Source organism: Nostoc sp. JL33, assembly GCF_017114985.1.
In the GTDB taxonomy this organism is placed as follows: Bacteria; Cyanobacteriota; Cyanobacteriia; order Cyanobacteriales; family Nostocaceae; genus Nostoc.
Map to the genome: position 1 here is coordinate 230,687 of NZ_JABXKP010000064.1, position 50,172 is coordinate 280,858.

Genomic DNA, 50,172 nt, shown 5'->3' on the forward strand with positions numbered 1-50,172 from the left:
GGTGCATTAATAGGCGCAGGCAATAACCCTGCTCTACTTAACACACTGACAGCCGAACAATTAGATTTACTACCAGGTTGTATCCTAACAGTTACTCAAGAAACACTAGCTCGCGATCGCTATCAGTTTACCGCTACCCCACTACCAGAAACTCCTTGCAGCTTTACTTATCTTGGTAATAGTATCTATGTTTCCTTGGGATTTGAAGCCACTGCGGCAGAATTTCACAGCTACGACAAAGGAATTGATCCAGCAACTGGAAAAGCAACTTGGGGAGCGATTATGGGGCCTTATCGCTACACCAAGCGAAATCAGTATTTAATAACATAAACTTTTGAGTCATCAGTTATGAGTTATGAATTTTGAATTAATTCCTCACTCTTAACTTTTAACTCTTTTCTTAGCTGGCGATGCTACGAGGTACACCTTCTAAAGCTTCCTCTTCCGTTTCAAAGATTTCAAAAACAGTATCCATCATCGTCACTTCAAACACGAGTTTGGCTTCTGGATGTACATTGGAGATGCGAAAACTGCCCTTGACTTTATCAGCATCACGCATCCCAGCTACCAAAGACGTAAGACCGGAACTATCAATAAAATTTACCAGAGCCAGATTTACAACTACATGGCGGCTGAGTTTGGAAATACACTCCTGTAACTTCAGGCGAAATTGCCAAGCAGTGGTAATGTCTAGACGACCTGCTGGTGTCAGGACAATAACGGTGTTTCCATCTTGGGTTGTATAACTTTTTTGGTCTATGTGAATCACTAAAGCCCTCCCCGTGGCATTACTTTTAAGATTAACTAGTTACAGAATTTTCTAATGCTGTCACTTGAGATTAACAAGCTATAGCTATAATTGTCACCTTTTTCTCTTAAGTGCTTACCTTTAGTAGTTTAACTTACCAAATTAGTGCTGAGTAGCAATTTTTAATGGGGAGTGGGGAGTGGGGAGTGGGGAGTGGGGAGTGGGGAGTGGGAAGTGGGGAGTGGGGAGTGGGGAGATGGGGGAGATGAGGGAGATGAGGGAGAAATAAATCCTAACTCCTAACTCCAAACTCCTAACTCCTGTACAGACGCGATTAATCGCGTCTCTCCAAACTCCTAACTCAGCACTATTGAGGTGGTGTCCAGTTAACCCAATCTTGGGGCTTGAGGAAGGTTTCATATAACTCGGCTTCAGGGGAATTGGGTTCCGGTTGATAGCCGTATTCCCAGCGCACTAAGGGAGGTAGGGACATGAGAATTGATTCGGTGCGTCCGTTGGTTTGCAGACCAAAAATAGTACCTCGGTCATAAACCAAGTTAAATTCTACATACCGTCCGCGGCGGTAGAGTTGAAAATTCCGTTGGCGATCGCCATATTCTATCCCATGTCGCCGTTCTACAATTGGTACGTAAGCTGGTAAAAATGCTTTACCACAGTCTTGCACAAAGGCAAACAAATCTTCCCAACTGCGGGTTGCTGGTGTTCCCACCTGGTTGCTATAAATAGCCGCTTCCCCATTGGGATTTGGCCCGCGATATAAAGCACCCTGGCCATCTTGGTAATCAAAAAACAGACCACCTACACCCCGTGTCTCATCACGATGCTTGAGGTAAAAATATTCATCACACCACTGCTTAAACACTGCGTAATACTCTGGGTGGTGTTTGTCACAAGCCTGTTTTAACGTTTTGTGTAAATGTGCCGCATCTTCAGCAAAGGGGTAATAAGGTGTCAAGTCAAGACCACCACCAAACCACCACACTGGCCCCGCTTCAAAGTAGCGATAATTTAGATGAACTGTCGGCACGTAAGGATTGCGAGGATGTAATACCATTGAAGTGCCCGTGGCATAAAAGCCATGCCCTGCTGCTTCAGGGCGCTGGGTTAAAATTGAGGGGGGTAAATGCTCTCCCCAAACTTCGGAAAAACCTACACCTGCTTGTTCAAAGATTGCACCATCACGGAGAATACGCGATCGCCCTCCGCCTCCTTCTGGGCGTTCCCAACTATCTTCGATAAACTTGCCCACACCATCCAGGTTTTCCAGCCCTTGACTAATTTGGTCTTGTAACTGTTGCAAAAACTGACGGACTCTAGTCTGAGCGTCAGCTGCTGGCAAAGACTTAGATGATTCTGCTGCTACAGTTGGTGTTTGCGAGTTGGTCAACATAGATTCCCGAACCTAAATTACAATTTTCAGAAAGCCACAAATTTATGATCTTAAAATTTGGGGGAAACACGCGCCAACAATCAAGCTCTATTTGCCCAACCCGCTTTTTTCTTACTGGTTAAGCATTTATACGATTGATAGGCATCACTAGAGTTATTTTCCCTCAAATGCGTATACGCTTGTATATTGACTGAGCTTTTTTTGAAATTTTATTTTTAACTTGGAATATTTTGGTATAAACACTAGACTTTAGTCGTAACCTTGAAATATCAAGGGTTTGACTACCTTGCTCAAAACTTCTTTGCCATATTGCTATGTTGGCTGTTGGTGTCTGCGCGGAATCGAGGCTTGCTATGTTTAGGGCATTTCTGAGAAAGTTTTAATTTAGGGGTTGAGCGTAGTTGACCACAATACCAGAGTTACCAGAAAGTGTCTAGGGAGGAGGATTAGGAAAATGCAAGGTTGGTTATCCAAATTCATCCACCGCAAACGTCGTCGGTTTTGCGCTTCTCTGGTGCGGACGTATCGAGAGATTAGTTCTGCTTCTGTAGATGAACTATGGCAAAAAGTCGCTGATTTAACAGATGTTTCCTGGCATCCGCTACTTAAGAGTACTAATGTCCCATACGGATTAGTACCCAAACCAGGATTGATTTATCAGGCTGTAACACGCTTTTCGCCGATTCCCATTCGGATTTTTGTGGAACGCGTCAACCATAGAGAGATGCTGACTATCCGAGTGCTGGCGATTCCTGGGATAGAGGAACGGGTGACTTATCAAGTAGAGTCAACCGTTTGTGGTACTTGTCTTTCTTATTCTGTAACGCTACGGGGTTGGTTATCCCCCCTGATTTGGTCTTTATCCCGTCCTTATGCAAACCGCGTAGCACGGTCTTTAGTAGAGGCAGTAGAAAAGACGGCATTACCAACGGTATCTGGTAAGAAAAAATCTATTAATGACAGTTGTTTTGATTTTTAGGTAGTGAGGAGTGGGGGCTAAGGAGGGAGCAGGAGGAGCAGGGGGAAATAACCAATGCCCAATGCCTAATACCCAATAACTAATCCCTAAAGAAAGTTAAGATTGTATTAGGTGATAATGCAATTTACTAAGTTTTATTACGGCAATAACAGTGATAACACTAAGCTGACCTTACTTAAAAAAGTATCCAGTTAATAGCTAAGATGTTCGCCACGAGTGTATTTCTTCATTTTGAATTTTGAATTTTTATGTACGATGTCCTCGATTCTCGCTCTGTCTTAGAAGTGTTGCGACCAGTAGAAGACCCAGAACTCCGCAAAAGTCTGGTAGAACTGAATATGATTCGCAACGTCAAAATTGACGCTGGCAAGGTTAGTTTCACTTTAGTGTTAACCACTCCCGCCTGTCCTTTACGTGAATTTATCGTTGAAGACTGTCAGAAAGCTGTCAAAAAACTCCCAGGCGTTACAGATGTAAGCATAGAAGTGACGGCAGAAACACCGCAACAAAAAAGTTTACCTGACCGCACTGGCATTTCTGGGGTGAAAAATATCATTGCTGTTTCCAGTGGCAAAGGTGGCGTTGGTAAAAGTACGGTGGCGGTGAATGTAGCAGTGGCTCTAGCTCAAACTGGGGCGAAAGTCGGCTTGCTAGATGCTGATATTTACGGCCCCAATGACCCTACCATGCTGGGTCTGGCTGATGCCCAAATTGTAGTGCGCTCAACCCAAACAGGTGACATCCTGGAACCTGCTTTTAATCACGGCGTCAAATTAGTTTCAATGGGCTTTTTGATTGACCGAGATCAACCAGTAATTTGGCGGGGGCCTATGCTCAATGGTGTAATTCGCCAGTTTCTCTATCAAGTTGAATGGGGAGAACTGGACTATTTGATTGTAGATATGCCACCGGGAACCGGAGATGCTCAGTTAACTTTAACCCAAGCAGTGCCGATGGCAGGGGCAGTAATTGTCACCACGCCGCAAACTGTAGCCCTGTTAGATTCTCGCAAGGGATTGCGGATGTTCCAGCAGATGAATGTCCCAGTATTGGGCATCGTGGAAAATATGAGCTATTTTATACCCCCCGATCAGCCGGATAAGCAGTATGACATATTTGGTTCTGGTGGTGGCTCCAAAACAGCCGCCGAATTGGGAGTGCCACTCTTGGGGTGCGTGCCGCTAGAGATTTCTACGCGAGTTGGCGGTGATAGTGGTGTGCCGATAGTTGTTGGTGATCCAGATTCGGCTTCGGCAAAAGCATTAACAGCGATCGCTCTTACCATTGCTGGTAAAGTATCAGTTGCCGCTCTGACATAAATTAATTTTAATTTATATCTGCTTCCTGGGCTATAGCCTGGGAATATTAGGGAGTAGGGAGTGGGGAGTGGGGAGTAGGGAGTAGGGAGATGAGGGAGATGAGGGAGATGAGGGAGATGGGGAGGACAAGGGAGAATTCTTGAACAAGTTTCTTTCTTGTCTCTTCCCAATGCCCAATGACGCCAGTTGCTTCAACGGAGGGAACCTCCGCAACGCACTGGCTCCCCAATGCCCCATGCCCAATACCCAACAATTAAATCTCAAAGCTAAAGTCTAAACTGGCACAATGTTGTTAAAACGATCGCTCCCCAAAATTCGCTGGAAGTCTTGGGTTAAGCCCTGGCAGTATGTAGATTGGCTACTTTTTTGTTTGCCGATTGCTGTCAGCATCTTTGGTGGCATCATGATCCTCAGTACGGAACTGAAGCAGCCAGTAACTGACTGGTGGTGGCACTGGATGGTAGCGGCTATCGGCGTGCTTATAGCCCTGTTTTTATCTCGCACCCGTTACGAAGTCTTGATGCAGTGGCACTGGGTAACATACGCACTAACGAACTTTAGCTTAATCGCTGTGATGATTGCTGGTACTAGCGCCAAAGGGGCGCAGCGATGGATTAGTATCGCTGGCTTTAACGTCCAACCCTCAGAATTTGCCAAAGTCGGCATGATCATCACCCTAGCAGCTTTGTTACACAGGCGCACTGCTTCTAGTATCGAAGGTGTTTTCCGCGTTCTGGCAATCACTGCTATACCTTGGGGATTAGTATTTTTGCAGCCAGATTTAGCAACATCACTAGTATTTGGTGCGATCGTTTTAGGAATGCTTTACTGGGCAAATGCTAACCCAGGCTGGTTAATTTTAATGATTTCTCCGGTGGTCGCCGCCATTTTGTTTAGTATATCTTGGCCTTTAGCAGAGCCAATAGTTTTATTTAAAGGATTACCTTTTGGCCCATTAGCTTTTGGCCCATTAGGGCTAATTTGGTCAGTTGCGATGGCTATTGTGGGCTGGCGAACTCTCCCCTGGCATCGATTTGGTTTCGGCGCTATTAGTGCGTGGAGTCTCAATATCTTGGGTGGCGAATTAGGAGTCTTCGCCTGGAACCATATTTTGAAACCGTATCAAAAAGATCGGTTAACTGTATTCATAAACCCCGATCACTATCCACTCGGTGCTGGGTATCACCTAATCCAATCTCGCATTGCTATTGGTGCTGGTGGAGTTTGGGGATGGGGTCTGTTCAAGGGGCCAATGACGCAACTGAATTTCGTACCTGAACAGCATACAGACTTTATTTTCTCCGCAGTCGGGGAAGAATTCGGTTTTGTTGGTTGTTTGGTAGTGCTGTTTGTCTTCTCCTTAATTTGCCTGCGTCTACTGCATGTTGCCCAAACCGCCAAAGATAACTTTGGTTCCTTGTTAGCTATTGGCGTTTTTTCGATGATCATGTTTCAGGTGATTGTCAACGTTGGTATGACTGTTGGTTTAGCGCCTGTGGCAGGAATTCCCCTACCTTGGATGAGTTATGGGCGTTCTGCTATGCTGACTAACTTCATTTCGTTGGGAATAGTAGAATCGGTAGCAAATTTCCGACAAAGACAGAAATATTATTGATTCGTCATTTGTCATTTGTAAGAACCAAGGACTAATGACAAGTATTAAGCTATTAAAAGGAAACAAGCGAGGCTAAAAACATGATCCTGCCTGGAGCAACTGTTCGCGTGAAGAATGCCGCAGATACCTATTATCGCTATGAAGGACTCGTGCAACGGGTGAGTGATGGCAAAGTAGCCGTATTATTTGAAGGTGGTAACTGGGATAAATTAGTTACCTTCCGCCTGAGCGAATTGTCACTCGTAGAAACCACAGCCGGACGTAAAAAAGCCAAATAAAATTAGTTAAGAGTGAGAAGTTATGAGTTATGAGTTATGATTCCTCAAATCATCACTCATAACTCCTAACTATTAACTCCTAACTCAGCACTCCCATGCGCCTCCCTTTACCACAGTTTGCTACTGGCGATCGCCATCCCAACCACATTGCGGAGGTGATTGAGACTACTAGTACTGAATTTTTAGCTCAGTGTTTGGAGCCAGAAGATTTGACCTTTCCCCCCATGCCACCCTTTGGTAGTTGGGTATGTTCTGTAGATGAAGAATCTGGCAATCAAATTTATGCTGTAGTGTATTATGCCACAACTATGCCCATAGATTCAGTACACCGGGCGAGAGCTTTGGGGTTGTCGTTGCAAGATTTACGCGAGGAACAACCCCAAATATTTGCCATGCTCAGAACTGAATTCCGGGCTGCGATCGTGGGATTTGAGCAGTCTTCCCAGAATCGAGGTTATAACCAAAGAATATATCAATATCTACCACCCCGTCCCCCACAAATTCATCAAGCTGTTTATCGCTGCGAACCAGAAGCGATCATTAAATTTACTGAAGAACTAAATTTTTTGCGGACACTGCTTTGTATCAATGGTGCCCCAATAGAGTCTTTGACCGCAGCTGCGATTCGAGATGTATACCAGTTACGCAAAGCTGACCGAGAATGGCTAATTAAAGCTGGACGTAACTTGAGTGTGCTACTTAAAGACGACTACGATCGCTTGCGGTTCATTTTGAGTCAAATCCACCCGTAGGTAGTTAGTTCTTAGACAATTGCCTAGTTAGTGTAAGTTAATAATTTTGATTGTTCGTCAGGTGGCTTCTCTATTTATCAATCAGGCGAAAGGCCCCAAGGTAATCGCAGTTTTACCATAGCCCCTTCAATTCCTACCTATGGAACTCATATCACAAGTTCTTGTTCTGGAACCAACTTCCCAAGTTCTTGGCAAGGAACCAATTGTTCCCTTTGCTATTTTGTTGGTGGTCATCTTAGTTATACCGATCATGTTTGAGCGGCTAAGATTACCAGGATTAGTGGGTTTGGTTTTCTCAGGGCTAGTACTTGGGCCTTCAGGCTGGAATCTATTTGAGTCTGACTCGCCGATGATTAACCTGCTATCAAACATTGGGTTAATTTATTTGCTGTTTGTCGCCGGGCTAGAAGTTGATCTACAACAGTTTCGCCGCCATAAAAGTCGTGCCTTTGGGTTTGCTAGCTTGACTTTCAGTGTACCCTTGATGATCGGAACCTTAATAGGGCTGATTTTAGGCTATGGCTGGAATATATCAATATTAATTGGCTCTTTATTCGCTTCCTATACCCTTTTGGCATATCCGATAATCAGCCGTTTGGGAGTGATAAACAACGAAGCTGTTAGCGTCACCATTGGAGCTACGATTTTTACAGATATTGCCGCAGTACTGATCTTAGCCGTTTGTGTAGCCGTCGCTGATGCTGGAGTATTCAGCTTTGCTAAACTACTCAGCTTGTCGGGTTGGTTAATTATTTACTCTGTTGCCGTTGTCACAGGCTTTGATTGGGCAGGCAAAGAATTTTTCAAGCGGTCTGGAGACGACGAAGGAAACAAGTTTTTGTTTGTATTGCTTTCTGTGTTTCTGGCGGCTGTGGGCGCTCAATTGATGGGGGTAGAAAAAATTGTTGGTGCTTTTTTAGCAGGTTTAGCGGTAAATGAAGCTGTAGGTGAAGGCCCTGTCAAAGAAAAGGTGGTATTTATTGGCAGCGTGCTGTTCATTCCCATTTTCTTTGTTGACCTTGGCTTAGTGATCAATCTACCCGCCTTTGTGAACAACCTGGACACGCTCAAGTTAACGCTGTTAATGATAGTCGGTTTGATTGTCAGCAAATTGATTGCAGCTTTGTTCACAAAACTGCTTTACCGCTATAACTGGCAAGAAATGCTAACTATGTGGTCGCTGTCACTTCCCCAGGTTGGTACAACTTTAGCAGCAACGTTAGTAGGATATCGGGCTGGGTTGCTGCCACTACAAGTATTACATAGTGTCATTGTCTTAATGCTTGTCACATCAACCTTGGGGCCGTTGATCACCAGTCGAATAGCTGTTGGTTTGAATTCCTCACCAGCAGAAGAGCCAGCACCACCGCTACCTGACCAAAACGCACCAGAAATAGACAGTGCTTTTACTCTAGTCGTACCTGTATATAATCCTCAGACCGAGCAGTATTTGATTGAGATGGCGGCGTTATTAGCGCGTCAGTCTAAAGGCAAAATTATACCCCTGGCGATCGCTACTGCTGCTGCTCACATGGATGCACCGCAGTTAGAAGCGTCTCTACAACGGAGTGAGTGGTTATTAACAAAAGCCACGGCGCAAAGTCGAGTATTGGGCGTGGCCGCAGAACCAATGCTGCGAATTGATGATGACTTTGCTCAAGGAATTAGTAGAGCGGCCCGCGAACAAAAGGCTAATTTAATTGTTATGGGTTGGGGTAAACGGACTGGGTTGCGAGCGCGTTTATTTGGGAATGTGATTGATGGTGTGCTTTGGGCATCCCATTGTCCAGTAGCGGTGACACGTTTAGTAGAATCACCGAAAAAAATTCAGCGCATTTTAGTACCAGTAGAAAATTTAACGACACCGACATTACAGCCTGTACAATTTGCCCAGATGTTAGCAGAGGCAAATCAGAGCCACATTACTGTGCTGAATGTGTGCGATCGCCGCACTAGTTCCAGTAAAATTGCTTGGAGGCGATCGCATCTCTCCCTATTGGTATCTAAATTAGCTTTCGGCAATACCCCAGAAATTCAAATTATCGCTCATGAAAATGTTGCCCAAGCAATTTTGCAGGCAGCACGATTATATGATTTAGTAGTTTTACCTTTTATACGTAATCGTACCAGTCCTGGAGGATTAGCCATTAGCGATGTCACAACCGAGTTAGCCAGACAACTCACCTGCTCCATTGTCATGCTTGGAGAACCACAACGCACTCAAACTACAAATGTAGTTATGTCTAACACGGTTAGCAGCATTACATCTGCTGTATGATTAAGTGAACTTGGGCTGCGTTGCTGTAGCCCGCACTTCTTTACGAGACCGGAGGCGAACGACCTGGCTCAGTCACCGCCGGAAGCATCCTATTGACCTTACTCAGTCCTGTTAGCGGATAGCTAGGTTTAGCCCGTGCTGAATAAAAAATACTAGTCCCTAATCCCCATTCGTTTCATATGTTCTGGTGTATGCAGTTCACGAGGGCTACCCCCTGCTATTTTGTATCCAACTGAGAAAAGTAGTAACCATAAAAACAAAAACACTCTATCTTATTGAAGATTTGATGAACTTTAGGTAGAACAGTGACAACTTTGAGACTAAATTTGTTATTTTGCTAATTGAATTCTTAAGCAAAAAGGTAAAAATATCACAAAACTACATCCGTAGAAAAATAGGTAAGTTCAACAACAGGTTTTGATTAAGCCTTGTTATTTTTTTTCGTTTTGTATTTTTGTCCCCAAGCTGGGTAATCTAAAAGTAAGTGCAATGGCTACTGAAAATATTTGTAAATAACTGGGAAACTATGAGAATTTTGGTGACGGGTGGTGCTGGGTTTATTGGTTCCCATCTCATAGACCGACTAATGACTGGTGGGCATGAAATAATATGCTTGGATAATTTTTACACTGGCCACAAACGGAACATACTTAAATGGTTAGGTCACCCGTACTTTGAACTGATCCGCCACGATATTACCGAACCAATTCGGTTAGAAGTGGATCAAATTTATCATTTAGCTTGTCCTGCTTCTCCGGTACATTACCAGTACAACCCAGTTAAAACCGTTAAAACTAACGTCATGGGAACGCTGAATATGTTGGGACTGGCTAAACGTGTGAAAGCGAGGTTTTTCTTAGCTTCCACTAGTGAAGTATACGGAGATCCAGAAGTTCATCCCCAACCTGAAGAGTATAGAGGTAGCGTCAATCCGATTGGGATACGTTCATGCTACGACGAAGGCAAAAGAATTGCTGAGACTCTAGCATTTGATTACTACAGGCAAAATAAAGTTGATATTCGAGTTGCTCGGATCTTCAACACTTACGGGCCGAGAATGTTAGAAAACGATGGTCGGGTGGTGAGCAACTTTATAGTTCAAGCCTTGCGGGGTAATCCTTTAACCGTGTACGGTGATGGTTCGCAAACTCGTAGTTTCTGCTACGTTTCCGATTTGGTGGAAGGATTCATCCGCCTCATGAATGGCGACTACATTGGCCCAGTAAACCTGGGCAATCCTGGTGAATACACGATTTTACAATTGGCAGAAGCTGTGCAAAACATGATCAACCCGGACGCGCAGATTAAGTTTGAGCCACTACCTTCGGACGATCCCCGACGTCGCCAGCCTGATATTACAAAGGCGAAAACTTGGTTAAATTGGGAACCTACTATTCCTCTGCAAGAGGGGCTAAAACTCACAATAGAAGATTTTAGCGATCGCATTCAAAGCGATGCCAATAATTCAACCACCTGAGTGGCGGCTAGCGTCGCTCTAAATTTTCATGCAGGCTCACCCTATCAGTAGCTAGTATGCTTAGTGGCTGAGTTGACTGTCAGTGTATAAAAGACTAACCCAAAAAAAGTCAGGAGTTAAAAAATGCGTGTTTGCGTGATTGGTACTGGTTACGTTGGTTTAGTTACAGGTGCTTGCTTGGCTCATATTGGGCATGATGTAATTTGCGTAGACAACAACGAAGAAAAAGTTAAGTTAATGAAGTCTGGGCAGTCCCCAATTTTTGAACCGGGACTCTCAGAAATTATTCAGTCTGCGATTCAAACAGAGAAGATTCATTTTACTAGTGATCTGGCTGCTGGAGTTTCCCACGGGGAAATTCTGTTTATTGCAGTGGGAACGCCACCTTTACCCACTGGTGAAAGTGATACTCGTTACGTCGAAGCTGTAGCGCGTGGGATTGGAGAAAATCTCAACGGTGGTTATAAAGTCATAGTGAATAAATCTACAGTACCGATTGGTTCAGGTGACTGGGTGCGAATGCTTGTTTTAGATGGGATTGCTGAACGGCAAAAAACACTGATCCCCGCAGGTGGAGTGCCGAGTGATGATAAATTACCTGAAATTGCAGCCCAGTTTGATGTAATCAGCAATCCAGAGTTTTTGCGCGAAGGTTCGGCAGTTCACGACACCTTCAACCCCGATCGCATTGTACTAGGAGGCAATAGTCAAAGGGCAGTAGCCTTAATGCAACAACTGTATGCCCCAATTGTGGAACGCAAGTACGCTGAGGATCAATCTTTACCACCTGTGCCAATTCTGGCAACAGACCTGAGTTCGGCGGAGATGATCAAATACGCCGCTAATGCCTTTTTAGCCACTAAGATAAGTTTTATTAACGAAGTTGCTAATATTTGCGATCGCGTCGGTGCAGATGTCAGCCAAGTAGCCAGAGGCATCGGTCTAGATTCCCGCATTGGTAACAAGTTTTTACAAGCTGGTATTGGTTGGGGTGGTTCGTGCTTCCCCAAAGATGTTGCCGCCCTGATTCACACTGCTGATGATTATGGCTATGAAGCCCAATTACTGAAAGCTGCTGTCAGTGTCAACGAGCGCCAGAGGTTGATTGCTTTGGAGAAACTCCAAAAAGTTCTGAAAATTCTCAAAGGCAAAACAATCGGACTACTCGGACTGACCTTCAAGCCAGATACCGACGACTTGCGCGACGCCCCAGCACTCAACCTAATTGAGCAGCTAAACCGACTGGGAGCCAAAGTCAAAGCCTACGACCCGATTGTTTCCCAAACAGGTCTACGTCATGGGCTTTCTGGTGTGCTAGTCGAAACCGATGCCGAAAGACTTGCTGACGGCTGCGATGCTTTAGTACTCGTCACCGAATGGCAGCAGTTTAGCACTCTCGACTATGTGAAGATGGCGAAATTGATGGCTCACCCCGTTATCATCGACGGTCGTAACTTCCTCGACCCCGAAGCAATGATCCGGGCTGGATTCCAATATGTAGGCGTGGGACGGTAGAGAGTTAGGAGTTAGGAGTGATAAATAAAAATTAATACAACCGATAATTAATAACTCCTAACTCCCTTCAAAATCTAAAGATTTAAACTACCGCCTAGATGATTCTAGGCGGTATTTAATTTGTTTAAAGCTTTACTTTTCTTGGCGTTTTTGCGTAATTATTTTATGTCAACCGCTATGTGGAATACGTTCAATTTCAGCATATCCACTGAAAATAAGTTTTTGACCTTCAGTTTCTAATCGGTTGAGCCGCATTTTTACCCCATCCAGGTCAAAGCGATCCAAATCGACCATATTATCCAAAATTTCTACCAGCGCCACACTCAAGGTTTGCGAAATTTCCCGTTGGGCTTCTGGCACTTGGTCAAGTTCAATTTTCGGATCTTTGAAAGAAACCCGCCGCCGCCTTTCAATGCTTATGCTTAAAGTCATGCTTAGGGGCACGAGTTCGCCATTGTTTAAATCTGCTTTTGCTACAAGCTGCAACCGATTTTCAGGCAATAGCTTTACCTGAACTTCGGTAAAGGAGACTGGTTCACCGCCAGATAATGCTGTCAGGGATGGTACGGTGAGGTTAAGCAGGCGCTTTTTCACCAGTTCCGCATTAAACGCTTGGTTGATGCCTGCTTCTGATAGAATTACCTGAGCGATCGCTTGAGTGGGTTGCTTAAGGCTGAGTTTGCCACTTAAAACCGAGCCGAAGTCAATAGCCACGGCATCGGTTTCAAATGACATCTCATCTACCGCGAAATCTTTCCGAATCACCAAGCCACGACCGCTCATTTTGAAGCTATCAATGCTGCCTTGCAAGAGCTTGCTGGAGGGGTAGCAGCGCACAAAGACTTCTACTGACTCGCTTTGGGTAAACATATGGCGAATCGTTTGGCTGGCGACTGTGTTGAGCATCCGCTCTCCCCAATCTGTGCCTTTAGGATCTTGTAAACCAGTAAGTCCGCCGAACATGTGGTTTTGGGTCTCTAGAAGTTCTTTGTACTTTTGTAACAAATTGTCAAGAATACAGCAAGCGATCCCCATATTAATTGTGCTGATGCGTAGGTGTAGGATCGCTGATGGTTCATGAGGCAATGTATTAAATATTACTATTGATGAAGGTACTGAAGCACGTAAACACAGGTCAAACACGTTCTGTTTAGGAATGTAAACGGGAAATGCAGCAGAAGTCTGGTATTTCAACCGATGAAACATGAGTCAGATGTTGACATTAATATAGAATTTCTGCAAGCAAAGTTATCAATACTACGCACGAGAAGCTACCCATTTTTCTTTATGAGATATACAAGCAGCATTAAAAAATTGTTAGAAAGCTGTTGAAATATATAAATCTCAAGGTGAAATAATTAAATTACAGAGGGTACAAATTTTATTAAAAAGCTTATGTGAGACGTAGCTTGTTTCAGAGCTAATATTTTTCTGAGTCTACCAATCCCACGCTTTTATCTAGCACTATCTTTATGTTTTAGTTCCAGAAAATCTTTAGTTACTCTAACTATAGAATCTCCATTTATATAATTTGAAGTATAATTGGGCGTTAATGGTAGATTATTACCCGATTCTAGTACTAAAATAACCCGAAAAAAGCATTCATCTATACTAGTATCAATCCGTTCAAGCTTAACATCAGTAATTTCGTTCAAAGAATATTGAAAAACTGTTTTTCCTAACGTTCCAAACCACCTGTAACGACTAAGCTTTACAGTATTTGTTTCTTGATCAAAATTACAAGTTATAAATAAACCTGGTGACGCTACTAGCAACGCTAATATTCCACAGAAAACAGTAATCCTGACAACAATGTAACCAATAAAAGTGTCATCAAGTATAACCGCTAAATTGTTCTCTGTAGGGTTTTTCAAAAATTTGTTAATTCTTAATACTATTGATTGTAATTCTTCAAGTTTAAATTTTGGGTATGTACTATCTGTAAAAGGAAAGCTATCTTTATCAGTTAATAGTAAAATTTTATATGAGTATCTAGGCTTAACTTGACTATCGGTTTGCATCTCTGTTTCCAATTTAGCCTCTAGTAACTCAGAAACTAGCACTCCACTTTTTTCCTGACCAAACCAATAGTTTTCTGTTAACTTACACATTATTGTTAGAGTATTTTGTCCCGCACTCAAATCAATATTTGAAGTAGATATATTGTTTGGATAACGATTGCAGACAAGTTGTGTAATAGGTGTAAATACAATAGACGCACGCAAATAAAAATAAAACAAACAATTGACTAAAAAATATTCCTACACCTAAAAATACTTTTGGTCGGATAATAAAAGTAAGTTTAGTTGATGTTTCTTCTGAGACTTTTAGAGGATTAGCTAGAGTAAAATAACATCCAGCGCCTAAGTTAATTAGCAACAGTACGGCAAATAATAAAAAAGTCATTTTATTTGTAGCTCCAGAACCGCTTTAGCAGATAGAAATATTACGCGTTTACCAATTAGATAAGAAATCAATAAATAATAAGCTCAACTACTTTTCTGTGGCTACCGCCATCGAATATGCCAGCATTAATCTACTCTCTACCCCTCACACTCCTTCATTTGCTCTAGTTATAGCTCACCGTTCGCGTAATCGAGAATGAGTTTGATGAAATAAGGGATATGTAAAATTTGGTCTTCTCCATGTATGAAGTGAGGCGATCGCAATCTCTACAAAAAAGTGCGATCGCCTCTCTTTTAATCAAAACAGCCATGCCCTGCCCCCAATACGGTTCGGTTAAGGCAAGAGACGCGATAAATCGCCGTCTCTACAAAGTGACTGATTATTGTAAAGACGGCGATTTATCGCGTCTTTGCGATCTAGGACGTGTCATTAAAAAACCTTATCCGAACCGTATTGGCCCTGCCCCCGTGTCTAAAGACTCCCCATTACTTGCTCTTTTGCTTAACGGGATTGAGCGATCGCTCAAAGCGACTAAACGCTTGAGAACAAAGCAGGGTTAGGAATAAATAAACCAAGGCCACAGTGGCGTAAATCTCAAATGAACGATAGTTCTCAGCTACAATCAGCTGTCCTTTGCGGAACAACTCTTCAAACCCGATGATCGCGACTAAGCTGGTGTCTTTGAGCAGGCTAATAAACTCATTGCCCAGAGGTGGCAGCATCCGCCGGAGGGCTTGAGGAAAGATTACATAGCGCATCGTTTGCACTGAGCTTAAACCCAGTGATTGAGAGGCTTCTGCTTGCCCAGGCTCAATTGATTGAATGCCTGCGCGGACAACTTCAGCAATGTAGGCAGCGCTATTGAGACTCAATGCAATCACTGCTGCTGCTAAACGATTTAAAGTGAAGGTGAAACCAAAACTTTGGGCTAAAGCAGGCAACCCAAAGTAAATCATAAAAATTTGCACCAGCAACGGCGTCCCCCGGAAAAAGTCTACATATGCCCTAGCAATCCAGGGCAAAGGCGGAGTGGGGAAAAGACGAACAATTCCAATCAGTGTACCCCCGATCATCCCCAGCAAGACTGAGATTGCTGTGAGTTCAAGTGTTACTAAAGCCCCATTTAGCAAGGTGGGTAGGGACTTCAAAATAATGCTTAGTGAGGTAAATAGTTGGGATACGCCTTTTTCGGCAGCCTGGTTTTCGATGGGTGATTTTTCTGGTAGTTGTGGCGGTTGGATACCAAACCACTTTTGGTAAATTTTGGCGTAAATACCATTTTTCAGCACCGTTTCTAGACCTTGGTTAATCGCTTGCAAGTTGGGCGATGCTTTCGGTGTAGGAATGCCATAAAATTCTTCTGTTAGCAGACTGCTGACCACTTTGAGTCCGTTAAGGTTGCCGCTCTTTATGCCATATAAGATAACGACTTGATCATTAAGAACGGCATCGACATTACCATTGATTAATGCTTGAAGGGTTAAAGGTGAATCATTAAAAGTGCGAATTTCCGATCCGGGAATACTTTTAGCCTTCTGTGCGCCAGTTGTCCCAATTTGCACGCCAATGGTTTTGTTCTTAAGATTATCAAAATTGGTAATGTTTTGATTATCTCTGCGGGTGACGATCGCTAGCCCTGATTTGAAGTAAGGACGCGAGAAGGAAATTGTCTTCGCCCGTTCGGCAGTAATCGTCATTGCCGCAACTGCGGCATCTACAGTTTGCGCTTGCAATGCTGGGATCATACCAGCAAAAGGCATATTTTGATACTTAACTTTCAAGCCAGCAGATTGAGCGATCGCATTCATCAAATCAATGTCAAAGCCTTGCAACTCACCACTGGCAGATTGAAACTCGAAAGGCGGAAACGTAGGTTCTGTAGCAACCGTAAGTGTGTTACCAACAGTGGAACCATCTGTGATACAACCTGAAAGTAAAAGTAGACAGCTTAAGCTTAAGCCAAAAACTAGCTGACGTAACCAAAAGACAACAAATCCAGTCATATTCTTTAGACTTCTCCAAAAATATCCAAGCTTAGACTATGACTGGTTTTCCAAAATCAAAAATCCAGTTATGCATAATTGCTGTAATAATAGTAAAGTTTTGTAGAACAATGGACACTTTGTTGCGGTAAAGAGTTGTCCGTAGACGCTTCTGTGGATGCGTTGGCAACTGATGCTCGCAACTTGAGTAAATCCTCTTCAAAACTATCATCCCATCCATATTGAAAATTCACTTTATAAAACAGATTCAAAATGGTTGCAAATACATTTGATGGTAACAGCGTGTTCGAGGAAGATTATCTTTACTTTTATGAAACGTTGTTGACACCAGAACGTACTCAACACGAAGTTGACCTCATTTGTCGATTGCTAGATTTACAAGCAGGGATGAGTATTTTAGACTTAGCTTGTGGGCATGGACGGATTGCTAATCAGCTAGCGGCTCGTGGCTATCATGTGACTGGACTTGATGCAACAGCTTTCTTTTTAGAAAAAGCAAATCAAGATGCGGTTAGCAACGGTGTTAAGGTAGAGTACCTTCAAGGCGATATGCGTTCTCTACCCTTTAGCGATCGCTTCAACTGCATCATCAACTGCTTCACAGCCTTCGGTTACTTCGATGACAATGAAAATAGATCGGTCTTAACCCAAGCGTATCGTGCTCTAAAAGTAGGTGGCAAATTGCTACTTGATATTCAGAATTTTAGCCGCGTCTTGCAAGAGTTTACGCCTGAGTTAATTACTGAGTGTCAGGGGAATTATATGCTCGCACGCACGCGTTACGATGCGCTTACCAATCGTACCCATACCGAGCGGATTATCATTCGTGATGGACAAGTGCGGCGCGGTGAATACTTTGTTCGCAATTTTACCTTTCCCGAAATCCGCGATTGGCTCCTGCAAACAGGCTTCAGCGAAGTAGAAGGCTATGGTTACGATGGTGAACCGTTCGCGGTTGATAGCCGCCGAATGATTGTGGTAGCAAGCAAATGAAGAGTCAGGAGATAACAGACAGTTATAAGCGGTGCGTTAGGTGCTGATATCATCTTTTTCGTGACAAATCATATCGCAATATGCGCCTAACAGTTGCTTCTTCCAGGGGGAGACGCGCAAGGGACAAGCCGGGGAACTCGTCCAATGCACTGGCTCCCCTACAGTATTTTATTTTTACTTTATAAATAACCTCTCGCTAGCTTTAATGGCAGTAATTAGTATTGACAAACATTAAGCCTGATCTTTCTCAGCAACCTAATATCGCCACCAAAATACGAAGCAAGTCTTCTATGTCAGCAGGAACACGATATAAATTGAGGTCTTGAGTTATTTGTTTACTTTCTCGATTCAATAGACTAAATTGCCAGATATCCCCTGTAGAAACAGCCCCCTGTAAATTTGGCTCTTGAGAGTCAGTCCACGCATCAATAGCAATCAGTTCTACAGCAAGCTGGGTAAAACCCCTTGCCAAATCAGCATTTTTAGCTTCTATAACTAAGAGTTTACGCTCTGCATGGAGATAATAGTCAAGGGAGCCTTTTAACTGTTCTGTAACTATCAGAGGATATTCGATTCTAAGTTGGGCGCGGGTGTAATGAACAATATCCAATAAAATTGGCGCAATTAGTAACTCTCTGCGGGCTGCTTCACTAGTCAAACTAATATATGGCAAACTTTCCTCAATTCTAGATTTGAGATTTGCGAGTCTGTCTAATTCAATGCTGGACTTTTGTTGATTGAGAGAGGAACGTTTTAAAGAATAGCCAAATTCAGCCAGTATGTCTTCTGGCTCGAATGACATCTCAAAATAGCTTCTGAAAGTGTATGACTGATTTGGTTGAAGGATGGGAATTTTGCTCATAGCTGCATAATTAAACTATTTTGCCTTAGAGGATGTTTGTAAAGTCTAATTTATTACTCGCCTGAGCGACTATAAGTCGCGGCTACACAGACAAAACCTACCTCCGTGGGTTAAAAACTCTTGATTTTCTCTTAGTCCACGGAGGTAGACTTTGCTTGTCTAGTAGCGAATTATATTTGCCCAATACTTTTAAAACATCCTCTTGGTTGCCAAAACCTGCTTGAGTGCTTCACCTGCCTTTCCCATGCCTCAGATCAGGATTCGTCTTCACTTAAGTAAAGTCTGATAAATTCCTCAGCAGCTTCTGAGTTGATTTTCTGTAGACCCCTGCGGATCTCTAATATTGCATCAGATGTTGGTGATCTAGTCTCTTTTACCCAACCGTTGATACTAGACCTTGCAAGACCTATTGCCACAGCTAGCTGATTCTGGCTGATTGCGTAAGTCTCTAATACTTGCTTGAGTGCTTTACCTGCTTTCCCCATTTCTTAGATTTTGTCAGGGAATTCAAAGCAAGTAAATGTACCTGATTGCGTACAATCAGATAGACTAAATTTTAGTACGCAATCAGGTACATCATTTAAGAATAAGGTTTAGTTCAATGGCTGAAGAATTTATCTTTGACACAACAGACTCTAACAACCCTCCCACATCTCCACCCAACCGCGAATCTGTAAAAATTCTCCTAATTGGTTCCCGTCGAGGTATTAACAGCATTATTTATTGGCTGTATCGCCTGGGCTTTGCCGAAGTAACAGCCTGGAGCAAACCACAAGTTGCACCCAATAGTGAGGATAGAGAAATGATGAGTATCACAGTCAAACAAGTTACCCCTGGACTGAAGACAAAGCGATCGCACTGATTTAACTCACCTTTTAAACAAGTGCGTAGGCATAGCCCGCCGTAGGCATCGCTTTTAAAATATTTGATCCGCTTCTGGTGTAGTAAATGAGTCAGGATTGGAAACCAGGTGATCCGTTGCCAAAGGCAGAGGATGCCGAGATAGACCCTCGCAAATTTCAAGAATACTCCATGAATCCAAATAATCCTGGCAACCAAGGAAAGTGGATGGCATTCGCAGCAATTGGCTACGATATACAAAATGCCGAGGCTCGTAACGCTGCGACAGGCGATGTAATCAAACAACTGCGTGAAAGTCTTGCCAATGCACCAGCCGTAAAAGGTCACACAAGTATTTATGGTTTTCGATTTCAGGTAAGAGTGAGGATTCGGGGATTAAATAAAAGAGAGGGAACTTTTGTAACTAGCTGGCAAATTGATAATGGAAAAGATATTCCCCGATTAATCACAAACTGGCTGGAAGTAAACCAACAAGAAGAAGATAACAATGAAAGCTAAAGTTTACGATCAAATAAAAACATTGGTAGAAGTACAACCAGACTTTGCCGACCAGATGATTGCTAAAAATACACTGGGAACAATTGTAGAATGCTACGAAAATCCCGAAGGTTATGCAGTAGATATTGCCATCCCCAATCAAAAGTTAGTTGGAAACTATGAATACGTAAATGTCATTCTTACTTCTGATCAATTCGTGCTTGTCAACACTGTCTCGCAACCACTGAATATTATTACTCACTAATGGCAAAACCTGATGAGGTCATGTGTCGGAGGATAGAGACGCGGACACCGCGCTCTTTAAGTTACCTACCTCGTCAACAACTTCCGCCGCAAATTATCCAACGCTGCATTCGCACTCACATGACGAATTAAAGCTCGACCTCGCACTGCACCAAACTGATACTCAAAACTTGCCACTTCATCTTTTGGCCCAGCTAAACCAATGTAAACTAAACCCACCGGCTTAGTATCTGTCCCTCCAGTTGGGCCAGCAATACCAGTAATACTCAATCCCCAAGTTGTTGCAAGGCGGGTTTTGACTCCAATTGCCATTTGCTCTGCAACGATCGCGCTTACCGCCCCAAATTTATCTAAATCTTCTTGGTTAACCCCCAGTAGCCCAACCTTCACCGAATTGTCATAAGAAATTACGCCACCCCAGAAGTAATCAGAACTCCCAGAAATCTCAGTCAACATTTGTCCTAAACCGCCACCAGTGCAAGATTCTGCCACCGAAAGCGTTTCTTTTGATGCCCGCAACAACTGACCGACCACGGAAGCAAGTGTATCATTATTAACGCCGTAAAAATCTAGTCCGGCAATTTCTTTAATTTGTTTCTCAATCGGCACAATTAACGTTTCTGCTGCTGCTTCTGAAGTTGCTTTAGCAGAAACTCGCAATCTAACTTCCCCCTTACCTGCATAAGGGGCTACTGTGGGATTTGGCAACTTCAAATAGTCAGCAACTTTTTCCGCCAAAGCCGATTCACCAATACCCCAAAACTTTAAACTCCGGCTGTAAATAATTTCTTTACCCCAACCTTGACTTTTGAGAAATGGCACGGCTGTTTCTTCCCACATCGGGTGCATTTCACTGGGAACACCGGGAAAGGTAAAAATCGTGATTTCAGGGCGAGGTTGCCAAATGATACCGGGTGCTGTTCCAGTTGGGTTGGGGAGAATTTCTGCACCTTGGGGAATCAAAGCCTGCTTGCGGTTACTTGGTGACATAACCCGACCACGTTGGGCGAATTTCTCGGTTATGTCTTCGATAATTTCTGGGTGTTCTACCAACGGGACTTTAAAAAAATCGGCGAGCGTTTCGCAGGTGAGATCATCTGGTGTTGGGCCGAGTCCACCAGTGAAAATGAGAATTTGCGCTCTGGAAATAGCAATTTCTATAACTTGCTTCAACCGTTCTGGATTATCCCCAACCACTGTTTGATAGTAGTGGGGAATACCTAGCTGCGCTAATTGTTGCGCCAAAAATTGAGCATTGCCGTTAAGGATATCTCCTAGCAGCAGTTCAGTACCAACACAAATAATTTCTGCGCTCATTGGATTGGGAGTAGGGAGTAGGGAGTGGGGAGAGACGCGATTAATCGCGTCTGTACGGAGTGGGGGAGTGGGGGAGTGGGGAGTAAGAATTTTAGATTTTGGATTGACGATAGCGGAGCCTCAACTCTTCTCTACCTTGGGCTACGCCAAGGAGAGGCTCCGCCAACGAGTCCGCGTACTCCTGCGGAGGACAAGCTAGCAGGAGCGTCTGTCTGCGACACGCTATTCGCGTTCGTAGAGAGCGTCTTTTGGATTAAATTTCAATTCTTTAATCCAAAATCCAAAATCTAAAATTGAATTGCTCCATGCCCAATTATGCTAGGGCTGGTACAGGAATTTCCAGGTGAGGATATAAGGGGAAGCGATCGCACAATGCTGCTACCCTTTGCCGACAATCTTGGGTTACTACCTCGGAATCTGGAGAAAGCAGGCGATCGCTAATAATATTTCCAATCTCGGTAAATTCTGCTACTCCTAAGCCTCGCGTGGTCATTGCCGGCGAACCTAACCTCAGTCCACTGGTAACAAAGGGGGATTGCGGATCGAAGGGAACAGTATTTTTGTTAGCAGTAATATTCACTGTACTGACTAGCTGATCCGCCTGCTTACCAGTTAGACCGATAGAACGTAAATCTACCAAGATTAAATGGTTATCAGTGCCATTTGACACTAGCTTTAAACCCCGGTTTTGCAGTTGTTCAGCCAAAGCACGAGCATTTTCAATCACTTGGGCAGAATAGGTTTTAAACTCAGGCTTCAGGGCTTCTCCAAAAGCTACTGCTTTACCAGCAATGACGTGTTCCAATGGCCCGCCCTGGCTGCCAGGAAAAACAGATTTATCTAGCTTTTTACCTAGTTCTGCGTCGCTGGTTAAAATTAAACCACCTCTAGGGCCACGTAGAGTCTTATGGGTAGTTGTTGTCACCACATGACAATGAGGAATGGGATCGGGATGAAGACCACTCGCAACTAAACCAGCAATATGGGCAATATCGGCAAGTACGTAAGCGCCGATTTCATCAGCAATGCTACGGAACTTTTCAAAATCAATTATCCGGGGATAAGCAGAATAACCACAAATCAAGAGCTTAGGACGCTCCCTCAGCGCCAGCTCCCGAATTTGATCGTAGTCTAGTTGTTCTGTTTGTTGGCTGACACCGTAGTGGCTAACTTGGAACCACTTACCTGAGACATTTACAGGGGAACCGTGGGTAAGATGTCCCCCATGAGACAAATCCATTCCCATAATTTTGTCCCCTGGTTGCAGCAACGACAGGAACACTGCAAAATTGGCTTGTGCGCCAGAATGAGGTTGCACATTCGCATGAGCAGCACCAAATATCTGTTTAGCGCGGTTGATCGCTAGTTGCTCGATTTTGTCGATATACTCACAACCGCCATAGTAGCGTTTACCAGGTAATCCCTCGGCATATTTATTTGTCAGTACTGAACCTTGAGCCGCCAGTACAGCAGCAGAGGTAAAGTTTTCACTAGCAATCAACTCCAAGTGATCTCGCTGACGCTGTAGTTCGTCGTTGATTAACTCTGCGATCGCTGGATCGGTGGAGGTAAGAAAGTCTGAGTTAGTCTTAGTCACTTCAATTATCCTTATGGAAATTTGTACAACGGCTGATTTTGATTGGATACAGCACCTAACAGTCCACTCTCAAAAGTTTATAGCCCAAAGTCTATAGTTCAATGATTTTTGACTGCTCTACAGAGGCGATTAATCGTCTCCGTACTATTGAGGTTTTTTTGTGCCAACTTATTTATTATTAGACAATTAATTATCATAACGTTGCTTTTTGAAGCTGTGCTAAAGAAAGCTTGTTGCTCCGGCGTAGCCCGTCGGAGACATCGCTCCTCTGTAGGACAAAAAGCTGAACGCTTCCGCAATTGACTGTGCGTAATACAACGCTTGCGGAACATGGCTACTGCTTCCTGGCAATAATTGGGGTGACGAGTCTCCTTGGATATCTCAGGTCGCAACTTTGCTGGCCAATAACGCGCCTTCGGTAACTGTACTTTTGAATGGTGGCGAGATTAGCTTTGAGGATGCGTTTTCTAGTGTTAGTGCTGGAAGGTTAGTTGTTGTGATTGCTGGTAGTGGTAGAACCGCAGATATACTTGCAGATGCCTTGCGGGGAAAGGCTACCGATGAGCGAGCTAAAAAGTTAGCTAAATCTGGTAAATTACAATATATCGACTTAATCGACATAGAGAAGGGAGTTGAAAACTTAGGCGAAATAATTAAGGGTTTACTTTCTAATTAAGAGTGAATAATCGTAAAAAAAGATAGTTATCATGTATTTTTAAAATTATGAATTTTAAATTCTAGATGAAAAACATAATTAGAATAATTATTCTCATCCTCTCTGGATGTCAATTATATACTTAATATCTGAAAAGATTATGTCAAAAGGTAGATGCACTGATGCTAAATCGAAAAACTGCCCATTAAATATTTGACAAACTCTTGGATTTCTTTATTGGGAAACGTATTAATCCCCAATATCATTTCAACTATATAGAGCGCCGCAAGCAGCAAAGGTATTAATACCAAAGAATATCTTATTAGGAAGATACTATTTACAGGTTTGAAAATTGTATCTTTTCGGTTCTGTTTTGACCTCTTTTCTTTGCCAAGTAAAAAAACTGCATAAAAGCGTTTTTTAATGAATGGGATAGAAAGCCTGATATCCACAGCATGACGCTTGCTAACCCGCTCTTTAAATACCTTTTGTAATTCTGTCAATTGGGCATCGGTAAAGGTAGCTACTACTTCAGGAGGAATACAGGCGAAAAACTGTTGTAGAAAAGTGTCATTTTTAGACGAATATTTAGTTAAACGGTTTCTAGACATATTGTTTTTATTGTCGGTGTGAATAAGCTTTAAAACATCGGACTGTGTTGATCATCCCAACACTTTTCATTACGCCAAGTTCTGTTAGTGTGTTCGCATTCAGATTTATCGAAAATCCAAGGAATAGATGTAGGGTAAGCCGAAGTGGAGATGGGACTAAATGAAGACCATAAAAAAGAGAAAATAGTGAAGCTACAACTCAATAGAATGGCTAAAAATCCTGTTAAGAATATGATATTGCCTGTATTAAAAAGAGGATATATACCTTTTTCATTTTGCAAGCGCTGTTGCGAACGACGTTCCGAACCTGCTAATAAAACTAGATAAAATCGTAGTCCGGGAATAGGGACTGAAACTCTTATATCTAAAGAATGACGCGCCCCAACTTGAGAGCCGAAACCCCTTTGTATCGCTTTTAGTTGCTCATCAGTGAAAGAGTTTGCTATTTGAGGATTAATCTTAGAAAAAAGTCGTTCAAAAATAGGATCAATATGTTCTATACTTTTCATTGTTGTGGTTGACTGGATGCGGGCATTCTAAGAATAACGCAATTTTCTAGCTCCGTCTTTGATATATACACTGAAAAAGTATCAATTTATAACTTAAAATCAATGATTGGTTTACGGTTTAATTACTTAATTTTAGAGCTTAATTCACTTCAGATATTTTTAATTCTTCCCGAAAGTTTAATCTAAAAAAAGTTTTGATAAATTTTAGGCGATCGCAATTAGTAATATAGGGCACAATCCAGTTCAGTTAGCGTCAAAAACCATAAACTGCGTAGGTTGGGTTTCGTTCCTCAACCAAACATTTTCGGTGGTTTGTTGGGTTTCACTTCCCTACGGGATGCTACGCGTTCGTTCAACCCAACCTACGATTCTCCTTACTTAAGCCAAGCGTAGTAATATATGGCAATCCGCTTGGATTAAGTCTTAACCCAAACGGTATTGCTCAATAGATTTCCTGACAAAAATCCGAATAAAAGCAAAAGGTCTAATCGTAAGCGTTCAGGTAAAGGCGCAAAGATGTGCTTTGCACCTTTATGTGAAATTACGATCCAATCTTGGGTGCAGTATCAAAAGGGCCGGCGGTGACAATCACCAGATTTCCCGGCTTAATTAAATCCTCAATTGCCTGTTGTATCTGAGTCATAGTGACTGCTTGAATCCTCTGGGGAAAGTCTCGGATTTCTGATCGTGAAAGTCCCAAGACAGCATTATCCAAAATCATGCTTGATACATCACTGGGATTAGCTAAATCCACAGGGTAGCTATTGGTAATTGAGCGTTTTGCCGCGTTGAATTCACCCTCAGTTACTCCTTGTTCGCGCAACTGTTTGAGTAAAGCCAGAGTACTGGCGATCGCTTTTTGAGTATCTCCAGGGGCAGTCTGCATCTGAATCAAGAACGGGCCGGGATTGATTCCGGCGGCAAAACCACTATAGATACCGTAGGTCAAACCTTGGCGATCGCGTACTTCCGTACCCAAGCGGCTCGATAAGGTATCACCACCCAAAATTTGATTCAGCACCAGTGCTGCATAAAAACGCGGGTCTTTCCGAGAGATGCCGTTATAGCCGATGTAGGTAACAGCCTCTGTTTTACCAGGAATTACTTTGTTTAAACGTGTCAAAGTTTGCGGTAATGGCACGGATGCTATTTTCAGCACAGGTGGCTTACCTGTGGCTTGCCATTTGCCAAACTGCTGATTTAGCAAAGCTTTTACCTTAACTGGCTCAAAGTCTCCAACTAAGGCGATCGTTGTGCCGTCTGGTCGGTAGTGTGTCTGGTAAAAGCCAAGCAAATCATCACGAGTAATGCTCTTTAAGCTCTCGGCTGTGGGAAAGCTATGGAATGGATGATTTTCTGGGTAAATTGCTTGCTGAAATAGTTGTCGTCCCAGTCCTTTGGGATCATCTTGCTGGACTTTGAGACTTGTCAACGCCCTCTGGCGACTCAGTTCTAACTGGTCGGCTGGGAAAGTGGCGTTTTCTAACACATCTGCTAGAGTTTGAATCAATATCGGCAGGTTTGCGGAAAGCCCCTGACCACTAACGCTAACTCCTTCGCGGCTAGCACTGAAGTCTAAACTGGCTCCCCGGTCTTCTAAGGTTTTTGCGATCTTAAGAGCATTTTTAGTCTGCGTCCCATTCATTAAGTTGTTCGCAGTCAGATTTGCTAATCCAGCTTTTTGATTGCCGTCAAATTCAGCACCGGCGTTAAGTTGTCCACTCAGGTTAATCGTGGGGAGGTTGCGATCGCCCAAGAGCAGAACCCGCAAACCATTATTTAAGGTAAACTCTTCTGGGAGTGGTTGTTTGCCCAAATCTGTAGCTGATGTGGCAGGTGGGAGATATTTCGCCAGTTCTGCTGGATCTACAGGCTTACCGGGGCTGAAATTTTCCACCGTGCGACCAGAAGCAGCGCTGGAAGTTCCTGGTTTACCATCTGGTTGAGTTGGCTCAAAGAAGCCGATGGTTTGTTTAGCCGGATTGAGGTAAGTTTTTGCTACTTGCTGGACTTGAGCAGGGGTGACTTTAGCGATCGCAGCCAGATACTTTTCTATAAAACGATAATCTCCCGCCACAGTTTGGTTATATCCCAGTTGAGTAGCTTGACTAGTGATGTCTTGATTACCCAAAATATACGAGGCTTGCAGTTGCGTCTTCGCCCGGTTCAATTCTTCTGTGGTGACTGGCTGCTGTTGCAATTTTGCTAAAGATTCCTGAAGCACCTGGGCAATTTTCCCCAACTCTTGACCCGGAGCCGCCGTAGCATCAATTTGATACCAACCCGGTTCGATAAGTTCGGCAGCACCCCCACTCGCTGAACTAGCGAGTCCAGATTCCACCAAAGCCTGGTAAAGTCTAGAGCTACGTCCACCTGTGAGGATGGCATCCATCACATCAATTGCCGGGACATCAGGATGCTTGATATCTGTTAACGGATACACCGCTTGCAGCAGTGCCGCACTTCCAGGTTGCTTCAACACGATCGGCGCTTTTTTAGCAACAGAGGTAGCAGCAGTCACCTGGGCGGAATTTCTTGCCACAGCCGTCTTGGGTCGTTTTGGCAACTTACCGTAAGTTTCTTTCACAAATTTGAGTGCAGGTTCTGTGGCAAAATCCCCGGTAATCACCAGCGTCGCATTTTCTGGGCTGTAGTAGGTTTGGTAATAATTCCGCACCTGCTCCACCGTGAATTTCTCTACATCTGCTTTTGTGCCTCCCACAGGTAAGCCATAGGCTCTGGTAGGGAAAGCATCTCGCATCACTGCCCGATCCAGACGAAAGGCTGGTGAATTTTCGTACCCCTGTAACTCGGAGATCACCACTCGCTTTTCACTTGTGAGTTGCTCAGTCCCAATTAAGGAATTTTCCATGCGATCGGCTTCCAGTGTCAACAATGCTTCGAGCTTGTCTCGTTGGACTGTGCCAAAGTAAGCTGTTTCGTCATAACTAGTAAAGGCATTGAACTGGCTACCCAAGGCACTAAATAACCTGCCAAACTGTACAGGACGGTCAGTTGTACCCTTGAACATCAAATGTTCTAGCTGGTGAGAAATGCCATTCTCTCCTTTAACCTCGTTACGTGAACCAACTTTATACCAAACTTGCACACTCACCACTGGAGCGGTATGAACTTCTTTGGTCAGCACTGTTAAACCGTTCTCTAATACGGTTTTTTGTACCCCTTGGGTGAATGAGAGAGCAGATACAGGTGCGACTGCTGTCGGTGTTGCCGCATTGGTGAAATTGCCCGAAAAAGGCACAATACTTAAAAGAAGGCTGAGAAAAAAGCCTACAAGCATATATGAGCGTAGCTTCATAAGCAATGGGAAATGCAAAATTTCTAATTATAAAACAAAACCTTAGTACCGCTTTCTGGAAGTCAAAAGATTTACATACTCGGCTTTTTTACCATTTTCAATGGTAGCTTCATTTCCGCCATGCCGTAATAGTCCGTTTTCAAGTTTACCTATTTGCAAGACACCTACGAGCAATAGCCCACAACGAGGGTATAAAAATCCCTTTCCTTATTTTTTGCCACTTCTTCTCTATCAAGACAGATGTAACTTTAGGCACTAGTACAAATTATTACAAGTATATTAACAACGATTGCGATGTGTTTCATTTGACAAGTTTTCCGGAATATCCACTTTTATAATTGGTTTCATTCTTATTGTCATCCCATCAGGGTAGATATCTTTGTCAAACTAGGAATAACTTTTTTAAATATGCAAACAAGAAACTTAATTGCATCATTTACATTAGGTATAACCTTAGCAGCAATACCTGTATTACAATCTCATGCCTTAGAAGAAAAAACACCGAACTTGTATAATTTCACAGGGTATAATTCCAAAGGCGAGAAAGTCAGTATTAATTACTCAACGTCAAGCTTTACTGGTAAGCCTCTTTTCAACTATCAAGAGCAGAAACAGACATTAAACTTTACGGGAAATGAGATCCGTAGTGTAGATACGGAAATTGGTACACTAGTTACTGTGACTATTAAAAAGACAATAGACACTGGCAACACCACATTTACCTTGCTCATACCTCGTGTAAACCTTGGATCTAGCAACGAAGTAAAAGTTGAAACTAAAGGAATCACCACAATCAACCGCTTTTCTGTGATTCCTCAATTCAACCAGGGACAGAAACAAATTTATACAACAATCCATCTGAAAGGGACAGCCCAAGCTGTGGCGTTTTAAGCACAAGAGAGTTAAATAAATTAAACTTCTTGCTCAGATGGAGGAAAGCATTAAGGGTGAAGGTAAATAATTGTTTCCTCCACCCTTACTGCTTAACCTGATTGCCTTTTAATTTGGCATCTGGGTGATAACATCTTTTGATAAATCTCTGATTACAACAGATTTTCCAACTTGTCATTTTTATGAGCGATCGCATTTATAGAGTGATAATTATTTGATGCGACTGGGTAGACCAGCAAAAAAATTGTAGGTTGGGTGGAGGCTTTGCGTAACCCAACATCCTGATAATCAGTTGGGTTGCGCTCTGCTCCACCCAACCTACGTCTGATGCACTATTTTAGCCTAGACAGTCCAAAATAGTGCATTTCAAAAATCTTATACTAGTCCTATAGAGTGATATTAGTTGATGCGACTGGGTAGACGAGTTATGGTTCGCCATTTTGCGCGAGGAATGGTATTCAGTGTCTTGCCCCTGAATATACAGCAGTTATAATAAATGGTATCAATATTTGGTTGCACTTATCGCTATGGAACGCGAAGCCCTAACAATTCGGTTTCCGGCTGATTTACTTGTCAAAGCTAAGAAAATTAAAGAGGGTAGCGAATCCCTGAATGATTTAGTGGTTGAAGCTTTAGAACGTGAGGTAAGCCGCCGCAGGGGATGGGCAGCCCATCAACGGATAATTGCCCGCAGCGAAACCGTTACTAAAACTGGGATACAACCAGCCTCTACAGATTTGATTCGCAGCCTCAGAGAGGACGAAGGGCGACGTGACTAGAGTTTTGTGTAATGAAGCAACTGAAGAATTGTTGAAAATAGAGGGTTTTAAAGAAGCGTTTGCTAAAGCAAAGAACAATGTTGAAGAAGGTAAGATAATTTCTGTTGACCAACTACAACGAAAATATTAAGTATATGTTTATGAATAATTTTAAGATGTATTTTAAAACTAGGTAATTTAAGCGATGCCTACGGCGGTAAACTACGCTCTCTCCCCTCTTCTCTGCAATTACCGTTTAATTTGCTTAGGAAAGTTAGGAACTAACAAAGATTGCTCTAATTCACCTTGCTCATTATAGAATTTCATTTGACCTTGTTCATTACATAACCATACTTCCACAGCTTGAGCTTCTAAATATAAATTTCTTTTAAATTCCATTTCTTCCAAAGTGTTACCACTGGATTTGACTTCTACACAAATTTCTGGTGCAATAGATGCTGATACTTCATCTTCAATTTGAGAAAATCGTTCCTCTGAACACCAGACAACATCAGCAACTTTCACGCCGTCTGATGTGTTGATAGCACATTCTGGCATCACTTCTCCTGTATTCAATAAAGATTCTAATAAACGTTGGATTCTTCCTTGATAAAAAGAATGTTTAATTTTGACTGGACTCATTACGATTTGACCCCATTTATTTAATTCAATTTTGAAGGGTAAATCTTGTAATTGTTTGTGTTCACAAACTTCTTCCCATCTCATAATTAATATTTGCCTAGAGTGATTGATTTAATTTTAACTTATCTATAGCAACACGATTTAATTTTTGAAATCCACTGGATTTAGATCCCCGACTTCTTCAAGAAGTCGGGGATCTAAGCAGCAACTTTTGCTTAAGTAAGTGCCATTCCACCCTACAAATAAATTAACCCCTAAACTTCAACATCCAAAGTACGCACCAAAAAAGCCCATTTATCGGCGGCTTCTTCAATAATTTTAGCTGTGGGTTTACCCGCACCATGTCCGGCTTTAGTCTCAATTCTAATTAGCGTTGGCGCATCACCAGCGTGAGCCTCTTGTAAAGCTGCGGCAAATTTGAAACTATGAGCAGGGACAACGCGATCGTCATGATCGGCTGTGGTAATTAAGGTTGCTGGGTAAGCTGTATCTGGTTTGATGTTGTGTAGTGGCGAATAAGCATATAGCGTTGGAAACTCTTCTGGATTATCTGCTGAACCATATTCGGAAGTCCAAGCCCAACCGATGGTAAATTTGTGGAACCGCAACATATCCATCACGCCGACTGCTGGTAAAGCTGCACCAAACAAATCGGGACGTTGAGTTATGCAAGCACCCACTAATAAACCGCCGTTACTACCACCTGCGATCGCTAGCTTCTCAGTCTTAGTATACTTGTTAGCAATCAACCACTCAGCAGCGCCAATAAAGTCATCAAAGACATTCTGCTTTTTCTCTTTCATTCCTGCTTGATGCCATTCTTCGCCGTATTCTCCACCACCGCGTATATTCGGCATAGCATAGACACCACCCATCTCCATCCATATCAAAAGACTCACAGAAAAACCAGGTGTCATTGAGGCATTAAAACCGCCATAAGCATAGAGATAAGTGGGGTTATTCCCATCCAATTTCATGCCCTTTTTGTGGGTAATAAACATGGGGACTTTAGTACCATCTTTGCTGTCATAAAAGACTTGTTTAGTCTCGTAATCAGCAGGATTAAAATCTACTTGTGGTTGGCGAAAAACTGTACTTTTCCCACTTATCATATCGTAGCGATAGATAGTTCCTGGTGTGGTGAAACTGGTGTAACTATAAAAAGTTTCGGTATCATGACGCTTACCACCAAAGCCACCTGCTGAACCGAGTCCAGGTAGTTCTACCTCGCGTACAAACGCACCTTTGAGGTCAAAAATTTTGATTTGGCTGTGAGCATCTTTGAGGTAATCAGCAACAAATTGGTTATTGAGTATGCCTACACTTTCCAAAGTTTCCGCAGATTGGGGAATGATTTCTCGCCAATTTTCTGGCGCAGGGTTTTTGGTGTCAATCGCAATCACTCGTCCGCGTGGAGCATTTAAATCCGTGCGGAAATAAAACACGTTATCATCATTGTCGATAAAGCTGTAATCTGCCTCAAATTGGTTAATTAGTTCTACGACTTCAGCATTAGGGTTAGTCAAATCTTTAAAGAAAAGCAAATTTCTGGGGTCAGTTCCCAGCCAAATTGAAATTATTAGATAGCGTCCATCTTCAGTAACACCACCACCAAAACCCCATTCCTTTTGGTCAGGACGATGATAAATTAGTATATCTTCTGATTGGGGTTTACCTAGTTGATGATAGTAGAGCTTTTGATAATAGTTAACATCTTCTAATTGAGTTTTTTCATTCGGCTCATCGTAGCGACTGTAGAAGAAACCTTGATGATCATGTGTCCACGATGCACCAGAAAATTTAATCCATTTCAGGTGGTCTTGGAGGTCTTCACCAGTTTCGACATCGCGGACTTTCCACTCTTGCCAATCAGAACCAGAGGCAGATAGACCGTATGCTAAAAGTTTAGCATTCTCGCTAATAGACAATCCTGAAAGAGCAACAGTGCCATCTTCTGAAAGTTTATTAGGGTCGAGTAAAACTTTGGGTTGGTCGTCGAGGGTTTTCAGAGTGTAGAGGACACTTTGGTTTTGCAGTCCGTCATTTTTAAAATAAAAGTAGCGATCGCCCGAACCGTCTGGCAGAGATTCGCCTTCTTTAAAAGGGATACCATATTTTTCATAATCCCAAAGTTTGGTGAGGCGCTGTTTAATTTTTTCTCTGGTAGGAATTTCACTCAAGTAGCCAAAAGTAACTTGATTTTCTGCTTCAATCCAAGTCCTTGTTTCTTCAGAGTCAGGATCTTCTAACCAACGGTAAGGATCTGCGACTAAAGTACCGTGGTAGTTATCGACTTGATTGCTCTTGTGGCTAGATGGGTAGGTGAGAGGTTTTTCAGAGGAGGACATAATCTCAGGTCAAAAGTGCTTCTTTACATACTACAAAGATAGACCCAAGACGTGGGGCATACACTGACCAAACCTGCGGAAAAATTCCCATTCAAAAGAGTACCTGCTGAGGTACTACTAACCAGCAAGCAGTCCTGTTAGGATTTTAATCAGCAAGCAAGTATAAACCAATACGCTTGGTTTAGTGATATTTTGCCCCGGAAGATCCCCCAACCCCGCGATAAATTGGTTTGCTCTAGTTCCCTGCTTTTTAAGGAGGGTTAGGGAGGATCAAGCCTTAACCTTTTTGCCTACTGGTAACAGCAGCATTTAGTAGACTACTTGCCACCAACCGAAGGCTGGGCCGATAAAACGGATAGTTGCCCATCCTACAACCATCAGTCCAATGCCTATCCAGGCACCACGACTAGTCCAACTCACAAAAAGTTCGGCTTGAGTTTTTGTGATCGGAAGCCAAGGCAAGATCCGAGTCTCTTTACCGTATGTTTCCCCTAGTGTGCTTTTACGACGCTTTGCTTCACCCATAATCAGCAACTCAAATTTTATTTAGGTTCTAAATTTATCTTGCCAGAAATCATGTCTACAGAAAGGCGATGAATCGCATCACCTTCATTTCATAAGCTGATAATAATGCTTGCTTTTGAACGATCGCGCTTTGGTTGACAAAATTTAAATCGGGCATGGGGCATTGAACTTTAAGCGGAATTTTCTTCACTAGTGTTAGAAAACAGACTCGGATCGAGATAGTTAATCCGTGCTAGAGGACTTAAAGCTGCGAGAATTTGAGCGCCGTAGCTACGGTTAACCACACGACTATCAAGTAAAGCAACGATTCCTTGACTTTCTCTGACTGGAGCGATCGCCCGTTGTAATTCATTCAAGGCTGCTGGCAACAAATATAAACGAAACCAATCTTGATGCGATCGCTTATAACGAGCTACCCTACCAGCTACTAGAGGATTTTCCAAAGATGGTAGAGGCAAAGTAGCAATTATTAACAGATGAGGTGCCGGCAAGACTCGTTGATGTTCTCGCCAAAATTCCCAACCGCTAATCAAAATGCCATTTTCATCTAAACAAGTTTTTTCTACTTGCACCCGCGAACCAAACTCTGAGGCCAAAATTGTCGCAACTTGAGACTTCAGTGGTACATCCCCTACCAAGACAACCGTCAATCCCGGTGCTGTAGCACTTAGACAAACCAGTGTGCGGACTTTGTGAATAAATGCCGCTTGAAATTCTGGCGTGTTAGGTAGGGGCAATTTATAAGGTACATACAGTTGAATTGCTTCTGCTTGACTTTCCGAAGAGAACTTCAGGCAAGTTAAATCGTCCAAACCCAGGCGCTGTCGGAAAAGAGGAGCCTCAGTTTCCGGTTCTATAGCGCTGCCAATTAAAACTACTGGTTGTCGCTGCCAAATGGGCGAGAGTATTTCGCCTAATTCCATTGGGGCGTAGTGCAAAGAAAATAAACCTTGTCGATGGGCAATAGTCGCCCAAAAAAGAGGAGGGGAGGCAGGGGGAGAATTTTCATCAAGGGTTTGAAATTGTTTCCAGAATTGTTTCCAAGGTTCTGGTAGTTCTTGTACTGACTCTAAAGCAGAATAAAGACGGCTTAAAATTTCTATTTCTGGCTGGGAAATTAGATAGCATTCATAGGGATTGACAGGATGCTGAAAAAGTTCGTGTGTTAGTTGTATCCGTGCTTCACGAATTGCCTCAGCTTGGTTTGGGCAAGCCAGCATGAGTTGATCCCAATCATGGGGTTGAATATCTTGGGTGAGTTGATCACGCACCCAATCTTCTAAATCATCTACCCCATCAATAATTGTGGGGATACCTTGGGGAAAGCACGAGCCACCAGCAAATTGTCCTCTTAACCAAGCTTCTGGGGAGGTTAACAGTAGCCCTTGGAACTGGGTACCAGGCCAAGCGTCACCTGTTCTAATCGCTTTGTTGGCTGGTAGCCACTGTTGTAGGCGGGGAATTTCCACCCGCAGCAGAAGTTGCTGCACCGCTTCTTGAGCAACAATAATTACAGGGCCATGCCACATTAGAGCTGATGCTACGAAACTAGTACGATACCGCCCTTGATAGCCACAAACTGCCCCTACTTGAATTAGGGCGCTACGTCCCAGGCGCAAGGCGCGTGCTACCAACCGTGCCATCGTCAAATGATGGGGCCAGGAAGGGAACCCCGCTTGCGATCGCAAAAAGTTATGTAGTGACAAATGAACTTCTGCCTCAATCACACGCTTTTAATTCCATACAAAGTGACTTTTACGAACAAAGCCCCATTTCTATTATGTTGTCATTTGTCATTGGTCATTTGTCCAAAACTAATGACCAATCACCAATGACTAATGACCAATCACCCAATACCCTGAATTATGCCAACTTACACAGGAATTTCCAGCGAAGCCTTCAGGCATCCACTAGATCGGCAAGCCGAGCAAGCTTTACGAAATTTACCGGGATTTGATTTAATCGCTCGTAAATTTGTGGAATTTATCTACGAACGCCCTCAATTAGTCTATCTAATGGGTAACACCATCCAAGTCGGGCCGCGTCAATATTCCACTATTTACCAAATGTTTCGGGAATGCGTCCGAGATTTGGACATTTACCCAGAACCTACACTGTTTGTCTCGCAAAATCCCCAAGCAAATAGCTATGCGCTGGGGCAAGAAAATCCTTACATAGTCATAAATACAGGGATACTAGACTTACTAGACGAAGCCGAGATTCGGGCAGTGTTAGCCCATGAACTGGGGCATATTAAATGTGGTCATACTATTTTAATTCAAATGGCGATGTGGGCAATGAGTGCTGCTTCTGCCTTGGGAGAATTGACCTTTGGCATCGGTAATCTTGTCACACAAGGCTTGATTTACGCCTTTTTTGAGTGGCGGCGTAAAGCCGAGTTATCGTCAGATCGCGCCGCACTACTAGTGATGGATGACTTGAATCCCGTGATGTCAACGATGATGAAACTCTCTGGCGGTAGTAACAAATATGCCAATGAATGTAGTTTACAAGAGTTTATCAAGCAGTCAGAAAATTATCAGGCACTGGATGAAGATGGACTAAATCAGGTGTATAAATTCTTAATGTACAATGGCGCTCAGGGTACGATGTTGACTCATCCTTTCCCAGTTGAACGCTTGCATTACTTACGAGCCTGGGCAGTATCCGAAGAATATCAGCAAATTCGCCGCGGAAATTATCAGCGATCGCCCGCCGCCGGAGCAGTAAATGTTGCAGCAGAATCTTCCGCGAATGAAACAGAAACTTTGCGCCGTCAAATTGAAGAATTACAACGAGAAATCGACAGAATGAGAAGACCTAAGTAAATTGTTTTAGGGTGCGTTAGACAAGCCTAATGCACCACATCCATTTTACCCAATAGGTTACACGCACCGTAACCCTACCTTTGTTCGGTGATTACTACTTTCTTTTATGTTTGAGAGCTAACCTTTGCCACTCTAGTTTTTTTGGATACCCTCAAAGCGGATAAGTAGGCGGGCATAATTAAACATAAGATGTCATTGCGAGGAACGAAGCAATCCCAGTCTTTGCGATTGCTTGTCTGCGACACGCTGTTCGCGAACGTCGTTCCTCCTCTCTACGAGACGCACTCGCGTTCGCAATGACAAAACATATTATATTTATTTACGCCGATCTACTTAATATTTTCTAGCTGGACTACTATCCTCTTGAGGGTGGGATAAGTCCAAGATTCAAAATTAAGACTTAAAAATTGCTTGACTATATCTCAGCATTAAATTAGATGTGGGCATTTCTCAATATGGCAATTCACTTGATAAAACGGCTATTTGTGTTCGCTGCTATTCTAGCTCTTGTGCTTTTCATGCCGGGAATTGCCTTAGCTGCACGCGTTCAACTCCATACTACTTCTGGTGTCATTTTCGGCCAAACTACCAAAACTGTAAGCTACTCCACCTCGTCGGAGATTAACCTGACTCCCCTACAAAGCCAACAACTCCAGGCTGTGCGTCAGAGAAGAAACAAGGAAATTGGGGCAGTCTTAAACCCATCGCAACGTGCCCAACTTACTCACAATCTCCGGGCTGGTAATAATATCAATCAAGCCCTAGTAAAACTGAATTTGCAACCAGAACAGCAAGAGTTGGTAAAGGCGATCGTACAATTTACTAACTTGAAACTGAAAGCAATTTCCTCTAGGCATTCGCTCAAATTAGAGCAAAAATGAAGTTTTTCTTTGATAGTAAAATATTCAGCCTTTGTCAGAGAAGATATCATAATATTTCCTCTGATCGCCTTTTGGATAAAATCCGATCAAGCGATCGCACTTTTTCTTCTAAGTATCTTATAGTTCAGTTCTGTATAGTCAAATATAGTCAGACATGGCTTTGTATAAACTGCCACTGCATTCACAGAACCTTAAAAGCATCTAGAATCGGGTGACGATAATTTGTTGCTGAGTTTAATCTGCCCAGACTGTTTAAATACTTTTTTAGAAGTTGCTTGCTCCCCAAAATATCAGTGCAAAATTTAATTTTATACTTCGATAGCTGCCTGATTTATAGCGTAATTACTATTGACAAAACTAATTTTGCCTTGAACTGTCAGGAATGGTGTACGAGTAAAATTTTCTGAATAACATAATATAACTAATGTATAAGTTCTGTGATCTATCTAAGGAATTTAGCTGAATCAGTGCTAATCATCCAGTATAGTTTTGCATGGGTTTATAGCAGCTACAAGGCTGCTACCTTCAACCTAGTTCGACATACCGTAATTCAGCACATCACAGACTCAAAAAATGAAATATCGGGGTTTTCACATTTCTAAGGCGAAAAATTTTTGCCTTCTTTCTAGCAGTCATCTCAGATATACTTTGCGCGTGGGAGCCGGACTAACGGCAATGCTTGTTGTTTGTAGTGGGTCAATACTACTACCTGGTGAGGTTAATGCTGGTGCTACTCACCCAGAAGGTATCGGCTCAACTCTCACAGCGCAAGCTCCGGCAACAGCCGCAGTGATTTACGTTAATCCAGCAAATGGTGCAGATAGTGCTGGTGCTGGTACAACGTCAGCTGCACCCTACAAAAGCATCAGTTTCGCTCTCAGTCAAGCCCAACCAGGTGCAGTTATTCAATTAGCACCTGGGAACTATAACCAGGAAAGTGGCGAAACCTTCCCGCTCTTGCTTAAACCAGGGGTGACACTGCGGGGTGATGAACCTACTAAAGGTGAGGGGATATTGATTACAGGTGGAGGTTTTTACACTAGTCGCACCTTTGCCAGACAGGACATTACCATCCTTGCCGACCAAGATACGACGATCGCCGGTGTCACCGTCACCAACCCAAATAGCCGGGGTACGGGTGTGTGGGTGGAGTCAACTAATCCCACTATCAAAAATAGTACTTTTACTAACAGTGTCAGAGAGGGTGTTTTTGTTACGGGTACAGGCAATCCCAAAATTGAAAGTAACCAATTTGTGCAAAACAAAGGCAATGGGATTTCAATTGCTAAAGCTGCTCAAGGAGAAATTCGGAATAACTTATTTCAGGATACTGGTTTTGGTCTAGCGATCGGTGGCACTTCCACACCCCTAATTGTGGAAAACCAAATCATCCAAAACCAAGACGGTCTTTTTATCTCAGAGTCAGCCAAGCCCGTATTGCGTAACAATGTCATTCAGAACAATAAGCGAGATGGCTTAGTAGCAACTGTTAATGCTCTACCCGACCTTGGCACTAACGAAAATCCTGGCGGCAATCTTATCCGCAATAACACTCGTTATGATGTGAACAACGCCACTAAAACCGGTCAAATTATCGCTGTTGGCAACGATATCGATCAGAAAAAGATTTTCGGCTCAGTAGATTTTGTTGCCGCAACTGTTAAACCGCCTGGAGGGTCTGTCGCATTTAAAGATGTGCCAGCAAATTACTGGGCAAAAAACTACATCCAAGCTTTAGCCTCCCAAAATATTATTGCTGGCTTTCCTGATGGCAGCTTTAAACCCAATGAACCTGTAACCCGCGCTCAATTCGCCACTATTGTCACTAAAGCCCTAACACCATCAGCCAAACGCCCAGTGATTAAGTTTAAGGATGTAGCAAGCAATTTCTGGGCTTACGCTGCAATTCAATCTGCTTACCAGAGTCAATTTGTTTCTGGTTATCCCGATGGCACTTTTAAGCCACAGCAGCAAATTCCCAGAGTCCAGGCGTTAGTCTCTTTAGCTAATGGTTTGGGCTTAACTACGAATAATCAGAATGTCCTTTCCTTTTACACCGATGCTGCCCAGATTCCTAATTATGCGATCGCACCTGTTGCTGCGGCAACTGCACGGCAACTAGTGATCAACTATCCTACAGCGAAGCAACTCAATCCTAACCGTCAAGCGACTAGAGCCGAAGTTGCTGCCTTTGTTTACCAGGCACTCGTCAATGCTGGACGTGCTCAACCAATTCCTTCATCCTATTTGGTAACAGCTCAGTAAATGCGTAGTACCGCAAGGCGGAAGTCAAAAGTCAAAAGTCAAAAGTCAAAAGTCAAAAAGCTTTAATTTTGGGCTTTCTGGCTGTAATGAAATAGTAAGCTAAAACACATCTAAGAAAGCATATCAAAATTTTATCAATATCTTGTGGGGTCGGCATCTTGCCCGCCCTGATTATGCAACTTAAATGCCGATTAGCTTAGGTTTATTTACGCCATGCTGTACTAGTTAGCAAATTGGAAGCGCCAGGCTGATAATTTGTCAGTCTGGCGCTTCCAATATAGTGAGTTTTCTTAATTTTAGGGGTCTTTAAATATAGCTGACCCCATTCATTTGAATGTGATTGGGTTTATAGTCAGGGTCTTTATATTGGCTGACCCCGTTTCAACGCTTTCTAATTTCTCAGAAATTTTTGCTTTTTGGAATTTCCTAATAATTTTTTTATTTTTTCTCTCTCATTGCTCAGATAGTGAAATCAGTAACTTGCGATAAAATTATGCTTAATGGCTATCTGAACGTGAACCATGACTGAGCAATTTGAAAAACGTCTTGAATGGTGTCTAGTTGCAAATGTGATTTCGGAGCAACCGTTTGGTGAAAACCATGAAATCCAGTATGGGACAAAGCATTTCAGTCCAAACACAAAGGTTTACTGTTCTGCTCAAATTTGGGGTGATGGTTACGATAAAATAGTTGTTGTAGGTCGTCATCGTGGCTCATCCAAATTAGTCAAAATGATTATCCATGAGAAGCGACTAACTAATTGGCGGGCACAATATGTCTATTTACCAAAGCTAAAAGGATCGTTTTATATGCGGCCTTGGAGATCAAAAGAACAGGTAGAAGGATTCGCTAAGAGTATATACCAGTGGCGAGAAGCAAAAAATGCGAGTAAGAAAGGCTTTGAAAAATTCCATCCCAATGAAGTTTTGATTTATGCTCTTATACTTGATAGAGTTGCTGATGTGCAACAAGCAATTGAGCGAGGAGCAGATGTTAACCACTTAAGTCATGATAGACTTACACCTCTAACACTTGCTTTGAGTCGAGGCTCCTATTCACCCTTAACTCGCTCGTATTCACCCTTAACTCAGTTTCTCTTAGAGAAAGGTGCTGATCTTAAAACCATTAGCTATGAGTTTATTGAAAATGTCACCCAAAATCCATCGCTGTATCCTGAACCTGTATTCAGGTTAGTTGAGCAAGCAATTGATGAACTATTTCCACACTCTCAAAAGTTTGATTAACGTTTTTTTATTGTTGTAGTCTCGGCGTTGTGGCGATAATGTTAACACAGGGTTATCGATGCCCAGTTTGTAATTTCAACTGTTGAACTGCCTTCAGGCATTAGGATTTTTACCCGATTGGGGGCGTTGTTGCCGACGCTGTTCCCAGCGCCAGAGGAAGACCATTAGGGCAACGATCGCTACTTGGAGAGCTAAACTAGGCAAAGCGCTCTCAACATCCCGTCCGGCAAGCACTTGGAAGAAAAAGACGAATGCACCGAGTGAGCCAGAAGCACCGAAAGCGATATAGATAAATTGTCGTAAACCGCGATAAGGAGCAGCTATTTCTGCTTTGAGGCTGGCGTATTGTTCAGGATTAAGCCGATTTTTGGGATTTTGATCCACCATGATTAAATCATGTTATACTTACAGATTGTGTACGCCGATGTGGCTCAGTTGGTAGAGCAGCTGATTCGTAATCAGCAGGCCGTGGGTTCGAGTCCCATCATCGGCTTTGGTAAAAGCATTACTCAATAGTCAAGTTTGACATAAATCAATGTACAGTGACTAATTATCTGTCGTCGGTGACACATTGATATCGTTGTGACAAATTATTCTCATCAAACCTAATAATTCGCTTCCGTATGTATTGGTGACAATTTATTGTCATCTTTCTGGAAAGCAACAATTTATATATGGAGCTTAGATAGATTTAAACCCCTATTATGGGACTACTATTTGATTTTTGAAAAGATACGTAGGGGAGCCAGTCGCGTGGGCGGGTTTCCCGACTTGAGCGTTAGCAACGCCGGAGCGTCACTGGCGTTGTTTTATCGGCGAGAGTTCGGCACCAAATCCTTACGAATGGTGCGTTACGGATTTCATCCTAACGCAGCCTATTGGCGTGGCAAGGCTAAAATGTTGCAAAAAAATTGTAGGTTGGGGAGCCACTGCGTTGCGCGGGTTCCCCGCGTTGTAGCAAGTGGCGTTGGAGGCTTTGCGTAACCCAACATCCTGATATGTGTTGGGTTGCGCTCCGCTCCACCCAACCTACATCTAATGCACAATTTTTTTGCTTGCCACGCCACTACAGTACTGATTTAACACCCCTACTCCGATTTTCAAGTCAGGTGGATTATTGCAGCAATGGAGTTGTGCCATTACCGTTACTTGACGCATTCGCAATTACAGCTTGAGTAGGTTGAGTAGTAAGAACCGCTATAAGTGGAGTAACTTTTGAACTAGATTGTTTATTTCGTTTTCGATTAGAGCCGCCAGCCTTGGAATACTCTATACTGTTTCTGCCGTAGACAGTTGCAACTCCACTTAGCATTCGTTCAGATATTTCGGAGAGAGCTTTATCCATCTGGGTTACTGTTTTACGCGATTCTTCCAGATTGGAAACCAGCGTATTATTAGCTTCTAGCACAGCACGGGTAGTGTTGATTAAGTGAGTGTAAGCTTCAATGGTTAACCCATGTCCTAAATCCAGATTTTCATCAATAGATTTAAGCAAGGCGAGACGAAGTTGGGCTTTGTCAATAGCAGCAGAACCACGAGTTTTTAAAGACATAACACATCATTTTTTAATAATTACTTTTTCAATATAGTGGAGTATCATTTTGCCTGAGATGGGTAGTTTTGTGGATTTATTTCATTAAAAGTTAAACGAAATAATTACGAGTTTGCCTGTGTTTTTACTCATTTTTCATATCGATTTGTTGTTTGAGAATAAGTACAATCAGCAACAGTAATCACAAAATCAATAAATGCGATCGCCGAAATAGCAATTGCGAACCCCGAAATAGCAATTGCCTACCCCGAAATAACAATTGCCTACCCCGAAATAGCAATTGCGTACCCCGAAATAGCAATTGCGTACCCCGAAATAACAATTGCGTACCCCGAAATAACAATTGCGTACCCCGAAATAACAAATGCGAACTCCGAAATAGCAATTGCGTACCCCGAAATAACAATTGCGAACCCCGAAATAACAAATGCGTTGGCGTAGCCCAACCCAGGCATCGCCAAAATCACAAACGATAAATTGAAACTGCTACGGGGCGATCGCTTAGAATAAAGCAAGTAATGAAAAGTCAATTCATTGAGCTTCAGCAAATGCCTTCCTACTTGGTCAATTTACCTGTTCAACTACAGCAAGAGATAGAGCAATGGGCAACTAGCCAAGGAATTTCCCTCGATCAATTTATTTTGTGGGCAGTAGCAGAAAAAGTTGCCTTCCTTCGCCATCAACTGAACGACCCCTCCTTTCCCTTGATTAGCTATCGTATTGGAAGCAGTGGCCAAAAAATTCCCGTTGTTAGTGGTACAGGAATTCGAGTGCAAACTCTAGCGATTGCTGCTCATCAGTGGGGCTGGTCTTGCGAGCAAATTGTCCAACAGTATGGTATTACTGAAGCTCAGATCAATGACGCACTGGGTTTTTACACTGCCCATCGTACCGAGATTGATGAAGCGATCGCTACAGAACAAGCAATTGAAACTGCTGGTGTCTAAACTCCTGCTGCATTTAGATGCAGACACCTCCATTAAAGCGTTGCATACGGCTCTAGTTGCTCGTGGTCATGATGTGACTCGCACTCCCAATGAATGGATGCCAGAAGATGCTAGCGATGAAATGCAATTGTTGAAAGCCACAGATAACGGACGGTGTATTTTTACCTTCAACATCAAAGATTTCTTGTCCTTGGTTATTCAGTATCCGCAGCATAGAGGCATTATTCTAGCGGCACAAAATAGTTGGAATTTGTCTGACCTCATTCAAGCATTGGATCGCTTGCTATCAGAAACTCAAGCAGAAGACTGGCCTGGGCAAATATGTTGGTTAAATCAATGGCGATGAGAATAGCGTATCAATTGAGAAACAGAACTTTGCGATCGCCAAAATAACAAATGCGTTAGCGTAGCCCAATCCAGGCATCCCCAAATCTATAATTGCAAACACAAAATGCGATCGCTAAAATCACAAATGCATTGGCGTAGCCCGCACTATTTTGTAGGATTGATATCTGCGGCGATTACTCTATTAATTGAATTAGATATTGACTAAGATTATGTAATAGTTTTTTATGCCTTTCTGTTGATATTGTGCCAATTGAGCCAATTATACTGTTACGAGTAATGACAGATAAAAAACTTAATCTAATAACAGATTGACGAACTAACCCACTGAATTTAAAATCATCATCATTAGGTGAAATGATTTCGTCAAAGTTAGGAATATATTGTTTTAATTGTGTACTAATCCCACATATCAAAAAGTCTTGATATTTTGGCATTTCTCTCAAAATCAGCGTAGGACGGTTTTTTATTTCTCCATTTGCTTGAGGAATAGGAGTTAGTATGATGTTACCTTCTTTCATAATTAGGGTTATATTCTTTAATTGATTCTATGGCATATTCTGGTTCATCTTCTGCATAACATTGATTTAAGTTATTTAAAGAGAAGGATTGCCAATTTTCTCTTTCTTCTGTATTGGTTTCTAAAACGGTTACATCTTCGACTTGTGGAAGTGTTGAAGATTTAGTGATTAAATATTCGGCATAATGTAAAAGTTCAATTTTCAGGGAACTGGGCAAATTTTCTATGATTTTCCATAGGGCTGTTTCGGTACTCATAATTACTCCTTTTGGAATTTAGAAGGATTAATATTACTTATGATTTTGATTGTAAAGTACAAGATCGGCAATCGCACTATTTTATAGAACCCATTTGATATCTTTTCTAGACATAGGAGGGTTGCCAGAAGGCTGTTTTAAACAACCTAGTAACCATAGGGCGGGAAATCATAGAGTAATTGCTGCAAAAGTATGAAATCTAGCTTTACACAAGACTTATAGACGGAAGAATAGATCCCAAATGGGTTCTATACTGCGGCTTTAACTGTCACAACCAGGGAAGCTTTGCCTCAATATTGGGCAACCACGCAAAATAATCTCGCAAATGCCTACATGGAGAGAATCAAAGGAGACAAGGCAGAGAATATCGAAAATGCCATCGCTGCTTATACTGCGGCTTTAACTGTCACAACCAGGGAAGCTTTGCCTCAATATTGGGCAACCACGCAAAATAATCTCGCAAATGCCTACATGGAGAGAATCAAAGGAGACAAGGCAGAGAATATCGAAAATGCCATCGCTGCTTATACTGCGGCTTTAACTGTCACAACCAGGGAAGCTTTGCCTCAATATTGGGCAACCACGCAAAATAATCTCGCAAATGCCTACATGGAGAGAATCAAAGGAGACAAGGCAGAGAATATCGAAAAAGCGATCGCTGCTTCTACTGCTGCTTTAATTGTCTACACCCCTTCAGCTTTTCCCCAACAATGGGCATTAAAGCAAAATAATCTCGCAAATGCCTACAGGGAGAGAATCAAAGGAGACAGGGCAGAGAACATCGAAAATGCGATCGCTCATTCCAGTCAAAGCCTCGAACTATCACTCAAACTCAGTTTCGCAGAAAGATTTTAACAAATCAATACAGTTAGCGATCGCCTTCATCGCTAGAGATAACCAAAAACTATAATGAATGCATAAAGCAACCAATACAGGCAAGGTTAGGAGAATCTAAATAATGCAGACTGATAGTATTTCAGAGCAAAGACTACTTGAAAAAATCCGCCAGCTACCTCCCGAAAAAGTTTTGCTAGTTGAAGATTTTATTGATTCTCTGAATCTGCAAAATACAGACCATAGCCTTACCTTTGCAGCAGCAAAACTTTCTGAACCAGTTCTGCTCAAAATCTGGGATAACCCTGACGATGCAGAATATGACAAACTATGAATTTGGTGATGTTATTTTAGTGCCGTTTCCCTTTACTGACCAAACTACTACTAAAAAACGTCCAGCAGTGGTTGTGAGTTCTAATAGCTATCAACGTGAGCGTTCGGATTTAATATTGATAGCCATCACCAGTCAAGCAAATCCAGCAACTTCCTTTGGTGAAATCACAATTACTGCATGGCGAGTAGCTGGTCTTCTCAAACCTTCAATTATCAAACCAGTTTTGACTACCATAGATAAAGGGCTAGTGATTAAAAAGTTAGGACGACTTGAGGAGCCAGACCTTCAGACTTTGCAAAACCTTTTTCTGACTATTTTGGGTTGATATGCGTAGTTTACCGCCGTAGGCATCGCTCCTTCAAATCAAAGCCTCTAAATATCACTCAAACTCAGTTTCGCAGAAAGCTTTTAACAAATCGATACAGTTAGCGATCGCTCCTAAATGAGCAATTTCATATCCATGTGTATTTTGGGTAGGAAATGCCAAACAAGCAGCACGCCCAACATGACCAAATTTCATCGCAATTGAAGCATCACTACCAAAGCTACTCAAAGTTGTTAACTGTACTGGCATATCGAGTTGCTTGGCACTATGGCGCAGTTGCCCATTTAGCCCCTCATCATATATCCCATAAGCATCTTGAGATAAAAGTACAGGACTTTCCCCATCTTTAACAGGATATTCCTCAGATAATGGACAAATTTCTAAAGCAATCAAGGCATCCAAACGCTGATTTTGGGTGAAAAATAGCGCCCCAATTGCTCCCACTTCTTCTTTTGCTGATGCCACTAAATAAACATCAACAACTGGCTGTTTCACGTTTTCAGCCAAAGCTAGCAAAATTGCAACAGAGGCTTTGTTATCCAAAGTGTAACCAGCAATATGATCCTTTAACCGAATTGGACGCTTCCGATGCTTGCCGATTACCATTCTAGTTCCAGGTCGAATGCCAGCTGCTTCTAATTCGGCAGATGTAAGCTTCGTTTCAATCCAGGCATTTTCCCACTTCACAGTAGTATCTTCCTGCTGCACTTTCTGGGGCGATTCATGGGAAACATGGCGGGAACCAAAGCTGAGAATACCATTAATCGTTTCGTTGTCTCCCAGTAAATCTACAACGCCTTCGCCGTAAACCCACGGGAAAGAACCGCCGAGTTTGCTGACTTTGACACGACCTTCATCACCGATATTCTTGACAATTGCGCCAATTTCGTCTTTGTGTGCGGTGATAGCGATCGCTCGGTCTGGATTTTTCCCTGGAATTTTCGCAATAATATTATCGGCGCGATCGCACCAGACTTCCACACCTAGCGCCGCAAATCGTTGCATCAACAACTGGTTAATCTCGGCTTCTGCACCACTAGGAGAATGGTGCATGACTAATTCTTCAATAATTTGAAATAAGCGATCGTAATCCCACATCAATACAGTTAGCTCAGTTTTCAACTGTTATATGAGACTATTGTGCATCAACAACCCGACCTGCTGATACAAGTGCTGACCTTTTTTGTTGACGCTTCAGCACTCCTACCGCACCAAAAGCACCAAGGGCTAAAATCCCCAAGTTGATCGCAGGTTCAGGGACAGACTTAGCCTCAATCGCCGCCAGTGCTGCATCTGCTATCACCTGATGAGCAGCCGTGGTTGGGTGGAAACCGTCCCAGACGAGAAACTTGTTGTTACCTGGGTTACATATATCTAGCCTAGATAGACAAGACTCGGTTACATTCGTAAAACCTAATGCACTTGCCTGATTAAATAAAGAATAAGTATCAACAGAGAAGATGTTGAGATTTGGGTTTTGACTCAAAGCGCTCACAGTTTTTGCTAAACCTAAGTTAAACTCATTAGTCGATTTGCTAAGAGTTGTAGGGTTGCGATCGTTGATTTTCGCTGCTGGTAGCTGTCCCAAATCTGGCAAGTTAAACACCAAAATATTTTTCGCGCCCACTCCTACCAGAGTATTCAACGCCAGGGATATATTATTGATTGGCGTGCTAGAGTCTTTGGGGTTGAGAAAAAAGAAATCATTTGCACCTCCCCACAATGTATAAAGTGCATTTGAATCAGCAGTTTGATTATTTGCTTTCAGAGTTCCAGCAAAACCAAGGACTTGTTTGAGTACTCCCGGTAAATTTGGATTGGGAACTACAGCATTACCTAAACCAGAGCCAGCACCACCGAAAGCGAAGTTTATCCCTTGGGTAGGAGGTGTGGAAGCAATAGTAGTCAATAAAGTAGGCTTTAATCCTAGCTGATCTCCGAGATAATCTACCCAGAGCGGCCCATCGGAAAAACGTCCTTCAAAGTTAGGTGGGCTTGCAGGGTATGTTTTAGCCGTAGCATTATATATATTGCCTGTATCGGAAAGACTATCACCAAATACATAAAGCTGATCAAAACTCGCAGCCGAGGCTTTGGTCGGCAACATGAAAGAAAATAGAACAAATCCTGCTGCTACAGCTTGTTTTTTCATATTCGTTTTACCTGTGGTATTTTTTAGTTTGTTTAAAAGTAATGAAAGGGTGATAGTCTGACAAATTGTCGTTTGACTTACTTTAAAACTAAGTACGTCTATTGAGTTCATTTAGGTTGTTTTACTTAACTATGCCCCAAAAGTTCATCAAACACAGGTAAAAACGCTGAAAATACTTAGATTTACAATTTATTGAGAAAAAATAGGTATATTACAGAGAAATGGCAAAATTTACATATTAAAGGATGGTAATCCTCCACTTTTATGGTATAGGGAGACTAACCGCGCTTTAACTTTAAAGCTTCAGCAGCCGATACACCCTCACCCTGAGTGCCGAAGTACCACAAAACCGTAGCAGCTTCAGCACGAGTTACTGATTTTTTGGGTTGAAACAGAGTCGTATAACCAAACACCCGCCGAATATTCGATTGTTCGCTATTTTGGTAATCAGCCAACACTGCTCTTAAAGCCTTGGGGTCAATTCGCGCTGCATCCTGGAAACCCCAGGTTTGTTTAACTGCATCTAAGTTAGCAGAGGGTAAAGCTTGGCGAGTATCTAGGGGTAATTTCCACAGCAGCAACTGTTCCCGCGTTAGGGGTGCATCAGGACGAAACAAAACTGCTGTAGAATCTCCAGACAAAGGACTAGGAATTAACCCAGCTTCGGCTAATCCCTGAATTGCTGGAAAATCAGGGTCTTTTGCCGACACATCACCAAAAACTGGTTGAGTACTTTCTGATACCAAGCGAATTTGTTTAGCGGGATTGCTGGCATACATCGCATTGTTAGCAGCAATTAGCCAACGGGCGTATTCCCGATGTGTAACGATTTTACTGGGTTCAAACTGGTTAGTTGTGCTAGTAGAGTTGCTCTTAGTTGCCTTTGGTTCCACAGACAAAACACCTAATGCAGCTAAGTCTTGGATATGTTGCCGCCATTCTTGCGGTACCTTATTGAGATCGTTGAATGCCTGAGATTCAGGTGTGGCTGTAAGAGTTATTTGGTTATTAGCGGTGCTTGGTGGCTGTGCTGTCAAGTTTGCGGGTGATACCGGGCCAATGAACTGGGGATTACCTGGTTGAGAAACGGCGTTAGTAGTTTCGTTAGGATTTGTATTTGGAGTAGGTTGTGCCGTTGCAGTACTATTCGGTACGTACTGAATCAATAATTCAGTGGCTGTTTGGGGTTGATTGGGTGTGGCGTTAGTAACTGATTTAGGCTGAATGGAAACCTTCAACAGCAAATCATTACGACGTGCCTCAAAGCCACCTCCGGCATCATCTGTTGGCTGTTGCAAAATCTGCCAGTTATTTGTTTGAAACTGGCTGCGATAAAAGCTAGCAATAAAGTTGCTGGGATCAGAACTCAACCAACGAGTTGAGACTCTGTTTTCTGAACCGCTAGCAGGTGTAACTTCCTGTAGTTTGGCATTGGAATATAGGGGGATATCTTTGGGAAAATCAGCTGGTAACTGAATTGTTGATTCGTTTTGCTGTGCTTGCGCTTGATTACCCTGAGATTCTCCAAAGACAACTGGATTGGTTTGCAGCTTCGGATCTGCCGCCAAAGATTCCTCAAGGTTTTTGGCGACTGGATTGTTAGCACAGGCTGTTAACGAAGTGATTAGAACAGCCCAAATTAGAAATACAGCTGGACGTTTACAGGGAAGCACAGGAAATCACAAATTGAGTTTCAATTCCTACCCTAGCGCAGACTGTTCATTAAATGGGAATGGGAATGGGGGGATTGCGCCTTGCTCTTTTCCACTCCCCCTGCTCCTCTTCCTATTTGTGAAGATGATCATATCTCAAAAAATTAGTAAACGGTAGCAAAAGCTACCGTGTTGTCTTTGTTGTACAGCCATTAGGTTTTATTCCCATGCTTATTTATAGAATTCCCTAAAATTCTGGCAAACTAACATTGAAAGTAAAAAAAACACAAATAAATCTGGAATGCTTGCTAGATAATAGTTTTGTGATTTTGCTGCTCTATTTACTTCTGAGATGAGGGTTAGAGCCACCCACTACGAACTGATCAAAATTAATCTGGCAGACTACTAGTACCGCAAGGCGGAAGTCAAAAGTCAAAAGTCACGCATAACTGTATTCCAAGCTCTTGCGCTATTTGAAATGGTATGTTTATTTACGCGCCCACTGTACTAGATGGTGAATCAATTTTTCAGATAGTTCTGGAAATATTCAATTACCAGAGGATATAACTGAGTGAACTACCCACACTGACTTGGAGTACCAAGTACAGTGTCGGCTTCTGTAATCA

54 protein-coding genes and 1 tRNA gene (1 of these 55 running past the window's edge) are annotated in these 50,172 nt (G+C 42.7%); 29 read left to right on the plus strand and 26 right to left on the minus strand.

What is annotated here, in order from left to right:
- On the plus strand, positions 1 to 330 hold the 3' portion of the coding sequence (locus HWQ23_RS18175) for a chromophore lyase CpcT/CpeT (RefSeq protein ID WP_292830642.1). It extends 273 nt beyond the left edge of the window; only the last 330 of its 603 coding nucleotides appear in the window; its start codon lies off the left edge, out of view; its stop codon occupies positions 328 to 330.
- A 70-nt stretch (positions 331 to 400) separates the two neighbouring features.
- On the opposite strand, the gene HWQ23_RS18180 is transcribed toward HWQ23_RS18175, so the two are convergent.
- Together HWQ23_RS18180 and hemF are read right to left on the minus strand one after the other, a co-directional pair.
- Positions 401 to 769 carry an STAS domain-containing protein gene (locus HWQ23_RS18180; protein ID WP_292830645.1) on the minus strand — a complete coding sequence of 123 codons (369 nt, stop codon included), beginning with the start codon at positions 767 to 769 and terminating at the stop codon, positions 401 to 403.
- 346 nt (positions 770 to 1,115) lie between these two features.
- Positions 1,116 to 2,159, minus strand: coding sequence for an oxygen-dependent coproporphyrinogen oxidase (hemF, locus tag HWQ23_RS18185; protein ID WP_292830648.1), 1,044 nt, complete (start codon positions 2,157 to 2,159; stop codon positions 1,116 to 1,118).
- A 454-nt stretch (positions 2,160 to 2,613) separates the two neighbouring features.
- On the opposite strand from hemF, the gene HWQ23_RS18190 reads away from it, so the two are divergent.
- From HWQ23_RS18190 to HWQ23_RS18225, 8 genes are all read left to right on the plus strand, one after another.
- A complete protein-coding gene (locus HWQ23_RS18190; protein WP_292830651.1) occupies positions 2,614 to 3,138 on the plus strand; it encodes an SRPBCC family protein in 525 nt (174 codons plus the stop codon).
- Positions 3,139 to 3,386: 248 nt separating this feature from the next.
- The gene (locus HWQ23_RS18195; protein WP_292830653.1) at positions 3,387 to 4,457 is read left to right on the plus strand and encodes an Mrp/NBP35 family ATP-binding protein; all 1,071 of its coding nucleotides are present in this window, start codon (positions 3,387 to 3,389) and stop codon (positions 4,455 to 4,457) included.
- 286 nt (positions 4,458 to 4,743) lie between these two features.
- Positions 4,744 to 6,072, plus strand: a complete 1,329-nt coding sequence (gene rodA, locus HWQ23_RS18200; RefSeq protein WP_292830655.1) for a rod shape-determining protein RodA — start codon at positions 4,744 to 4,746, stop codon at positions 6,070 to 6,072.
- Positions 6,073 to 6,152: 80 nt separating this feature from the next.
- Complete coding sequence (locus tag HWQ23_RS18205; protein ID WP_292830658.1) at positions 6,153 to 6,350, plus strand: NAD(P)H dehydrogenase subunit NdhS; 198 nt, start codon at positions 6,153 to 6,155, stop codon at positions 6,348 to 6,350.
- 95 nt (positions 6,351 to 6,445) lie between these two features.
- Positions 6,446 to 7,102: an HAS-barrel domain-containing protein gene (locus HWQ23_RS18210; RefSeq protein WP_292830661.1), complete on the plus strand. Its 657-nt coding sequence runs from the start codon at positions 6,446 to 6,448 to the stop codon at positions 7,100 to 7,102.
- Positions 7,103 to 7,241: 139 nt separating this feature from the next.
- Complete coding sequence (locus tag HWQ23_RS18215; protein WP_292830664.1) at positions 7,242 to 9,380, plus strand: cation:proton antiporter domain-containing protein; 2,139 nt, start codon at positions 7,242 to 7,244, stop codon at positions 9,378 to 9,380.
- A 526-nt stretch (positions 9,381 to 9,906) separates the two neighbouring features.
- Positions 9,907 to 10,857 (plus strand): UDP-glucuronic acid decarboxylase family protein, encoded by a 951-nt coding sequence (locus HWQ23_RS18220; protein ID WP_292830807.1) that lies wholly within the window; start codon positions 9,907 to 9,909, stop codon positions 10,855 to 10,857.
- Positions 10,858 to 10,980: 123 nt separating this feature from the next.
- Complete coding sequence (locus HWQ23_RS18225; protein ID WP_292830667.1) at positions 10,981 to 12,372, plus strand: UDP-glucose dehydrogenase family protein; 1,392 nt, start codon at positions 10,981 to 10,983, stop codon at positions 12,370 to 12,372.
- Between the two features lie 168 nt (positions 12,373 to 12,540).
- Here the strand turns inward: HWQ23_RS18225 and HWQ23_RS18230 are convergent, their stop codons facing one another.
- Both HWQ23_RS18230 and HWQ23_RS18235 read right to left on the minus strand, forming a co-directional pair.
- On the minus strand, positions 12,541 to 13,335 hold the full coding sequence (locus HWQ23_RS18230) for an LmeA family phospholipid-binding protein (RefSeq protein WP_292830810.1): 795 nt from the start codon (positions 13,333 to 13,335) through the stop codon (positions 12,541 to 12,543).
- A 491-nt stretch (positions 13,336 to 13,826) separates the two neighbouring features.
- Entirely contained in the window at positions 13,827 to 14,597 is a 771-nt protein-coding gene (locus HWQ23_RS18235) for a hypothetical protein (protein ID WP_292830670.1), read from the minus strand.
- A gap of 408 nt (positions 14,598 to 15,005) precedes the next feature.
- Between HWQ23_RS18235 and HWQ23_RS18240 the strand changes: the two genes are divergently transcribed.
- Positions 15,006 to 15,338, plus strand: coding sequence for a hypothetical protein (locus HWQ23_RS18240; protein WP_292830673.1), 333 nt, complete (start codon positions 15,006 to 15,008; stop codon positions 15,336 to 15,338).
- Here HWQ23_RS18240 and HWQ23_RS18245 read toward each other — a convergent pair.
- Together HWQ23_RS18245 and HWQ23_RS18250 are read right to left on the minus strand one after the other, a co-directional pair.
- A complete protein-coding gene (locus HWQ23_RS18245) occupies positions 15,264 to 16,781 on the minus strand; it encodes an ABC transporter permease subunit (RefSeq protein ID WP_292830676.1) in 1,518 nt (505 codons plus the stop codon). The genes HWQ23_RS18240 and HWQ23_RS18245 overlap by 75 nt on opposite strands.
- A 68-nt stretch (positions 16,782 to 16,849) precedes the next feature.
- On the minus strand, positions 16,850 to 17,014 hold the full coding sequence (locus tag HWQ23_RS18250; RefSeq protein ID WP_292830679.1) for a hypothetical protein: 165 nt from the start codon (positions 17,012 to 17,014) through the stop codon (positions 16,850 to 16,852).
- Positions 17,015 to 17,033: 19 nt separating this feature from the next.
- On the opposite strand from HWQ23_RS18250, the gene HWQ23_RS18255 reads away from it, so the two are divergent.
- Positions 17,034 to 17,774, plus strand: a complete 741-nt coding sequence (locus HWQ23_RS18255; RefSeq protein ID WP_292830681.1) for a class I SAM-dependent methyltransferase — start codon at positions 17,034 to 17,036, stop codon at positions 17,772 to 17,774.
- Positions 17,775 to 18,021: 247 nt separating this feature from the next.
- On the opposite strand, the gene HWQ23_RS18260 is transcribed toward HWQ23_RS18255, so the two are convergent.
- Both HWQ23_RS18260 and HWQ23_RS18265 read right to left on the minus strand, forming a co-directional pair.
- Positions 18,022 to 18,636, minus strand: coding sequence for a hypothetical protein (locus HWQ23_RS18260; protein WP_292830683.1), 615 nt, complete (start codon positions 18,634 to 18,636; stop codon positions 18,022 to 18,024).
- 254 nt (positions 18,637 to 18,890) lie between these two features.
- Positions 18,891 to 19,121 carry a helix-turn-helix domain-containing protein gene (locus HWQ23_RS18265; RefSeq protein ID WP_292830685.1) on the minus strand — a complete coding sequence of 77 codons (231 nt, stop codon included), beginning with the start codon at positions 19,119 to 19,121 and terminating at the stop codon, positions 18,891 to 18,893.
- Between the two features lie 116 nt (positions 19,122 to 19,237).
- Here HWQ23_RS18265 and HWQ23_RS18270 point away from each other — a divergent pair, with 116 nt between their 5' ends.
- From HWQ23_RS18270 to HWQ23_RS18280, 3 genes are all read left to right on the plus strand, one after another.
- Positions 19,238 to 19,498, plus strand: a complete 261-nt coding sequence (locus tag HWQ23_RS18270; RefSeq protein WP_292830687.1) for a hypothetical protein — start codon at positions 19,238 to 19,240, stop codon at positions 19,496 to 19,498.
- Between the two features lie 86 nt (positions 19,499 to 19,584).
- Positions 19,585 to 19,995: a DUF6883 domain-containing protein gene (locus HWQ23_RS18275; RefSeq protein ID WP_292830690.1), complete on the plus strand. Its 411-nt coding sequence runs from the start codon at positions 19,585 to 19,587 to the stop codon at positions 19,993 to 19,995.
- Positions 19,985 to 20,239, plus strand: a complete 255-nt coding sequence (locus tag HWQ23_RS18280; RefSeq protein ID WP_292830693.1) for a hypothetical protein — start codon at positions 19,985 to 19,987, stop codon at positions 20,237 to 20,239. The genes HWQ23_RS18275 and HWQ23_RS18280 overlap by 11 nt, the downstream gene beginning before the upstream one ends.
- A 65-nt stretch (positions 20,240 to 20,304) precedes the next feature.
- Here HWQ23_RS18280 and HWQ23_RS18285 read toward each other — a convergent pair whose 3' ends face one another.
- Positions 20,305 to 21,555: a competence/damage-inducible protein A gene (locus tag HWQ23_RS18285; protein WP_292830696.1), complete on the minus strand. Its 1,251-nt coding sequence runs from the start codon at positions 21,553 to 21,555 to the stop codon at positions 20,305 to 20,307.
- Positions 21,556 to 21,868: 313 nt separating this feature from the next.
- Positions 21,869 to 23,152 carry a serine hydroxymethyltransferase gene (glyA, locus tag HWQ23_RS18290; RefSeq protein ID WP_292830699.1) on the minus strand — a complete coding sequence of 428 codons (1,284 nt, stop codon included), beginning with the start codon at positions 23,150 to 23,152 and terminating at the stop codon, positions 21,869 to 21,871.
- A 337-nt stretch (positions 23,153 to 23,489) separates the two neighbouring features.
- On the opposite strand from glyA, the gene HWQ23_RS18295 reads away from it, so the two are divergent.
- A complete protein-coding gene (locus tag HWQ23_RS18295) occupies positions 23,490 to 23,828 on the plus strand; it encodes a hypothetical protein (protein WP_292830813.1) in 339 nt (112 codons plus the stop codon).
- 164 nt (positions 23,829 to 23,992) lie between these two features.
- Here HWQ23_RS18295 and HWQ23_RS18300 read toward each other — a convergent pair whose 3' ends face one another.
- The 3 genes from HWQ23_RS18300 to HWQ23_RS18310 form a co-directional block, all read right to left on the minus strand.
- Positions 23,993 to 24,418, minus strand: a complete 426-nt coding sequence (locus HWQ23_RS18300; RefSeq protein WP_292830702.1) for a hypothetical protein — start codon at positions 24,416 to 24,418, stop codon at positions 23,993 to 23,995.
- 29 nt (positions 24,419 to 24,447) lie between these two features.
- Positions 24,448 to 24,927, minus strand: a complete 480-nt coding sequence (locus tag HWQ23_RS18305) for a hypothetical protein (protein WP_292830705.1) — start codon at positions 24,925 to 24,927, stop codon at positions 24,448 to 24,450.
- A gap of 541 nt (positions 24,928 to 25,468) precedes the next feature.
- The gene (locus tag HWQ23_RS18310; protein ID WP_292830708.1) at positions 25,469 to 28,246 is read right to left on the minus strand and encodes a M16 family metallopeptidase; all 2,778 of its coding nucleotides are present in this window, start codon (positions 28,244 to 28,246) and stop codon (positions 25,469 to 25,471) included.
- Between the two features lie 408 nt (positions 28,247 to 28,654).
- Here HWQ23_RS18310 and HWQ23_RS18315 point away from each other — a divergent pair, with 408 nt between their 5' ends.
- Positions 28,655 to 29,137 carry a hypothetical protein gene (locus HWQ23_RS18315; RefSeq protein ID WP_292830710.1) on the plus strand — a complete coding sequence of 161 codons (483 nt, stop codon included), beginning with the start codon at positions 28,655 to 28,657 and terminating at the stop codon, positions 29,135 to 29,137.
- 152 nt (positions 29,138 to 29,289) lie between these two features.
- Here the strand turns inward: HWQ23_RS18315 and HWQ23_RS18320 are convergent, their stop codons facing one another.
- Positions 29,290 to 29,454 carry a hypothetical protein gene (locus HWQ23_RS18320; RefSeq protein ID WP_292830712.1) on the minus strand — a complete coding sequence of 55 codons (165 nt, stop codon included), beginning with the start codon at positions 29,452 to 29,454 and terminating at the stop codon, positions 29,290 to 29,292.
- A gap of 210 nt (positions 29,455 to 29,664) precedes the next feature.
- Here HWQ23_RS18320 and HWQ23_RS18325 point away from each other — a divergent pair, with 210 nt between their 5' ends.
- Complete coding sequence (locus tag HWQ23_RS18325; protein WP_292830714.1) at positions 29,665 to 29,916, plus strand: YlcI/YnfO family protein; 252 nt, start codon at positions 29,665 to 29,667, stop codon at positions 29,914 to 29,916.
- Positions 29,909 to 30,046: a hypothetical protein gene (locus tag HWQ23_RS18330; protein WP_292830716.1), complete on the plus strand. Its 138-nt coding sequence runs from the start codon at positions 29,909 to 29,911 to the stop codon at positions 30,044 to 30,046. Before HWQ23_RS18325 ends, HWQ23_RS18330 begins: the two co-directional genes overlap by 8 nt.
- 98 nt (positions 30,047 to 30,144) lie before the next feature.
- On the opposite strand, the gene HWQ23_RS18335 is transcribed toward HWQ23_RS18330, so the two are convergent.
- From HWQ23_RS18335 to HWQ23_RS18350, 4 genes are all read right to left on the minus strand, one after another.
- On the minus strand, positions 30,145 to 30,621 hold the full coding sequence (locus HWQ23_RS18335; protein WP_292830719.1) for a Uma2 family endonuclease: 477 nt from the start codon (positions 30,619 to 30,621) through the stop codon (positions 30,145 to 30,147).
- A 170-nt stretch (positions 30,622 to 30,791) separates the two neighbouring features.
- Positions 30,792 to 32,885 (minus strand): prolyl oligopeptidase family serine peptidase, encoded by a 2,094-nt coding sequence (locus HWQ23_RS18340; protein ID WP_292830722.1) that lies wholly within the window; start codon positions 32,883 to 32,885, stop codon positions 30,792 to 30,794.
- Positions 32,886 to 33,194: 309 nt separating this feature from the next.
- Positions 33,195 to 33,410 carry a DUF2839 domain-containing protein gene (locus tag HWQ23_RS18345; RefSeq protein ID WP_099104385.1) on the minus strand — a complete coding sequence of 72 codons (216 nt, stop codon included), beginning with the start codon at positions 33,408 to 33,410 and terminating at the stop codon, positions 33,195 to 33,197.
- A gap of 170 nt (positions 33,411 to 33,580) precedes the next feature.
- A complete protein-coding gene (locus tag HWQ23_RS18350; RefSeq protein ID WP_292830727.1) occupies positions 33,581 to 35,137 on the minus strand; it encodes a helicase C-terminal domain-containing protein in 1,557 nt (518 codons plus the stop codon).
- 138 nt (positions 35,138 to 35,275) lie between these two features.
- Here HWQ23_RS18350 and HWQ23_RS18355 point away from each other — a divergent pair, with 138 nt between their 5' ends.
- The 4 genes from HWQ23_RS18355 to HWQ23_RS18370 all read left to right on the plus strand — a co-directional run bounded on the left by HWQ23_RS18355 (position 35,276) and on the right by HWQ23_RS18370 (position 40,628).
- Positions 35,276 to 36,238 (plus strand): M48 family metallopeptidase, encoded by a 963-nt coding sequence (locus HWQ23_RS18355; protein WP_292830730.1) that lies wholly within the window; start codon positions 35,276 to 35,278, stop codon positions 36,236 to 36,238.
- 455 nt (positions 36,239 to 36,693) lie between these two features.
- Complete coding sequence (locus tag HWQ23_RS18360) at positions 36,694 to 37,119, plus strand: hypothetical protein (protein ID WP_292830732.1); 426 nt, start codon at positions 36,694 to 36,696, stop codon at positions 37,117 to 37,119.
- 573 nt (positions 37,120 to 37,692) lie between these two features.
- Positions 37,693 to 39,384 carry a DUF1565 domain-containing protein gene (locus HWQ23_RS18365; RefSeq protein WP_292830735.1) on the plus strand — a complete coding sequence of 564 codons (1,692 nt, stop codon included), beginning with the start codon at positions 37,693 to 37,695 and terminating at the stop codon, positions 39,382 to 39,384.
- 521 nt (positions 39,385 to 39,905) lie between these two features.
- Positions 39,906 to 40,628 (plus strand): ankyrin repeat domain-containing protein, encoded by a 723-nt coding sequence (locus HWQ23_RS18370; RefSeq protein WP_292830738.1) that lies wholly within the window; start codon positions 39,906 to 39,908, stop codon positions 40,626 to 40,628.
- A 93-nt stretch (positions 40,629 to 40,721) separates the two neighbouring features.
- Here HWQ23_RS18370 and HWQ23_RS18375 read toward each other — a convergent pair whose 3' ends face one another.
- On the minus strand, positions 40,722 to 41,015 hold the full coding sequence (locus tag HWQ23_RS18375; protein ID WP_292830741.1) for a DUF3493 domain-containing protein: 294 nt from the start codon (positions 41,013 to 41,015) through the stop codon (positions 40,722 to 40,724).
- Between the two features lie 33 nt (positions 41,016 to 41,048).
- Here HWQ23_RS18375 and HWQ23_RS18380 point away from each other — a divergent pair.
- Both HWQ23_RS18380 and HWQ23_RS18385 read left to right on the plus strand, forming a co-directional pair.
- Positions 41,049 to 41,121, plus strand: a tRNA-Thr gene (locus tag HWQ23_RS18380).
- A 224-nt stretch (positions 41,122 to 41,345) separates the two neighbouring features.
- Complete coding sequence (locus HWQ23_RS18385) at positions 41,346 to 41,612, plus strand: hypothetical protein (RefSeq protein WP_292830743.1); 267 nt, start codon at positions 41,346 to 41,348, stop codon at positions 41,610 to 41,612.
- 130 nt (positions 41,613 to 41,742) lie between these two features.
- On the opposite strand, the gene HWQ23_RS18390 is transcribed toward HWQ23_RS18385, so the two are convergent.
- Both HWQ23_RS18390 and HWQ23_RS18395 read right to left on the minus strand, forming a co-directional pair.
- Positions 41,743 to 42,180: a hypothetical protein gene (locus tag HWQ23_RS18390; protein ID WP_292830745.1), complete on the minus strand. Its 438-nt coding sequence runs from the start codon at positions 42,178 to 42,180 to the stop codon at positions 41,743 to 41,745.
- Between the two features lie 181 nt (positions 42,181 to 42,361).
- A complete protein-coding gene (locus HWQ23_RS18395) occupies positions 42,362 to 42,586 on the minus strand; it encodes a hypothetical protein (protein WP_292830748.1) in 225 nt (74 codons plus the stop codon).
- Between the two features lie 112 nt (positions 42,587 to 42,698).
- On the opposite strand from HWQ23_RS18395, the gene HWQ23_RS18400 reads away from it, so the two are divergent.
- Both HWQ23_RS18400 and HWQ23_RS18405 read left to right on the plus strand, forming a co-directional pair.
- Positions 42,699 to 43,127 (plus strand): DUF433 domain-containing protein, encoded by a 429-nt coding sequence (locus HWQ23_RS18400; protein WP_292830751.1) that lies wholly within the window; start codon positions 42,699 to 42,701, stop codon positions 43,125 to 43,127.
- Positions 43,039 to 43,473, plus strand: coding sequence for a DUF5615 family PIN-like protein (locus HWQ23_RS18405; RefSeq protein WP_292830753.1), 435 nt, complete (start codon positions 43,039 to 43,041; stop codon positions 43,471 to 43,473). The genes HWQ23_RS18400 and HWQ23_RS18405 overlap by 89 nt, the downstream gene beginning before the upstream one ends.
- Before the next feature lie 175 nt (positions 43,474 to 43,648).
- Here the strand turns inward: HWQ23_RS18405 and HWQ23_RS18410 are convergent, their stop codons facing one another.
- On the minus strand, positions 43,649 to 43,993 hold the full coding sequence (locus tag HWQ23_RS18410) for a type II toxin-antitoxin system PemK/MazF family toxin (RefSeq protein ID WP_292830756.1): 345 nt from the start codon (positions 43,991 to 43,993) through the stop codon (positions 43,649 to 43,651).
- Entirely contained in the window at positions 43,980 to 44,249 is a 270-nt protein-coding gene (locus tag HWQ23_RS18415; protein ID WP_256874952.1) for a DUF2281 domain-containing protein, read from the minus strand. The genes HWQ23_RS18410 and HWQ23_RS18415 overlap by 14 nt, the downstream gene beginning before the upstream one ends.
- Positions 44,250 to 44,534: 285 nt before the next feature.
- Between HWQ23_RS18415 and HWQ23_RS18420 the strand changes: the two genes are divergently transcribed.
- The 3 genes from HWQ23_RS18420 to HWQ23_RS18430 all read left to right on the plus strand — a co-directional run bounded on the left by HWQ23_RS18420 (position 44,535) and on the right by HWQ23_RS18430 (position 45,742).
- Positions 44,535 to 45,104, plus strand: coding sequence for a tetratricopeptide repeat protein (locus tag HWQ23_RS18420; protein WP_292830761.1), 570 nt, complete (start codon positions 44,535 to 44,537; stop codon positions 45,102 to 45,104).
- Positions 45,105 to 45,207: 103 nt separating this feature from the next.
- The gene (locus HWQ23_RS18425; protein WP_292830764.1) at positions 45,208 to 45,417 is read left to right on the plus strand and encodes a toxin-antitoxin system, antitoxin component, Xre family protein; all 210 of its coding nucleotides are present in this window, start codon (positions 45,208 to 45,210) and stop codon (positions 45,415 to 45,417) included.
- A complete protein-coding gene (locus tag HWQ23_RS18430) occupies positions 45,404 to 45,742 on the plus strand; it encodes a type II toxin-antitoxin system PemK/MazF family toxin (RefSeq protein ID WP_292830767.1) in 339 nt (112 codons plus the stop codon). Before HWQ23_RS18425 ends, HWQ23_RS18430 begins: the two co-directional genes overlap by 14 nt.
- 54 nt (positions 45,743 to 45,796) lie before the next feature.
- Here HWQ23_RS18430 and HWQ23_RS18435 read toward each other — a convergent pair whose 3' ends face one another.
- The 3 genes from HWQ23_RS18435 to HWQ23_RS18445 all read right to left on the minus strand — a co-directional run bounded on the left by HWQ23_RS18435 (position 45,797) and on the right by HWQ23_RS18445 (position 49,567).
- Entirely contained in the window at positions 45,797 to 46,840 is a 1,044-nt protein-coding gene (locus HWQ23_RS18435; protein WP_292830815.1) for a M42 family metallopeptidase, read from the minus strand.
- Between the two features lie 37 nt (positions 46,841 to 46,877).
- Entirely contained in the window at positions 46,878 to 47,894 is a 1,017-nt protein-coding gene (locus tag HWQ23_RS18440) for an SGNH/GDSL hydrolase family protein (protein WP_292830770.1), read from the minus strand.
- 278 nt (positions 47,895 to 48,172) lie between these two features.
- Positions 48,173 to 49,567, minus strand: a complete 1,395-nt coding sequence (locus HWQ23_RS18445) for an S-layer homology domain-containing protein (protein ID WP_292830773.1) — start codon at positions 49,565 to 49,567, stop codon at positions 48,173 to 48,175.
- Positions 49,568 to 50,172: the final 605 nt, after the last annotated feature.

Coding starts and splice junctions, on each gene's coding strand:
- hemF (WP_292830648.1), bottom strand. CDS start 2,159: ATGTTGACCAACTCGCAAACACCAACTGTAGCAGCAGAATCATCTAAG.
- HWQ23_RS18190 (WP_292830651.1), top strand. CDS start 2,614: ATGCAAGGTTGGTTATCCAAATTCATCCACCGCAAACGTCGTCGGTTT.
- HWQ23_RS18195 (WP_292830653.1), top strand. CDS start 3,387: ATGTACGATGTCCTCGATTCTCGCTCTGTCTTAGAAGTGTTGCGACCA.
- rodA (WP_292830655.1), top strand. CDS start 4,744: ATGTTGTTAAAACGATCGCTCCCCAAAATTCGCTGGAAGTCTTGGGTT.
- HWQ23_RS18205 (WP_292830658.1), top strand. CDS start 6,153: ATGATCCTGCCTGGAGCAACTGTTCGCGTGAAGAATGCCGCAGATACC.
- HWQ23_RS18210 (WP_292830661.1), top strand. CDS start 6,446: ATGCGCCTCCCTTTACCACAGTTTGCTACTGGCGATCGCCATCCCAAC.
- HWQ23_RS18215 (WP_292830664.1), top strand. CDS start 7,242: ATGGAACTCATATCACAAGTTCTTGTTCTGGAACCAACTTCCCAAGTT.
- HWQ23_RS18220 (WP_292830807.1), top strand. CDS start 9,907: ATGAGAATTTTGGTGACGGGTGGTGCTGGGTTTATTGGTTCCCATCTC.
- HWQ23_RS18225 (WP_292830667.1), top strand. CDS start 10,981: ATGCGTGTTTGCGTGATTGGTACTGGTTACGTTGGTTTAGTTACAGGT.
- HWQ23_RS18230 (WP_292830810.1), bottom strand. CDS start 13,335: ATGTTCGGCGGACTTACTGGTTTACAAGATCCTAAAGGCACAGATTGG.
- HWQ23_RS18245 (WP_292830676.1), bottom strand. CDS start 16,781: ATGACTGGATTTGTTGTCTTTTGGTTACGTCAGCTAGTTTTTGGCTTA.
- HWQ23_RS18255 (WP_292830681.1), top strand. CDS start 17,034: ATGGTTGCAAATACATTTGATGGTAACAGCGTGTTCGAGGAAGATTAT.
- HWQ23_RS18260 (WP_292830683.1), bottom strand. CDS start 18,636: ATGAGCAAAATTCCCATCCTTCAACCAAATCAGTCATACACTTTCAGA.
- HWQ23_RS18265 (WP_292830685.1), bottom strand. CDS start 19,121: ATGGGGAAAGCAGGTAAAGCACTCAAGCAAGTATTAGAGACTTACGCA.
- HWQ23_RS18270 (WP_292830687.1), top strand. CDS start 19,238: ATGGCTGAAGAATTTATCTTTGACACAACAGACTCTAACAACCCTCCC.
- HWQ23_RS18275 (WP_292830690.1), top strand. CDS start 19,585: ATGAGTCAGGATTGGAAACCAGGTGATCCGTTGCCAAAGGCAGAGGAT.
- HWQ23_RS18280 (WP_292830693.1), top strand. CDS start 19,985: ATGAAAGCTAAAGTTTACGATCAAATAAAAACATTGGTAGAAGTACAA.
- HWQ23_RS18285 (WP_292830696.1), bottom strand. CDS start 21,555: ATGAGCGCAGAAATTATTTGTGTTGGTACTGAACTGCTGCTAGGAGAT.
- HWQ23_RS18300 (WP_292830702.1), bottom strand. CDS start 24,418: ATGTCTAGAAACCGTTTAACTAAATATTCGTCTAAAAATGACACTTTT.
- HWQ23_RS18305 (WP_292830705.1), bottom strand. CDS start 24,927: ATGAAAAGTATAGAACATATTGATCCTATTTTTGAACGACTTTTTTCT.
- HWQ23_RS18310 (WP_292830708.1), bottom strand. CDS start 28,246: ATGAAGCTACGCTCATATATGCTTGTAGGCTTTTTTCTCAGCCTTCTT.
- HWQ23_RS18315 (WP_292830710.1), top strand. CDS start 28,655: ATGCAAACAAGAAACTTAATTGCATCATTTACATTAGGTATAACCTTA.
- HWQ23_RS18325 (WP_292830714.1), top strand. CDS start 29,665: ATGGAACGCGAAGCCCTAACAATTCGGTTTCCGGCTGATTTACTTGTC.
- HWQ23_RS18335 (WP_292830719.1), bottom strand. CDS start 30,621: ATGAGATGGGAAGAAGTTTGTGAACACAAACAATTACAAGATTTACCC.
- HWQ23_RS18340 (WP_292830722.1), bottom strand. CDS start 32,885: ATGTCCTCCTCTGAAAAACCTCTCACCTACCCATCTAGCCACAAGAGC.
- HWQ23_RS18345 (WP_099104385.1), bottom strand. CDS start 33,410: ATGGGTGAAGCAAAGCGTCGTAAAAGCACACTAGGGGAAACATACGGT.
- HWQ23_RS18355 (WP_292830730.1), top strand. CDS start 35,276: ATGCCAACTTACACAGGAATTTCCAGCGAAGCCTTCAGGCATCCACTA.
- HWQ23_RS18360 (WP_292830732.1), top strand. CDS start 36,694: ATGGCAATTCACTTGATAAAACGGCTATTTGTGTTCGCTGCTATTCTA.
- HWQ23_RS18365 (WP_292830735.1), top strand. CDS start 37,693: ATGAAATATCGGGGTTTTCACATTTCTAAGGCGAAAAATTTTTGCCTT.
- HWQ23_RS18370 (WP_292830738.1), top strand. CDS start 39,906: ATGACTGAGCAATTTGAAAAACGTCTTGAATGGTGTCTAGTTGCAAAT.
- HWQ23_RS18375 (WP_292830741.1), bottom strand. CDS start 41,015: ATGGTGGATCAAAATCCCAAAAATCGGCTTAATCCTGAACAATACGCC.
- HWQ23_RS18390 (WP_292830745.1), bottom strand. CDS start 42,180: ATGTCTTTAAAAACTCGTGGTTCTGCTGCTATTGACAAAGCCCAACTT.
- HWQ23_RS18400 (WP_292830751.1), top strand. CDS start 42,699: ATGAAAAGTCAATTCATTGAGCTTCAGCAAATGCCTTCCTACTTGGTC.
- HWQ23_RS18405 (WP_292830753.1), top strand. CDS start 43,039: ATGACGCACTGGGTTTTTACACTGCCCATCGTACCGAGATTGATGAAG.
- HWQ23_RS18410 (WP_292830756.1), bottom strand. CDS start 43,993: ATGAAAGAAGGTAACATCATACTAACTCCTATTCCTCAAGCAAATGGA.
- HWQ23_RS18415 (WP_256874952.1), bottom strand. CDS start 44,249: ATGAGTACCGAAACAGCCCTATGGAAAATCATAGAAAATTTGCCCAGT.
- HWQ23_RS18425 (WP_292830764.1), top strand. CDS start 45,208: ATGCAGACTGATAGTATTTCAGAGCAAAGACTACTTGAAAAAATCCGC.
- HWQ23_RS18430 (WP_292830767.1), top strand. CDS start 45,404: ATGACAAACTATGAATTTGGTGATGTTATTTTAGTGCCGTTTCCCTTT.
- HWQ23_RS18435 (WP_292830815.1), bottom strand. CDS start 46,840: ATGTGGGATTACGATCGCTTATTTCAAATTATTGAAGAATTAGTCATG.
- HWQ23_RS18440 (WP_292830770.1), bottom strand. CDS start 47,894: ATGAAAAAACAAGCTGTAGCAGCAGGATTTGTTCTATTTTCTTTCATG.